This window comes from Mucilaginibacter inviolabilis (assembly GCF_011089895.1).
GTDB lineage: Bacteria > Bacteroidota > Bacteroidia > Sphingobacteriales > Sphingobacteriaceae > Mucilaginibacter > Mucilaginibacter inviolabilis.
Map to the genome: position 1 here is coordinate 1,095,037 of NZ_JAANAT010000001.1, position 57,092 is coordinate 1,152,128.

A 57,092-nucleotide genomic window follows, 5' to 3' on the forward strand; every position below is an offset into this window, starting at 1 on the left:
GGCATTGATGGAGGTATAACCACTTACAATGATCAGGGCCGCTAATATCAACGCAAAAGCTACCCAAACATCTTTGGTTTCGCTCAAAAGCGTCAGGATAGGTACCGTGGTAAGTGTGCCCAATACCCCGAATCCAATGAGCAGAGGTTTTCGGCCAATTCTGTCAGATAGCAGGCCAAAAACCGGCTGTAACAGCATAAATACGGCAATGGTAAGCGTTGATACCAGGGAAGCACTACTTTTGCTAAAACCAGATGTGTTTACCAGGAATTTTTGCATATAAGTAGTAAACGTATAAAAGGCAAGTGTGCCTCCTGCCGTTAAGCCAATTACCGTAAATACAGCTTTGGGGTGCTTAGCTAAAGCCTTCAATGTGCCATGCATTGATTTTGACTGGTCGCTTTCATTGGTAAATGAGGCCGATTCCTGCAGGCTGCGTCTTAAATACATGGTAATAATCGCCAAAAGAGCGCCTATACCAAAGGGAATGCGCCAGCCCCAGTTATGCAGTTGCTGTTCGCTTAAAAAAACACGCTGCAGTAAAATTAATACGCCTAATGCCATCAGTTGCCCCATGATCAAGGTTACATACTGAAAACTGGAATAGAATCCCCTGTGTTTTTTGCCTGCCATTTCGCTCAGGTAAGTTGCGCTGGTGCCATATTCGCCACCTACGCTTATTCCTTGTATAATGCGGGCCAGTACCAGCATCAAGGGAGCAGCTACCCCAATGGTACGGAAACCAGGTGTTACAGTGATGATGAACGAGCCCAGGCTCATCAATAATACCGATGCGGTCAATGCTTTTTTACGACCATACCTATCGGCAAAAGTACCCATGAGCCAGCCGCCAACGGGCCGCATCAAAAAGCCAATGGCCAAAATACCTGCTGTATTTAAAAGCTGCATGGTTTGATTATCTGATGGGAAAAACGCGTCGGAAAAGTATAGGGAAAAGGCAGTATACACATACCAATCGTACCATTCTACCAAATTACCTAAGGAGCCGCCTATGATGGATTTAATACGCCCGGTTGTTGTTTTGGGTATAGATTTGGTTGTCGATGGTTTGTCCTTGGTTTCTTCTTTCATAGATTGTGGTTAGCGTATCTGATCATAAATGTAAGAGAATTTGATTGATCTTGCCTAAAATCAAGGTAATCCGTTAATCCTCCAAATCAAGATTCAGAAAAAAATCAGCGACATCAATAAAATCAGCTAAATCAACGGTCAAAAATAATTACCTTGTTTGATGCTTTTTACCGAAGACTTTTTGCATTATGTATGGAAATTCAGGCTGTTTGATCGCACCGATTTGAAAACGGAAGATGGCGAAAACCTGGAGATTCTTTCGGCCGGAATGGCTAATACCGACTCAGGGCCCGATTTTCACAATGCCCGCGTAAAAATAGGTGAAACGGTTTGGGCCGGGAATGTGGAGGTGCATTTATCCTCGTCTGATTGGCAAAAGCATGGTCATACTACCGATAACGCTTATGACAACGTGATACTGCATGTGGTTTACCGCAATGATGTACCGCTTATCCTGTCCAACGGACGTAAAGTGCCCACCCTACAACTAAAAGATCGCGTGCCTGACGAACTATACAACCGTTATCATCAAATGGTATTTGGAGATCAGCATATTATTCCCTGTGAAAAAAGTATTGCCGGTATTGATGGGCTCATCATGAGCAACTGGCTTACCAGGGTGTTGGTAGAGAGGCTGGAGAAACGTTCTATAGCCGTAACAGATTCTCTTAATATCAATCATAACGATTGGGAGGAGACTTTTTACCAGTTCCTGGCTGCTAACTTTGGCTTTAAAACTAATGCCTTGCCCTTTGAATTACTGGCCAAATCTTTACCGCAACTTACCCTGGCCAAACACAAAAATAACCCCATGCAAATTGAGGCCCTTATATTTGGGCAAGCCGGGTTCCTGGAAGCAGAGCTTAAGGATGAATATCCTCTGAAGCTAAAAAAAGAGTACGATTTTCTGCGGAAGAAATACAATCTGCAACCTATTGAAAACCATTTGTGGAAATTCATGCGCCTGCGACCACAAAATTTTCCGACCATCCGGCTGGCGCAATTTGCGGCGTTGATTGTGCAATCGAATCACCTGTTCTCCAAAATTCTGGAAATAAAAGACATCAACGCGTTACGGGCACTGTTTACCGATATCAAGGTGAATGATTATTGGGAAGATCACTATCGTTTTGATATGCAATCAAAACCGGTACCAAAAACTTTGGGGGCAGCTTCCATCGATATACTGCTGATAAACACTTTGGCTTTGTTTTTGTTCAGCTATGGAAAGCAGCACCAGCAGCAGTATTATATTAGCAGGAGCTTAAAGTTATTGGAAAATTTACCGGCCGAAAAGAACAATATTACCGAAGATTTTATTACCTTAGGGCTGAAAATTAACAATGCTTTTGAGTCGCAGGCGCTGCTGGAGTTGAAAAATAATTATTGTAATTATAAGAAATGCCTGCAATGTGGCGTTGGTAACAAAATATTAAAACTTGCCTGACATGATACAGAGAATCCTTACTTTTTTTGAACGATACTCCTTTGGTGTATGCACCTATCTTGGCGAAAAGTTTAACATTTCCATCTCAAAGATCCGTTTGTTTTTTATTTACTCTTCTTTTCTTGCGGTTGGTTTTCCGCTGATATTCTATTTCTTTGCCGGTATTGTGCTGGATATCCGCAATTTTGTAAAACGCCGCCATACCGGGGTTACGGACAGATAAAAAGGCGTGAGTTTGTTCTGAACCTTGATTTATAGGATTAAAAGATTATTGGGATTTTTGAACTGAATTGATTTCATTGAAAGTTCTGCTTTAAAAAATCCGGGATCGAAATTCCGAATTCCCAAATCTTACAATAGTCTTCCGGTTTTTACAGCATCCTGCAAGTTGCTGATCTTAAACTTTGGTTTATAGCAATATAGAGCCAGTTGTTTTGCCCATGTACTGTTGTATCCAAACATAATCTTGATCATACGTACCCGGGTTGAGCCTTTGGGATAACCATATTTATACCAGGTGAATTTGGATTGATCAACTTTAAACTGATCAGCAAAATCGGCCAGGAAAAGATCTATCTCGATATCAAAAATATCCAGATCCAGATCAATGCTGGTATCCAGGTTCAGGCTACCCGGATCAACATGATTCAGCTTATAGCGGTTGCAATAATCAACAATAAATTCTTTTAAGGGTGGCAGTACTTCTTCCATTTTAATCGAATATAGTTTTGACCATGTGTTGTATAGGACGTTGTTTTTAAAATTAGGTTGCATCTGTAGAGACAGTATTTAAAAAAAAAGGTTACCATAAATCCGCAGGAAATAAACGCCGGATGATTATTATTGCAGTCTTGTTTATAAAAGCACATGAAACTAAAGGTTATAGCTTTTGATGCCGACGACACCCTCTGGGTAAACGAGCCCTATTTTTTAAAAACCGAAGAGAAGTTTTGCAGTTTACTGGAGGATTTTTTACCCCAGCATACGGTTTCGAATGAACTTTTTAAGATCGAGATAGCCAATTTAGCCCTTTATGGTTATGGTATAAAAGGATATATCCTGAGTATGATTGAAGCTGCGCTAAAAATATCCGACAAAAAAATAGGCCTCGACGCTATCGAGCTAATCATGGACTATGGCAAAGGAATGCTCAATGAACCTATTGAACTATTGGATGGTGTGGAAGATGTATTGGCAACCTTAAAAAAGCATTACCGCCTGGTGGTGGCCACCAAAGGTGATCTGCTCGACCAGGAACGTAAGCTCAAAAAATCAGGCCTCTCACATTATTTTCACCATATCGAGATCATGTCTGATAAACAGGATGATGATTATACCAAACTGATCAAACACCTGGATATCAAACCGGCCGAGTTTATGATGGTGGGCAACTCCTTAAAATCTGATGTAATGCCGGTGCTTAATATCGGCGGTCATGCCATCCACGTCCCTTTTCATACCACCTGGGCCCATGAGCATGTAGAAACTAATTTAACCCACGAAAATTTTAATCAGGCTGATACACTTCGGGAAATTCTGCCGTATATACTTTCATGAAGCATAAATTAAACATTGATACCTGGGCGCGTAAAGAGCATTTTAATTTTTTTAAAACTTTCGAAGAACCATTTTATGGCGTTGTGGTCAATATCGACTGTACAAAGGCCTACAGTTACGCTAAGGATAACGGTGTGTCTTTTTTTCTATATTATCTGCATAAATCCTTAGCTGCTATCAACGAGTTGGAACCATTCAAATACCGTATTTATGGCGACGATGTTTTTGTTTATGACCGTATAAACGCCGGCCCAACTATTGGTCGTGCTAACGGCACTTTTGGTTTTGGCTATATCGATTTTCATCCTTCGCTAAATACTTTCCTGGAAGGTGCTAAAAAAGAGATTGAAAGGGTGCAAAGTACCACCAGTCTTTTTGCCCTAAAGCTCGATGATGATATTGTACATTATTCGGCTATGCCCTGGATCAATTTTACCAGCTTATCCCATGCTCGTAGTTTTTCGTTCCCGGATAGCTGTCCTAAAATATCATTCGGAAAAATGACGGAGGATAATGGTAAAAAAAGCATGCCGTTATCACTTCATGTACATCATGCTCTGGTTGATGGCTTACATGTGGGGCAATACTATGATCTTTTCCAGGAACTGATGAACAGTAGTAATTAAACTACTGCTTTTTCCATTACAATGAGCTCTATCAACTGTTTAGGGCTACCAAAGCGGCCATGCGCATGAAAGGGTTGTATCTCACCGGTAAATGCGTAACCACGGCGCTCATACCAGCTAATGAGTTCTGCACGGGTGCGGATAACCGTCATGGTCAGGGTATGACAATTCAACTGTTTGGCTAATACCTCAGCCGCTTCCAATAAGGCCCGCCCTACTCCTTTCCCCTGCAATACAGGCGATACACTAAACATACCGAGGTATAGTTTTGGCCCTTTCACTTCCAGGTAGACGCAGCCTGTGATCAGGCTGTTATCATCCGTGTATTTTAATATAGTGATAGCCTCGTTAGCGAAATATTCTTTCAGCATCGTTTCATCAATCCGGATACCATCGAGCATATCAGCTTCCGATGTCCAGCCTTTTTTCGACTCTTCACCGCGGTAGGCGCTGTTAACTAATACATTTAATTCGGGAACGTCGGCAAGTGTGGCTTTGGTAATGGGCATATAGTAAAAAGGGCGTTATTAATATTTAAAATCCTCACGTACAGGGTCGAATATATCAATCAGCTTGCAATCGGTAATAGCCCTGCCCCCGTGTATTACATTGGGAGGGATAATGGCATACGTACCTGTATCCAGTATTTGCGATACGCCATCCACTGTTAATTCAAACTGACCCTCAATAACAAAGGCACATTGATGATTAATATGCTGGTGCATAGGTGATACAGCGCCAGCTTTTACCTCCAAAAAATTGATGGTATTGCCCGGGGTATGAATGATCTTGGAGAAGTAACCGGGTGTCATTTCCCGGGTCTCGATGTCTGCAAAATGATTAAATACTTTGTTATCCATGATAGTGTTTGAAGCCTTATGAAAGCTTAAACGTAAAAGTATAAAAATTACCTTGAACGCAGTAAGCCTTGTCGTTGTGTTTTGATCAGGTTACCGTCAGAATAGCAGGTAAAAAATACACGGGTTAAAACTAAGCCGTATATTTAAGGGTTAATAAATTATACTACATTCTACGCTTGATATGGCTTTTATTGATTACTATAAAACTCTGGGTCTTACTAAAACCGCCACCGATAAGGATATTAAAAATGCTTACCGCAAGCTGGCGCGTAAATATCACCCCGACCTTAATCCGGATAACGCGGAAGCCCACAAGAAATTCCAGGAACTTAATGAAGCTAATGAAGTGCTGAGCGATCCGGAAAAGCGAAAAAAATATGATAAATACGGTGAGAACTGGCAGCACGGAGAAGCTTATGAACAACAAGCCCGGCAACAACAAAGCCGACAAGGTAGTTATGGTGGTGGTGGTTTCGGCGGATTTACTGATGATGAAAGCTTCGGTGGTGGCGATTTTTCCGACTTTTTTAAATCAATGTTTGGTGGCGGAGGCAGCAGGCAAACTAAATACCGCGGGAAGGATCTGAATGCAGAGTTACAATTAAGTCTGCTGGATATCGCGGAAACTCACAAACGAACCTTAACAGTTAATGGTAAAAATATACGTATTACTATTCCTGCAGGCATCGAAAATGGGCAAACCATTAAGATAACCGGTCATGGTGGTGCAGGTGTAAATAACGGTCCGGCAGGAGATCTGTATATCAAATTTTCAATATCAGATGATCCCCGCTTTAAGCGTGACGGGCGCAATTTATATGCTACCATAAAGCTTGATCTTTATACCGCTGTGCTTGGCGGCGAAATTACCGCGGAGACATTGACCGGCAAAGTTAAGGTAAAGGTAAAGCCAGAAACGCAGAATGGTACCAAAGTGAAGCTAAAAGGCAAAGGTTTACCTGTTTATAAAAAAGAGAATGAGTTTGGCGACTTGTACCTTACTTATGATATCCAGATACCGGTTAACCTTACCGATCAGCAAAAGCAGTTATTTGAAGAACTTTCAAAGTCATGATATAAATTAAATAAGATGAAAACAGCGGATTTAATATCAATAAATGATTTTTGTTTGTATCATAACGTGGAGTATGCCTTTATAGAATCGCTATATGAGGCTGATTTAGTCAAAGTTACCCTGATTAATGAAACTACTTATATACCTGGCGAGGAATTGCGAAAACTGGAAAAACTGATTAATCTTTACCAACTGGATATCAACGTAGCCGGTATAGAAGCCATCAGTCATTTATTGCACCGCATGGAAAAAATGCAGAACGATATGCAAAGCCTGAAAAATAAACTGAGGTTGTATGAAAGTGAATAAGTGCCCCCTATTCTAGTGATCTAAAGATATATTGTTCATTATAGTCTATTTCGAAATGCTCAAGGAATGATTTATACTCTTCCAAGAAAGACTTTTTTCGATGATGCTCCTCTTGGTTTTCTATATATTCCGAAACATTTTTTATGTGTGAACGTGAATATGAAAAAGCTCCGTAACCTTCCTGCCATCGAAAAGTTAAGGTATTAAACTTTTCTTTATTTATCCATTCAGATGAGTCGCTTTTAATCATTCGCATCAAGTCTGAAAGCGATTGATTAGGTCTGAACCCAATAAAAAGGTGTAAATGATCTGGCATGCTATTTATGGCTATCATTTTATGTCCATTATTACTAATGATTCCAGTGATATATTGATGTAATTTTTCTTTCCATGAAGGAAGGATCAGAGATTGTCGAAATTTTACGGCGATAACGCATTGAATATGTATCTGGGTATAGGTATTGGGCATAAAATTGTATGAGTTGCATACCTACGGCATGCAAAATATTAAATTACTATTTCTACCGACATTTTGCTCCTATCGGAGCACTTTTTATTTTACAATCAGTGTTATTGGTGGTTATATTGGATATGGGAGTATATCGGAACTAGATCCGGTTTACAAAAATGCTCCGATAGGAGCAAAATGTCGGTAGAATTATGGTCGTTAGTAAAGAACTCGTGCCGTAGGTACGAAACTAAAATATGGTGACTTATTCCATGTACTTCAACATCATCCGCTCACTTACAATATTAGCATCTTCTATCACAGAATCCGGATATCCCATGGATTCTAATATGGCTATACCGTTACGGCTTTTGAGTAGGCCCTCTTTAAGCTTATAGTCAAACACCAGGACAGCCCCCGATTTTGAATCTTCGAAAGAATAAATAGCAAAATCTTCATCGAGTAATTCGGCCAGTTCCAGGTCATGAGTTGATACAAAAACAAAATTTTGATTAGCGGTGATATAGGATAATACCGATTTTGCGGCGGCGATACGTTCAATTGTATTGGTACCCCGGAAAATTTCGTCAATAATAACCAGGCTTTTTACCTGTTCAACCTCGTTGCTGCGGCTCATAATAGTGAGTATGGATTGTGCCTGAGCCTGGAAATAGCTTTTTTGCTCTTCTATACTATCACTGGTTTTGATGCTGGTCTGTATCTTTAAAAAAGGTGCTTTATATTCCTTTGTGCAGCTCGTGAATAAAGTTTGAGCCAACAGGGTGTTAACAGCTATAGCCTTAATAAAGGTTGTTTTACCCGACATGTTTGAACCCGTTATCAAAGCGCCTTTATCAGCACGGGTATACAGCGAATTGGTAACACATTTATCAATCAACGGATGATAAAGATCGGTGATGTTCATTTGTGCATCTGTGTCGATAAACTGGGGCTTATTGTAATAAGGCAACCCATCTCTTACCGATTGGATAGCTACCAGCATATCAATTTCTGCAACGTATTGATAAATCTGCTCGATATCTTCCCGATACTTTTCAATATGCTTTATGGAGCTGGCGTAGATGCGGGGTTCTAATAAAAATAATGTTTTAACGAGTTGAAAAACGGCGTAGCTCAAATCACCGGCCCCATTAATCAGCTTGCTTTCTAAGTTAATAATACTTAAAGATCGTTTTAGCCCCAGCAAATTTTTTAAACTGTTCTTCACAGATTCATTATCCTCCAATCCGGAGTTTTTTACCAGCCATACCGCTACATTATGCATGATAAGCAATTGGGGCAGTGAGTTGGTATAGGCGCTTATTTTTTTCTTGTTGGCATAATGTAAAACCACATTATAACCCACAAAGAACAATAGTAACAGGATACTGATGGGGTTAGGGTAAACAATTAGTGACGCGATCAGGGCAATGATCACCAATGGTACAAACCTGATATAGAAATTCATGATAGGCACAAACAGTGATTCATGAGTTTTTAAAAACAGATCGGCAATATAATAGGCGTACGTGTTGTTGAGTTTTGATAGTTGCAGTTCAATCAGCTCGCGGTTGGGTTTATCTTGATTGATAGCCTCAACCTTAGCATCAAGCTCCAGTAGTTTTTCAAGGTTTGTTTCGGGGAAATGCAGCTTTTTATATAGATATTGTTTCCCGGGCTTGGAACTTGTTCTGTCGATATAGTTAAAAATACTTTTAAGATCGATATCTTCTGCGGTAACATCTGATAACCTATCCCAGCTTTTATCGGCATTTAAATAGGTTTTAATCAAGTCGAAATTGCGCCTGGTATTTACGGGCTTACCCCATTTACTTTTTATTTTATCAAGCTTTTTTTCTTCGGCCCGTAGTTTACCGTAATAAGAGCTTATCAATGAAAAACCCAGAACGATGGCCAAAAATAGCAGTGTAAATAAAAAGTAATACATGCCTTAAAAATAAAAAAAATATACTAAACCTCAAGTAGTATTTATAGTCTATAAATATAAAATAACTAATAACTACAGTGTTAACTTAAGTTTTTGAATTATGAAACTCATCAAATTTTCAGTCATAGTTTTTGCATTACTATTTTCAGTTCAATTTGTAAAAGCTCAAAGTATATCCGTAGGCGCTTCATTTGGTTATGGTTACCCGCATTCACGAGTGGTAGTTGCGTCTAATTATCCGGCATATGGTTATTATGACCGCCCTGTATATTACGGTTATGCCCGCAGGGTTTATTATAATCGCCCATATTATTATCCAGGCCGTTATTATGCCCGCCCTGTTTATTACAGAGTACACCGTCATTACGGGTGCTGGTAAGCACTCTATAAGAAAAGAAACGCCCGGTTATTACCGGGCGTTTCTTTTTTAAAACGAGTTGGAACAACTCCTTGAGAATAACTCAAACAGTGTTTTATCTGTTGCCGCTCAAAAAGCGTTGTAATGCCTGTTGGGTGAACTCTGAAAGTACCAGTTCGCCACTAATGGCTGCGCGTTGGGTTAATAGTTCGTCCCAGTCTTCTGTGCCTTCCCACAGGATTTGTTTTAGTCCGGCGAGGGCATCGGGATTATAGGAGGCTAGCTTTTCTGTAAGCTCCACTACAGCTGAGTCGAGTGAAGCAGTATCTTCATATACGTCATTATACAGGCCATGTTCATGCGCCCATTGAGCAGTTTGAAAATCAGAGGCCCTGATGGTTAACTGGGAAAATGCAGATAAACCAACTTTACGGGTTACCGCCGGCGATATTACAAATGGCCCTATACCGATAGCCAGTTCACTTAGTTTGATAGAAGCAAAGCTGGAAGCCAGGCAATAATCGGCCGCAGCTGCAAGCCCCACTCCTCCTCCAACTGCCTTGCCCTGAACACGGGCAACAATTATTTTAGACGATTTACGGCAGGCATTGATTACTTTGGCAAAGCCCGAAAAAAAGAGCGCCCCTGTTTCCTTATCTTTTATTTCCACCAACTCATCAAAACTGGCTCCGGCACAAAACGTACGATCACCGCCACTCTTCAAGATGATCACCTTTACTTCCGGATCATTACCCATCTGTGTAATATACCCCGCAAGATCATTTAAAAGAACAGTTGGCAGGGAGTTTTGGGCAGGATGAGAAAAGCTTATGGTTGCAATACCGTTTGAACTCTTTGAGAAAGTCACGTTACCATTATCAGTAGATGGCATAATTTTGAGGTTTATTTTAAGATAATGCAGTGATTTAGTAATCACCAATCAGCCCAATATCAGAAGTATTTAGTTTACCTGCAATTTTGGTTTAAAATAGTTTGTCAAACAACTAAGGGTAATTCAAAGTAAAAGGTAGCCCCTTTACCTAACTCACTCTCTACCCCTATTTTACCCTGATGATTATTAATGATTTCGGCACTGATATACAGGCCCATGCCCAGACCGCTTGTCATAAACTTTTTATCTTCAACCCTATAAAAACGTTCAAATATCCGCTCTATCTGTTCTTCAGATAAACCGATGCCATAATCGCTTACCGATACGCGTACCACATTAGCATTTATGGTGGTTTTCAGAATGATTTTCTTGTCGGCAAGCGAATATTTTACGGAATTATTTATAAAATTCATCAAAACCTGCTCCAACCGTTCGGCATTACCCGTAATTAGGATATCAGGTTGCAGCTGACTGTCAAACTCATATAGTGGATAAATGTGTTTTGAGTTTTCGGTTACCTGTGCCATAAGGTCAGACAAGTTAACTTCGCCCATGGCATATTCAAGTCTCCCAGCCTGTATTTTACTCACATCAAGCAAATCATTGATAAGGCGCTGCAACTTATTGATAGCTACGCTTGCTTTTTCGATATACTGCTTTACTACAGGCGGTACTTCTTCCCTCTTATAGGAAGTGATGAGCTGCAGATACCCTTTTAAACTGGTTAATGGCGTGCGGAGCTCATGGCTGGCAATGCCGATAAATTCATCCTTACGATCCATTTCCCTTTTTTGATCTTCAATATCCGTAGCTGTACCTACCCAGAAAATAATTTCGCCCTTATCATCCCTCAAAGGAACGGCCCGGTTCAGGTGCCAGCGGTAGGTGTTATCCCATCTTTTGTACCGGTTTTCAACCTCAAATATATTGCCCGTTTTTAAAGCCTCAATATACTTATCTAAGGTATTGGGCAGGTCATCCGGGTGTACTACATGCTGCCATCCCCAGCCTACAGTATCGCCATAGCCACGGCCAGTATAGTTATACCATTGCTGATTATAAAAGTCAACCTCACCGGCTGGCAAGTTTGTCCAGGTCATTTGCGGTATATTGTTGGCCAGTAGTTTAAAATGTTCGCGGCTTATCAGCAGATCATTGGTTCGGGCTCTAACCGTATCTTCCAGTTCATTATTGAGCTTTTCTGCCGCGTTTTGGGCAGCCAGTAGCTGTTCGTTTTTTACTTTTAGTTCCCATTCAGTCTCTTTTTGACTGGTAAGATCGGTTAAGATCAAACTTAAGGCAGTGCCCTCATCCAGGTCAAGTGTAGTGCAGGAAAGCAGACAGGGCGTAAGTTTTCTGTATTTATCGGCCAGTAATATTTCGCCTTTGCAATCTTCCTTCCACCCTTTAAATATGAGCTCATTAAATTTCTCTCCTGATATTTCAGGAATAAAAAAGGCAAAGTTTAGTCCAATTACCTTTTCTAACGGCAAATTCATCATGGTGGCAAACCGCGAATTACTGTACAGAATAGTTCCTTCTCGATTCAAGGTAACCGCGCCTTCATTCATCTTTTCAATAAAAACGCGATAAGTTTGGTCGGCTGTTTTTAAAGTATATAATTGGTGCCCTTCAGCGTCTTTTACAATAAGCGCATCAACCTGGCCGGTACGAATGGCGTCAATGGTATCATTGGCTTCCTCCAGCTGTATCCGAAGTTCTTCGTTTTGCTGCAGTAATTCTTCATATGTATATTTAGCCAGTTCCATTAATTTTCTGTTTGTAAACCAAGACCTTTTAATACTTTACCCGTATTGGACATATCACCAATGAGCCTGCGTTCCATACCTGGCGCTTTTTTGATAAGCATGGGTAAAGCGATGATCTGCTCATATTCAACAATTAGCGGCTGTTGATAAACATCTACTATCTCCAGGTCATAATTACCTTTTAAATGGGTTTCGCAAATATCTTTGAGATTGGTTATAGCCCGCGATGAATTTGGAGATGCACCCGTTACAAACAGGCGTAAATGATACATCTGCTGTTCCTGTTCATTTAAATAGTTATCCTCAGATAAAGATGATTGATCCTTTTCGGCCATTTTTTATAGTTTACGGGGGCGTATATCTAATCCCACCAATACTTTTTCTTCATTTGACAGATCCCCGATTATTTTACGGATAGGCTCCGGAACTTTGCGTACCAATGTGGGGATAGCAAATATCTGGTCGCCTTCGGCCAATTGAGGTTTTACTAAAAGGTCAATCACTTCAATAGAATATTGGCCTTTTAAATGTTCTTCACAATATTTTTTAAGATTAGCTAAAGCACTTACAGATTTTGCTGTTTTGCCCGCAATATATAACCTTAATTCATAATTTATAACTTCCGCTTCCATTACTTTTTTTTCTTTATCGGACTTTCTTCTTTTACCCCTCTTCTCATTTTCGTGATCTCATCCCGGTTTTTGTCCATTATTTGTTGTTTCAATTCGTCTTCATAATAAATCCTGTTCAACTCTTCTTCTACCGATTCGAACTCAGCTTGTAAATTGGATATCTTGGCTTCCAGCATTATCCGTTTACGCATAATTTCCTTGTCTTTTCGGGATACGGCAAAATCGCGTAATGCTACACCGGTTTTTTCTTTAAGTTGTTGTGCCTGCCGTGCCGATCCTGTTAATACACCTTCCGGTCCCAGGTAAACATCAACAAGATCAAGGCCTTTATCGGTAATAATAAATTCACGCACTTGGTTAGAGTGTTTCATACCGCGCGATTTCATGATATATAAACCACGGTTACGCTCGCCATTATGTTCAATATCGCGCACCAACATCCAGGTATCAACCAGCGATGATACGCCTTCGTCCGTTTGTTCATTTACCACGGTGTTAAGCGATAAAGCTGTGAACATAACCGTAATTTGCTCGTTTTGTAAAAAATCTATCAGCCGTACCAGCATCGATTTTACTTCACTTACAGATCCTACAGTGATCAGATTGGTTATCGGATCCAATATTACTGTATCTGGTTTAAATTGCTTTATCAGTTTGTAGATAGCTACCAGGTGCATCTCCAATCCATAAAGTGTTGGCCGTGAAGCATGAAATCGCAATAATCCGTTATTAACATAAGGCTGCAGATCGATATTAATCGATCTCATATTGCGAATGATCTGGTTCGGAGATTCTTCGAAAGCAAAATAGAGGCATTTCTTTTTCTGTTTGCAGGTTTCGGCAGCGAAATAAGCTCCAATACTGGTTTTGCCGGTTCCGGCAGTTCCGGAAACCAGGATGCTGCTGCCTTTAAAAAAGCCCTGACCACCGAGCATATCATCCAATGCCGGGATACCAGATGAAACTCTTTTTGAAGAAACGGCTTTTTCTAGTCCTAAGGATGTTACCGGTAACACAGAAATGCCATCCTCATCAATTAAAAATGGATATTCGTTAGTTCCGTGTTGAGACCCCCGGTATTTTACAACGCGAAGACGGCGGGTTGATATCTGGTTGATAACGCGGTGATCAAGCAGAATAACACAATCAGAAACATATTCTTCTAAGCCCTGACGGGTTAATGCCCCGCCATCTCCCTTTTCGCCGGTGATAATAGCAGTGACGCCTTTATTTTTTAAAAATGTAAAAAGCCGGCGCAATTCGGCACGCAGTATGGTTTGATTATTAAGGCCTGAAAAAAGATTTTCAAGGGTATCTAATACCACCCTTTTAGCTCCGATGCTGTCAATGGCGTGGCCTAGTCTGATAAACAATCCTTCCAGATCATATTCACCGGTCTCCTCTATTTCGCTACGGTCAATATGTACGTGATCAAGCTTAACTTTTTTCTCTTCCTGTAATTTATATAGATCAAAGCCGAGCGAGGCTACATTCATAGCTAACTCGTCTGTTTTTTCTTCAAAGGCCATAAAAACCCCCGGTTCATTAAAGAGTGTAACTCCGCGAACTATAAATTCAAGCGACATCAACGTTTTACCGCAGCCGGCTTCTCCGCAAATAAGTGTTGGCCTGCCGGTAGGTAAACCACCATCTGTTATTTCATCAAGTCCGTTAATGCCCGTCGGTGTTTTGGGCAATGTTTTAAAATTGGTTTGCTGTTTTTTATGTGATTTAGTCATCGTAAACAAATGTTTTTTCAAGTGTTGATCAACTCAAGCCTCAAAATTATAGTGTGTTTTCATGTCAAATGGTTAATAAATACTTATTGGGCTCAAATTGTTTTAATCACTTAATTTATGATAGCTTCATTAACGCAATTTGATACTATTGGTTTTTAACAGCAAAAAAACTTTACTCTAAATTTGAATATTGTTAGATATTTAAACAGGTTCATTTACCTCAATTAAAAAAACATTAACTCACTTGTTATGTTTATTAGTTATAAAAATAATAATCATGGGAGTTTTACAACACGTACAACATCAGATATCGTCGCTTAACGATCTGATCAAAATAAATAACGACCGTATAGCGGGTTATGAAAAAGCCAATGAAAGTACTAATGAAGCAGGCCTGAATTTGCTTTTTAAAGAATATATAGACCAAAGTAAAAGCCATGTTTCGGATTTGAAAGAGTACATTCATGTTTTGGGGGGTGATCCTACTGATGGTACTACTTTATCTGGAAAACTTAATAATACCTGGATAGATGTTAAAGCGGCTTTTGGAAGTAAAGACAGACATAGCATATTGGTTGATTGTGAGCGCGCCGAAGATGTTATCAAAAAAGCATACAGAGCAGCATTAGATGACAAAGAACTGATCTGGGAAGATCAGCAGGTTGTATTTATCCTCAAAAAGCATTTGGAAAGCTTAATAGTTGCCCATGATACCATTAAAGCTTTGCGTGATTCGGAAGTCAGTGCATAGTATGCTGCACTGACACAATTAATGGATTAAGCCGGAAGATTATTGACTAACCGGCTTTACCGAAATAATACTATCTACAACAAATACGCTTACACCGCGCCAAGGTAATGCGTGCAAATACTCTTTGTAATGTAGCTCAAGGAACGAACCTGTGCTACTGTTTAGTTTTTGTGCTACTTTCTCATCAGTAACCGAAAACATAAATTCGTTGGAGGAGATATTACCACCGCCCTGTGGTGGCGTTTTTATACCACTTTGTATTAAACGGCCCTCGTAGGTTTTAAACATATATCCCTTTTTTACAAAGTAATTCATAGTGCCAGCCTTTGCGCCTTCGCCAAAAACAAAGAAATAACGTTGATAAGTAAATCCGGCGATCAATACTAGTATTACGATTAAAATAATTGCTTTGGTACGGCCTTTCATATAGATATATTTTTATCTAAACTACAAAATAAAAATAAGAGTCAGGAATCAAGAATTAAGAATCAAGAAAAACAACAATAGTAGGATAATATTGCTATAAGAAAAGTACTTCCTTGTCTTAATTCCTGATTCTTATCTCTTGATTCTCATCAATTATTGCCAGCTGGAGTAAGCTTTACGTTTTTATAAGATGAGAGCATGAACTTTACCAGGTCGATAATATTTAGCGGAGGCTCGTTGGTATTGATGCTTAGTTTCTTTTTACTGTCAACAAAATCAATGGCGAAGTAATAGTTAGGCGCGTCAACCACCTGATTGCCCTGCTGCCAGTCGTTCATTTTTTTTAGCTCACTGTGTTTTAACCAATAATTTAAAGTGTCCAACTGAGTTTGACTTAATTTTCCAGTATAATCACCCTTATAAGGTGTAGCATGTTCACCAGCTTTTAAATGATAATCGCCATTGGGCCATATCTCAATACCCAACTGCGGGCAATCTCCAAAACAGGTGGAAGATAAGAAATAGATTTTGGCAAACCTGATATTCTTATCATAACTGTTTTTAAAGTTGAAGAATTCATAAGTAATAGTACCGGCCAGTTCGATAGCATTTGGTTCAACAGCTTTTAAATATATGCGATTATAGTCGGCGTGCCTGATCAGGAACTTAAAATCAGTCCGTCGTTGTTTCTTGAAATTGTCGGCACTGCTTCTGAAGATGTCTGACAAGATTAGCGTATCGTTCACAATGGCATAATGGTCTTTGACCCCGGCGTTACCCACAAAATTGTAGTATACTTTCTTGTCGGCAAAGTATAGGTGACCCAAATCCTTTGTTATCCATCGTTCGGCATCCAATTGTACTTTTTGAGCAAATAATGAGCCCGGGATTAACAAAAATAACAGCAGGGAGAGTTGACGTTTTACCATTGGGGTTATACTTTTAGGAGCAAATGATTTTGGCTAACGTTTTAAAAACTCACAAACTCATATAATATTTCGTTAATGATTTAAAATCATCAAACTTCAGAGCATAATCGTCTGTTTTGCCAAAGCCATAGCTCACAAATATAAATGGTATCCCGGCCATACTTGTCTGCTCAGCGTCACCATTGGTATCACCTATATAAACCGGGTGTTTTAAATGATGCTTATCAATCAGCAATTGCATGTTATGGTGTTTGGGCATATTGTTTTGCCCATAGGCTATAGAGTCGGTAATGTCATCCCCTATTTTGGCCCAGCTGATAAATAGCGGGATAATACCCACAGCACAATTGCTGAGTATAAAGATTTTGTATTTTGTGGTTAATTGCTTAATCCCCTCGGTTACCCCATCATACATGATGCCACCACTGGTGGGGAGTATCTGCCTGCGGGTTTCATTTACGTCCATGTAAATGCCTTGAGCCTTATCGTCATCAAAATCGGGCATAAGAACCTTGGTTAGTTTTTTACCTTCCATGCCCATTAACTGCATCAGGTCGTTTCGACCGATAACGCGTTGAATACTCATTTTTTCAAATACAAGGTTCCAGGAGTTGGCGTAGGTGTCAACGGCATCCCAAAGGGTTCCGTCCATGTCAAATATCAGGCTGTCGGGTTTCTGCATATAAGCAATCTTGTTTTCTGCTAAGATGTAAAATTTACACCAAGCATAAAACAGAAGTTCATGTTTTCTTCATTATTTATCTTCACCTTAGCAGTGTGATAAGGTTAATGTGGGCCAGCTTAGCAGGAGGTTGGTTCCATAGGGCCTCTACCGTAAAAGGTAGGGGCTTTTTTTATTTTACAACATTTTATTTGATAAATATATAGAACCGGAGTCTGAGTATGACTTCGGTTCTTTTGTTTGAATAGAGTTATTGTAATTTGATTATCAGATAGTTAAACTATTTCCAATTTGATAGATCTCATGGAATTTAATGCCTAGCTTATCAAAATGCTTCACATAAGCGGCGTAGCGTTTCTGAATAAAGAATGTTTTAGCGTATCCATCATGAACGGGCAATATCTGGCGGGGATTTAACTGATCGGCAAATGCAGTTATCATTACTTCACTGGCAAATGGGGCCATAGTTACCATGATGAGTAATTCTATATCTTTGAATTTCAATAGATTATCTTCCATAGAATCGACCGGGTGCAGCACTTTGTCATTTATGAGGAAGCCCGTCATTTGCGGTAAAGGGTTATCCATGATCAAAGCATGCTTTACCGGGAAGGCCTGCAGTTTAAATGGGCCAAAGTGTTCAATGCCTTCTTCCAGGAGAGCATATTTTACTCCCGCTTTCTTTAATTGCTCACCAACCTGGCTATTAGTTAGCACTTGCGCACCGCTAAAATTTATAATTTTCTGTAAAATATCTATTACAAAATGATCTGGGTGGATATGTGTGATCACAATAATGTTGACGTCGGCGAACATTTCTGGAGTTACCAGGCCTTCAATAAAAGAAAAATCGCCCGGATCAAATAAAATTTTATAACCATCGAGCTCAAATACAAGACACGAATGGAGATATTTTGATATTTTCATAATTTTTAAATTAGTATCAAGTAGCTAGTATCAAGTATCTAGATTTTTGAATGTGTTGCGAAATAAATGTAGCTGTCGTGATACTTGATACTAAAAATTACAATAGTTCATTAGCCAAATTGGCCAGTTCGCTCCGCTCCCCTTTTTGTAGAGTGATATGTGCATATAACGGATGCCCTTTGGCTTTATCTATCAGGTAAGACAAACCATTACTTTCTGCATCCAGGTATGGTGTATCTATCTGGTAAATATCTCCCGTAAAAACAAATTTGCTGTTTTCACCGGCGCGTGATATGATAGTTTTTACTTCATGCGGTGTAAGGTTCTGCGCTTCATCTACAATAAAAAAGATTTTGCTCAGCGTACGGCCACGGATAAAAGCAAGCGGAGCTATCGATATTTTATCGTTAGTGACCAATTCATCAATCTTGGCCTGCATCTTTTCGTCGTCTACGAACTGATCTTTGATAAACTTCAGGTTATCCCATATTGGGGCCATGTATGGATCGATCTTGGATTTAATATCACCGGGTAAAAAACCGATATCCTTATTACTTAAAGGTACAATTGGTCGTGTAACAAAAATTTGACGATAATATTTTCTTTGCTCCAGTGCACTAGCCAGGGCCAGTAAGGTTTTACCTGTACCGGCATTACCTTGTATGGTTACCAGTTTAATATCCTGATGTAATAAGGCATGGATAGCAAAAGCCTGCTCAATATTCCGGGGTAGTATATTAAATACGGGTTGTTCAATAACTTTTTCAAGCTGCCGGGTCTGTGTATTATAAAAACCTGGAACATCACTGTTCTTACCTTTTAGTATATAAAAGTGGTTGTTAGTATAGGAGGCAATATGCAAACTCTCGGCGGGTAGGTTTTCTTGTTTGTTGAGCTGGGTAATGAGCTTTTCGGTCACCTTATTTACATCGGTTTGCCCGGTATATAATTCAGCCAGGTTTTTAATCTTACCTGTTTCATAGTCTTCTGCATGCAGGTTGAGGGCTTTTGCTTTCAGCCGCAAGCAGATATCCTTTGATACCAGTACTACTTTTTTACCGGGATTTTCTTCCTGTAAGCCCAGGGCAGCATTTAGTATACGATGATCTGTTTTGTCGGAACCAAACACCTCTTCGGCATCAATGGCAGTTGTTTTAACATCCATTGCCACTTTAAAGCTGCCTTTGCTTTTGCCATTGAGCGGGATCCACTCATTGACCAGGCTATTGCGCGACAGATCATCCATGAGCCGGATAAAGCTGCGGGCTTCAAAGTTGCGGGTATCGTTACCGTTTTTTTTATTATCCAGTTCTTCGAGCACCTGTATGGGTATGGCCACGTCATGTTCCTGGAAATTCTGAAATGCATTGTGATCGTAAAGGATCACTGAGGTATCTAAAACAAATATTTTATTACTTACAATAGTCCCGTTCTTACCATCTTTATTCATATCCGCCTAATTTAAGGAATCTGTTTTTAGTTTCAAGCACAAAGATCATCTGGATTTCGGAATTCAGATGATCGATTTCGGATTTAAACCTCAGAATTTAGAATTTACCTCCTTGTCGGTTTTGTTCTATTTTAATTTTTGATATCGTGGCAATTTTATCAAAAAATAAAACGCCATGAAATCATCAATTTTTAAGAAAGATATTATAACACGGCAATGGCTTGTCCCTTTTGTCATCATTATTGCCCTGGGATATCATAACGTTGCTACTGCCCAAAATCCGCCACTAACAGGCAGGGCATTGTTTGAAAAGAAATGTACTCCCTGTCACGGCGCCGATGGTACAAGAGGGCGCTGGGGGGCTAAGAATTTACAAATAAGCCGGCTGGATAACGAGGAATTGCTTAACACCATTAGTAAAGGCCGCGGGATAATGCCCAGCTGGGGTAAAAGGCTATCAATTGCCCAGATCGCCTCGGTTATTGAATACATTAAAACTTTAAGAAAATAATTATGATTAAGATAAATATGACAACCCTCATTTTAATAATCACCGCTACAGCTACCGCTTTAATTGCGGGCCTGTTTTATGGCTACACCTGCTCCGTTAATTTGGGACTAGGTAAACTATCAGACCGCGAATACATTGCGGCTATGAGTTCCATCAACGTACAAATACTAAATCCACTGTTTTTTGCCAGTTTTATGGGTACATTATTGCTGCTACCTCTGAGCGCTTATCTACATTATACTCCGCAATTTACTCCCCGTTTTATATTATTGGCAGTCGCTACTTTGGTTTATATTATTGGTGTATTTGGTGTAACCATGTTTGGGAACGTGCCTTTGAATGATGCGCTGGCCCGGATTAATGCAGAAACAGCATCAGCAAAAGATCTTTCCATATTCCGGGCGATGTTTGAGGGGGCATGGAATTTTTTGCATAACATCCGAACCCTGGCCAACGTGGTAAGTTTGGTATTGGTTATTACAAGCTGCTGTTACGAAAGCAAATAGGAGGAAAAAAGATCACAAAATCTTGTAAACACGAAAACGGGAGTCTTTTCTTTCGAATTGATCTCCCGTTTCCCGACCACTGTTCGGCCATAGCTTCCCAGTAGCATCAAGTTTTGTGTATCATTACCGATATGACCTTGTCCGTCGTTCTCTCGAACTGTCGACTCCTTCAATATCATTGGTTCAGTTGCGGTTCTCCGTGAAGTTCCTGCATTTTCCCAATACCTCTTTTAATCACAATCTTTTTTCAAAGACTTTCGTTTTTTCATTTTTTCATGTGACTCAAGCACTTCTGTTGTTCTTTAGTTTTCCCGAAGGCTAACCCGATTCAATTTCTGTAATCCTGAAAGGCTGTCAATGTACGTCGTTCTTGATGATTTCAATATCGGGACATCTGCATGATTATGCAAGGATTTTATTTATTTTTTATTAACACATTATTAACATTGTGGATGAGTTTATGAACATTCATTACAGTTTGATTTACAGTTGATTATTTACTTATCGTTGAAAAATAATCATGGTTACAAACAATCTATTTATTCACAAAATTTGACGAAATCAAGAATTTAACTTCTGGTAAAAAATCGTAAAAACGAAAGTGCTTTAAATTTTCTCTGTTAAATGTTTCCAATAACGCCTCGGAACATGTCTTAAATGTAGCCGGGTATTTTTCCTGGAAATGATATTTACACTGGCGAAATAGTTTTTCCAGAGGTGCTGATAAATACTTTCATCATCACTAAAAACAGTTATTGTATTTGCGGGATTGTTCACTTCCGAGAAATCAAGCGAAATATATTGTGTGTCATGCAGATTATAATACAGTCCATAACCGCGCTTAATATCATAAATTATCCATTTTTGATCAGCATATCTATCTTTAAAATGTCTGATCAGCAGTGGTAATACATTAAAATCAGGTTCAATAGCAGCGTAAAAAGTTTCATCCTTTAGTTTTTGAAAACGCACAAATGCCTCCATTCTGTGTTTTTCGCGACGAACCATTTTGATGATCTCTGAAATACGCATTACATATTTGTTGCCATAATCTTCCTCAATATTCCGATCGGCGTCAAAGGCATAGCGAATAAAGCCAACAATCGCGTTTTCTTCATTCTCCATTTCGGCCATTTGGGCAATATAAAGCCGTTGTACACAGGCTGCTGATAATCTTTTACGTAGTCCTCTTAATACTCTGTTAGCCCGGTTTTCGTCTGTGATAATCTGCAATACCTCCTCAAACAACGCGCTGGCACGCCACTCTCCTTTTATTAATTTTACGTGGAATAGTTTACGCTCGTATATTTCAAATACCGCAGTCAGTAAGCCCTCAAATGTTCCATCGTAAACTAAGGTATACATGATCAAAACAAGTTAAGTTGGGTTTGCGTGTTTTTGATGTACTTGCTTTTTGATTCGGCCAGGATAAATTGTTTAATGTTATTGCCGGTCAGGTCCCGTCGTTCAAACTCATTGCTTTTACAAATGATAAAATACCGGGCCCGGTTAATGGCCACTCCTATTTTTTTAAGTTGCTCCCAGCTCAATTGGGCAAACTTGCGCGCACTTATAATTTTTTGTGCCGATAGTAAACCTATCCCCGGCACTCGTAATATCAATTGCAAATCGGCCTTATTTACATCAATAGGAAAAACCTGCATGTTACGAATGGCCCAACCCAGCTTAGGGTCAATATCCAGATCAAGCAAGGGTTGTTGCTGATTTACAATTTCATTTACATGAAAACCATAAAACCGCATGAGCCAATCGGCCTGGTAAAGCCGGTTTTCGCGTACCATGGGTACTGCCGTATTTAATGCGGGTAGGCGTTTATCAATCAGCACAGGAACATAACCCGAATAATACACTCGTTTTAAATTGAAGTTTTTATAAAAATAATTAGCTGATTGAAGCACTTGTTGATCGCTCTCGGGTGTAGCGCCAATAATGACTTGTGTGCTTTGCCCGGCCGGGGCAAACATGGGTGCATTTTTAAATAGCTTCTTTTCTTCGGTTCGTTGAATAATCTCCTTTTTCAAAAAGCTCATGGGGCTGATCATATCCTGCCGATTTTTGTCAGGTGCTAATAGCTTTAATCCGGCCTCTGTTGGCATTTCCAGGTTCACGCTTAATCTATCTGCGTAAAGGCCAGCCTCCCGCATTAATTCATCACTGGCGCCAGGAATTGATTTAAGGTGTATGTAGCCGTTAAAATTATGCTCTGTACGCAATTTTTTAGCTATCTTAACTAAGCGCTCCATGGTATAATCAGCATCTTTAAAGATCCCCGAACTCAAAAACAAGCCCTCAATATAATTACGACGGTAAAAATTGATGGTCAGGTCAACCACTTCCTGTACGGTAAAAGCTGCCCGTTTGATATCATTATTCTTACGCGATACACAGTAGGCGCAATCAAAAATGCAATGATTAGTAAGCAGTATTTTTAATAACGATACGCAACGTCCGTCTTCTGTATAACTATGGCAAATTCCATTACTAGTGTTCCCAAGTCCCTTGTTTTCGTTTTTACGTTTACTGCCGCTTGATGCGCACGATACATCATATTTAGCGGCGTCTGCCAGTATATTTAACTTTTCTGTTATTCGTTCTGCATCCATATGAAATCAAAAATACTAATAATTTTAGCAAATTGATTTTTAATAAGAATATATTGCAGCGCTTTTGGTTGTAGTATAGAATGAGCTCTTTATAGTTTAATAACAAAAAAGGCCGCCCCATATGGAGCGACCTCTCTAAAAAACCAAACTAACTACTCTATGAAAACAATCTTTAATTATTTGATAGCTATTTCTCTTGATTGAAATTTAGCTTCTTCTTTTTTGGTTATGGTAAGCTTTAACACGCCATCGGTATAATCAGCTTCAATTTTTGAATGATCAGCGCTTTCTGGTAAAGTGAATGATCTGTTGAAAGAGTTGTAGCTATATTCGCGTTTGCTGAATTTTTTACCTTCTTCTACACTCTCAGTTTTCTTTTCGGCAGAGATGGTTAATACATTCTTATCCAGGTTAATCTTAAAGTCTTCTTTCTTTAAACCAGGTGCAGCCAATTCAATCTGAAATTCATTTTCAGTTTCGGCAATATTTACCGCAGGCACACGGGCTACTAATTTATTACCGATGTATGAGTCGTTCAATAAAGAATCTAATACATCATTAAAGAATGGGTTTACCGCGTTATTTTTTAATCCGTTGTTGAATTTTACAAGTGTCATTTTTAATATCTCCTTTAAGTTTTTGTTTTTGTTAACTTCGTAAGCTATTAATCAAGTGTTGTACCAAGTGATAAAATCAATAAATAAGAGACAATTTGTCATTGTATATTGATTTTGTACAGACAAAATGACCTAAATGAGCGAAAAACTTACAGATTACAAGTACAAAACGGCAATCCCCATCCGTTTTTCAGATATAGATGCCTTCGGGCACGTAAACAATGCGGTGTATTTAACCTATTTTGAAATAGCCAGGAGCAATTACTGGAAAGAGATCATTAACTGGGATTGGAACCATGCTGGTATTATTCTGGGCCGGTCTGAGATCAACTATCTGAAACCAATTACCATTAATGATCAGATAGCCTGTTATGTGCGTACCGTACGCATTGGTAATAGTAGTTTTGATGTAATGCATGTATTGGTTAAGATAACCGAACAGGGCGAAGAAATTGTAACTACGGGTAAAACCATTTGCATCAGTTATGATTACAGCGCTAATAAATCAGTAGCTATACCAGCCAATGAGCGCCGCAATATGATCGAATACGATGAACCAAGGTTGATATTGAATACCAATTAGAAACCATCAGTCATCACATAAAATTGCGATGACTGATGATTTTTGTTATTAATGTATAGAGCCCGTTGCGTCAACTATAGTAAAGTTCTTATTAAAGGTGGTTGAGTGTACGTTGATGTTGATGCCGCTTGGACTATTATTGGTGTAATTAACCAGGCTCCAGTTACCTAATGTTGAGCCGCTATAAGTAGACATGGATTGCGTCTTGGGGTGTACTACAATAAGATTGGTATTGCTGCTGCCTGGCTGACTGATAGCAATATCATTACCCGGGCTACCATTGAAATCTTGTATACCATTGGAGAGTACTGCCCAGTTACCAGATGAAATTGGATAATTGTGTTGCGAACGTGTTCGTTGATTAACAATAGTTAGGTTCGGGCCGTTGGCAATAGCTATTTCTGCACCGGCTACCCCGTCCATATCGCTTATGCCGGCCGAACCTGTTGTGATCACCGCCCAGTTTCCGGAGCTGATGTTGTAAGAATTGGTTGAAGCTGTTTTGGCTGTAAATATGATCAGTTGCGATCCGCTTATCATCGTTAATTCTGCCCCGGCTACGCCATCAAGATCGGCCGTAGCGGCTGGTACCACCGCCCAATTTCCAGAGCTGATATTATATGCTGTTTTTGAACCTGTTCTTGCGGTTACAATAATTAGCTGACTACCGCTAATAATGGGTATTTCGGCCCCGGCTATGCCATCCATATCAACGGTAGCGCCTTGTACTACCGCCCAATTTCCTGAACCAATAGGATAAGCTGTTTTTGAACCGGTTCTTGCTGTTATAATGATCAGTTGGCTACCGCTAACAATGGGTATTTCGGCACCCGCCACCCCATCCAGATCGGTAATGGCGCCTGGAGCCGCAGCCCAACTTCCAGATCCTATAGCATAATTAGTAGTGCTACCTAATCTGTCGTTAATAATTAACAAACTGCCGCCTATATTTACAGGGATTTCGGCACCCGCCACCCCATCCAGATCTACTATGCTACTGGCGTCGCCATATAATAATGCCCAGGAGCCATTACTTATAGGGTATTGATGCGTAACACCAGTTGACCGCACTACCGTTATGGACGATCCATTATTATAAATGTTATCCGGAACACCATCGCCGTTCACATCAATGGTGCCCATAAGCACACCGGTATTCGGGCTGGCTACGGCATTGGTTTTTGCAACAGTCGATGATTTTAACGAGGATTCCGGTGAAGGCATCTCGTCATTTTTTGTTTTGCAGGAATAAAAGCTGAGCAGGCAAAAGCTGAGGAAAGTAAGTTTTGTGATAGCAATAAGGTTTCTTTTTGCATTAAATAAATTTTTCATAGAGTTTTAATTTAGGTTTTAGTGATAGATATATTGTATTATAATAAATGAGCTTATTTTAATTTATAAATACCCTATCACTATGCCTCCATAATATTTATTCAAATGCTATCGGGTGTTTCTGTTTAATCAGTATTAAGTTTGTTTTGTATTGATAATTAAATGATTGTATGGTAATCATTATCCAGGCTTAACAAGCTATACTTCGCTATACCTAAATTGGAGAGATAATAAAATAATTGCAAAATATGTAACACAACATTACTACATCAATTTAAAATATTTTTATACTTAATGCAAGTATTTGTTAGTGAGGTAATTATAAAATATCAAGAATAAGTATTTTAATTAATAATACGTGGAATGAGAGCTAATGTTGTAGTATTATAATGAGAGAATGGATTAGTTTAATTTAATTAACCTCCAATATTATATAACGAAGCAATCTCAATACTATACAGAGACACTCTGTATAGTATTGAGATTGCTTCGTACCTCGTAATGACGGGTTTTTTATTTACACATTAAAAGATTTTTCCCGGATTTAATATTCCGTTAGGGTCAAATGCTTTTTTGATACCTTTCCATAAGGCAAAATGAACGTCGGAGTATTTTATGGGCATAAATTCTCTTTGAACCAGGCCAATACCGTGTTCGCCCGAAAGCGTACCACCCAATGATACGGTTAGCTCAAAAATTTCACGGATACCAAATTTGAGTTTATTATTCCAGTCGCTATCGTTCATCTTGGTTTTAACAATATTTACATGTAGGTTGCCATCACCTGCGTGGCCATAACATACTGATTCAAAACCATATTTGGCACCTACTTCCTTGATGCCTTTGATCAATTGAGGCAACGCCGCACGAGGTACTACCGTATCTTCTTCTTTATAAATGGAGTTCGACTTTATAGATACTGCCACAGTACGCCGTAAACGCCAAAGCTCCTCCTTTTGTGCCGATGAATCGGCAAAGAGCACGTCGCTGCAATCATAGTTTTCTAAAACTGCGTTGATCTTTTCGCAATCGGCAAATATCACATCCTGATTATTGCCGTCAACTTCTATCAGTAAAAAAGCTTCTACCCCATCTTTCAGATCAAAAGCGATATTGTCATATTCTATTACCCACTCCACTCCCCTGCGTTCCATGAACTCTAATGCCGAGGGTACGATACCCGCCCTGAATATAGCCGATACAGCAGCACAAGCCAGTTCGTTGCTCGGAAACGAGGCCAGCATCAGCGCATCAACTGTAGGTAACGGTATTAGCTTAACCACAATTTTGGTAACAATACCCAAAGTACCTTCAGAACCTATCATGAGCTGGGTTAAATTATAACCCGAAGCATATTTAAGGGTATTGGCACCCGTCCAGATGATCTCGCCAGAAGCAAGAACAACCTGTAAATTCAATACATACTCGCGTATAGTGCCATACTTTACCACCCGTGGCCCACCAGAGCCATGCGACACATTACCCCCAATAAAACAACTCCCCTTACTGGCCGGATCAACCGGGTAAAGCAAGCCTTTGTCCGCTACCTCGTTCATGAATTCCTCGGTAATTACACCTGGCTCTACCGTAGCCTGCAGGTTTTGCTCGTCAATCTCCAGTACTTTATTAAAGCGCTCCATGGCTATGAGCAAACCACCTTTAACCGGCAATGCACCACCACTTAAACCTGTGCCCGCCCCGCGTGGGGTAACCGGGATACGGTGTTTGTTGCATAGCTTCAATAGAGCAGCAACCTCTTCCGGTGTTTTGGGCTTGGCAACTACTTCGGGGTAGTAAACCAGGTCTTCGGTTTCATCGTGACTATATTTTTCAAGATCGTCATGTTGTACAATAACCGCGTCGGCACCAACTATAGTTGTAATGGCTTCAATTACAGGAGGTGTTATGATATTATAATTCATGTTGTTGGTGGGTAATTAATAGTAACGCTTGACTGGGCGACTCTTCCTGTCAGCGGGGGATTTAATTTTTTGATGGTAACTTCAATGGTTTTCACAAAGGGATATTTAAGCAGGATCTGGTTTGTAATGGCTTGCCCCACCGTTTCTATCAGTTTGCTGGGAATCTTCATTTCCTCGCAGGTTATGGCATATACTTTTTCATAATCAACCGTATTATGCAAACCATCTTTCAGATCGGTTACCGGTTCAAAACCTACGGCAATATCTACCAAAAAACGGCATCCTATTTTTTGCTCTTCCGGATAAAATCCGTGATAGGCAAAAAATTCTGCACCCTGCAAGGCTATGTTTATCATGCTCCAAAAGTAATTGATTTTTTGGTTTAGATGGTCTGTTTATACCTTGTGATCATTAAAATTTATCAGGAATGACCAGTTAATGATTTTTCTTGAAAAAATATAATTTGTAAAAAGCAGGTTTAAACAATCTAAACCTAGTTTTTGGAATAAAGTGGCTTCTGGTATTCAAAAACAACGATTTGGGCTTTATCAACTCCACCCTAAATCATCTATATTTGCCCACCAACTATAACATTATGGCTAAAACAGATCTGTACGAATCGCCTGATTATTATCAATTAGATGAATTGCTAACCGAAGAACATAAGCTCATCCGTTCATCCGTGCGCGACTGGGTGAAAAAAGAATTAAGCCCCATTATTGAGGATTATGCCCAAAAGGCAGAGTTTCCCAGTCAACTGGTAAAAGGTCTTGCTGAAATAGGTGCCTTTGGCCCAACCATACCCGTTGAATATGGCGGTGCCGGTTTGGATTATATGGCTTACGGCATTATTATGCAGGAAATTGAGCGGGGCGATTCGGGCATCCGTTCTACTTCATCTGTTCAGGGTTCCTTGGTGATGTACCCTATTTATGCCTATGGCTCTGAGGAACAGCGCAAGAAATACCTGCCTAAACTGGCATCAGGTGAAATGATCGGCTGCTTTGGCCTTACTGAGCCTGATCATGGTTCAAACCCTGGTGGTATGACTACCAATATCAAAGATGCAGGCGATCATTATATTTTAAATGGCGCCAAAATGTGGATTTCTAATGCACCATTTGCCGATATAGCCGTTGTGTGGGCTAAAGACGAGAGTGGCAAGATTCGCGGGGTTATCGTAGAGCGTGGCATGGAAGGGTTCACTACCCCTACTACCCATAATAAATGGTCGTTAAGGGCATCCGCTACCGGCGAACTGGTTTTTGATCATGTGAAAATACCTAAAGAAAACCTGTTGCCAAATGTAGCAGGCTTAAAAGGCCCGCTGGGTTGTCTTAACCAGGCCCGTTATGGGATTGCCTGGGGAGCCCTTGGCGCAGCTATGGATTGCTATGATACGGCCCTGCGTTACTCTAAAGAGCGTGTTCAGTTTGGCCGGCCTATCGCTGGTTTCCAACTACAGCAAAAGAAACTGGCCGAAATGATTACCGAGATCACCAAAGCACAGTTACTGGTTTGGCGTTTAGGAGTACTCAAAAATGAAGGCCGGGCAACGCCTGCTCAAATATCTATGGCCAAACGTAACAGCGTGGAAACCGCTATTAACATTGCTCGTGAAGCCCGCCAGATGCTGGGTGGCATGGGTATTACCGGCGAGTATTCTATTATGAGACACATGATGAACCTCGAGTCGGTGATTACCTATGAAGGTACGCATGATATTCACCTGCTGATAACCGGTATGGATATTACCGGAGAGGATGCGTTTAAATAAACATTGTTAGAACTCGAATTTTAAGAATTTAAGAATTGCCAGAATTGATCTAAAATTCCACTAATTCTTAAATTCTTAAAATTCGAGTTCAGATATATTCTACTATTCTACCGATAAAAATTCCCCGTACCATCTCCCAGATGCCTTAACAATACGTTGTTGGCTGTCATGATCTACGTAGATGATTCCGAAGCGGGGATGATAGCCTTCGGCCCATTCAAAATTATCAGTCAACGTCCAGATAAAGTAACCATTTACTTTGCAGCCTTCATTTTTGGCCTTTAAAACCTGGCGTATATAATTCTGAAGATAGTGCAAACGTTGAGGGTCATCAACTTTGCCTTCATTCACCACATCCGGAAAAGCGGCGCCATTTTCGGTAACGATAATGCTTTTTATCTGCGGGTAAGCATCAAATTTTTTGATCATATGATAAATAGACGGCGGATGAACTTCCCAGCGCATAGCCGTAAGCTGCTCAACTTTTCTATCCTCGGCCTTTACCATTTTGGCGTTGATGTAAGGTGTAAAAAAGGAGTATTTTACAATTTCGCGGGTATAATTCTGAATGCCTATAAAGTCAAAATCAAAATGCATGTTATCTTCATCGCCCGGCAGTACATATTTCTGGATGGTCTTCAGTATTGGTAACTCCTTTACAGGGTAGCCCATGCCTAAAATAGGTTCAATAAATAACCGGTTTATCAGGGCATCAGCTCTTACTGCGGCAGCAACATCGCGTGGTTTATCGGTAGCGGGTTCAATTTGCGAACAGGAAAATGTAGTACCTATTTGTGCTCCGGGTACTAATTCCCTCAATATTTTAGCACCGGTAGTTATACTGAGAACTACATGATGTATGGCCGGGATAAAATTCCGGATGCCGCTTCTGCCGGGAGCGTGGATGCCAAAAAAGTACCCGGCTCCTGTAAAAACAACAGGTTCATTCATCACCATCCAATGTTTTACACGGTCGCCAAAGCTTTGGGCGCACAGGGTCGTAAATTCACTGAACCAGCCGATAACTTCGCGGTTTGTCCAGCCTCCTTTTTGCTCCAGTATCTGCGGCAAATCCCAATGATAAACGGTAATCCATGGCTCTACCCCTTTTTCAAGGCAATAATTGATAACCCGGTTATAATAATCAATACCTGCCTGGTTTACTTCGCCGGTACCGTTGGGTAAAAGACGCGACCAGGATATGGAAAACCGGAAATTAGGGATATGAAGCTGTTTGATGAGGTCTATATCCTCTTCATACCGGTTATAAAAGTCGCAGGCTGTACGGGCATGATCGGCATTGAGTATTTTACCTTTTTTATTAGTAAAAGCATCCCATACAGATTCGCCTTTGCCATCAGCGTCATGTGAACCCTCTATCTGAAATGCAGCGGTTGAAACGCCCCAGGCAAAATCGGGGCCAAAGAGTTGTTGTTGGAGTGGAGTATCGAGATCAGTTAGTTCCATTAAATTGAGCTACGCAAAGCCCAAAATTGCGATTATATTTATGAAAGAAAAATTTAACGGACAACTTAATGTATGAAAGATGATCTCATACTTTTCAGGATCATCCATTCGCGAACACTGCTGATCAACCTTGAAAAAATGGTGATGAATTTCATAACTATGTTTTTAAATATATAGTTAAAGGTAACATACTGGTATAACCTTATTGTAACAGTTATATTATCATATTATTAAACCCCGTTATTGTACGGTATTAATCAATACGTATGTTTTACTTAAAGTTAGTAAATTATTGTGAAACAAGTACTTATTTTAAGGAATAAGTTTTAAATGATTTACGCTTTGAAATAAACAGGATAAAAACAGATAAAATTCTGATTTTGAGTTTTGCAATTTAAGCTGGATACTTGTTTATCGTTATCTCTCATCTCATGAAAACTCACTTTATTAAACTGTTCAATTATAACCGTTTTGCCAATGATCTGTTATTGAAAGCCATAACTGATGCTCATGTGCCTCCTAAACCATTACAGCTTTTTGCGCATTTGTTAACGGCCGAGCAGGTTTGGTACGACCGCTGCCATGGCTTGCCCAATAAATTTACCAGTCCCTGGTTTGATTATACTATTGAAGAGTGCACGCAGCTTGTTCCGGAGTGCCACGATCGATGGATAAGCTATTTAAATGACTTAACCAACGCCGATTTTGATAGATTGATCAAGTATCAGAATTTTAGAGGCGACTATTTTCAGGACTCCCTGGCCGATATATTAACCCATGTAATTAACCACGGTACACATACCAGGGCACAGATTGGTCAGCAGCTGAGATTAGCCGGTGCAGAAAGTTTACCTATTACTGACTATAGCTATTATTTAAGATTGCTGAGAAGCGACATTTAACCTGTTTATTTGCCATATTTGCCAATACATACTTCTATCAAGAAAAAGACCTATGAAACCATCATGAGCTAAGAGCCCATGACAGCTTCATTACCTTAAAAAAACAAAATACTCTAATGAAAAAAATTAGTTTAGTGATTTTAACAGCTGTTGCTTTATGCAGCTGTGGAGATAATAAAAAACAGGAAAAATTACTTTTAGACAGTGTTATTGCTATTCATGATAAGGTAATGGGCAGCGACGAGCAATTGATGAAAAATAAAATGATCCTGGACAGTATTATCAAAAAAGCTCCTACTACTCTTAACCTCGATTCAGCCAAACTGTATCTGAAAATTGTTGATGATGCTGATAACGCAATGAGCGATTGGATGCATAAGTTTGACGCCGAGAATAAAGGTAAATCGCATCAGGAAATCATTGATTATTTAACCGATCAGAAAAAAAAGATAGTGGTTATTGATTCGCAGATAAATAAAGCGGTTACTATTTCTAATAAATACCTCAATACAATCCCTAAAAAATGAAAAACCTCATCTGTGCATTTATCATTATAGCATTTTACAGCGCCTGTAAACCAGGTAATACTGCCACTACTACGCTTCCAATTTTGGGCAACAGGGAGCCGGTTACCAAGACAGTTGATGGCAAACAGGTTACCGATACCGTATACTCTACTATACCGGCATTTAAATTTGTAAACCAGTATGCCGATACCATAACCAATAAAAGCCTGGATGGCAAAATATATGTGGCCGATTTCTTTTTCACTACCTGCCCGTCCATTTGCCCGGTAATGCACCGCAATATGCTTAACGTATATAAGGAATTTAAAGCCGATGATAATTTCAGGATCATATCCCACACCATCGACCCTAAATATGATACCGTGCCCGTATTAAAAAAATACGCCGACAAAATGGGTATCAGCGGCAACACCTGGTGGCTTTTGCATGGTACCAAAGAAGAAACCTACCAGATAGCTAAAAACTACCTGGTGTCGGTGCAGGAAAAAAATCCGCAGGGAGAATATATACACGATGGTTACTTTATTTTGGTTGATAAGCAAAAAAGGCTACGCGGCACTTATGATGGTACCGACCCGGCACAGGTAACCAAGCTAATTGCCGATATTAAAACACTAAAAACCGAACCCGATCAGGTTGCAGCTAAATGAAATTAGCGTTTATAACAGGTATCGGCTTACTAGTCATCGCTGCCCTGGTAGCTTCTTGCCAGAGCGATGAACAGGTTGAATTTAACCGCTATTATTCTGGTGGGAGTGTGTTATACTTAGCCCATTGCCAAAATTGTCATGGCGAAAAAGGCGAAGGCCTGCAGGCGTTGATCCCTCCTCTTACCGACTCTGTTTTTATGAAACAGAGCAGAGCGTCGCTGGCCTGTTATATCAAAAACGGGCTCAAAGGAAAAATAGCTATAGCGGGTCGCGAGTTTGAAGGTGAAATGCCTGCCGCTGCCGATCTTTCGCCCATTGAAGTAGCCAAAGTATTAACTTATGTTACCAATTCTTTTGGCAACAAGCAGGGTTTAGTAAACCTTCAACAGGTTGAGGCAAATTTGAAAAATTGCAAATAGGCTCTGGCTATAAAGGGTGTCATGCTGAGCTCCGTCGAAACATGGTGGGCAGGCCTCTGCGCTCTACCCTTCGACGGGGCTCAGCATGACACTCTAAGGTGTTTTACTAACAAATTGAACGTCAGTTTTGCTATCAGAGCGTAATACGCTTTGCTGCCTGAACCGGCGGATATACAATTGGGCAATGCTATCCAGTGCGGCATTCCGTTGCTTACTTGGTTTTCCAAAAAAGGTAGCCACCTTGGTTGGTTCGGTTATGGTTACTTTTGTTTTGGTATCCTTCCAGCGTCCGTCGGCATTCCATTCGGTGTAGCCTTCGGGAAAAAAATGACTGATCACACTGTCGCTAAAATTTTTCCATTGTTGTTCGCTAACCTGCCCGCCATCGGGGATATCTCTTCCAAAAAACAGATCTGTTCGCTGATAAGTAGCACAAGAGGCTAAACTAAGGCAAAATAAAACAGGCAAAAGTCGATAGGTATTCTTTTTCATAGGTATAAAAGGTTTGGGCGGCGATCAAAAATAATAAAAAAATAAAATTTAACTATTGTTTACGAGCTTTAATTGATGGTTACAAAGGACTTAGTTATTTCAATTTTAAAATATCCACGCGTCATTGCGAGGCACGAAGCAATCTCTATACTATACAGAGAAATATTTGCCTTGTGGATTTGCCTAAGTAGAGATTGCTTCGTGCCTCGCAATGACCCTAGAGAGAGTCTGATCATCTTCCCTAAAAAATCCTTACCTTTGTCCCCGCAAAACGTTCTATCGCTGCTATCATGTATAGCGGAGGAAAGTCCGGGCAACACAGAGCATCCTGCTTCCTAACGGGAAGGCGCCGGCAGCCGGCGACAGCAAGTGCAACAGAAAACAAACCGCCACGATTTATCGGGGTAAGGGTGAAACCGTGAGGTAAGAGCTCACGACGTTTCCGGGCGACCGGAAATGATGGTAAACCTCAGGAGTTGAAAAACCAAATAGGTCCCGGAAGTGGAGCTGCTCGCTTCCGCAATGCCTTCGGGTACTACTCCGGGATGGGTAGGTTGTTTAAACCTGTCAGCAATGGCAGGGCCAGATTAATGATAGAAATTGCTTTTTAAGCAATACAGAACCCGGCTTACAGATTTGCTGCTGAATTATATAACCCTTTCCTGCAAACAGGAAGGGGTTATTTTTGTTACAAGCTCAAGTGTTTATTTTTCTATACAAAATCTTATATATTAGCAAGCTAAACGAAGCCTTAAATTCAGAGCTCTAAGTCTGAAGTTTATTCTAAAATAATCTTCAATTGATGACTTAAAACTTACAACTAAAGACTTCGGCATAAAAAACTACCTGAATTACATTTAATAAAAAATATGGCTAAAATTTTAATCATTGATGATGAGCGGGCGATCCGCAATACGCTCCGCGAAATATTAGAATATGAGGACTATGAGGTTGAGGACGTTGACAATGGTGTCGATGGATTGCAGCTGATAGAAAAAAATGATTATGACCTGGTACTGTGCGATATAAAGATGAACCGCATGGATGGCATGGAAGTGCTTACCGAAGGTCTGGCCATAAAACCCGATCTGCCTTTTATCATGATATCTGGTCATGGCACGGTTGAAACGGCTATAGAGGCCAGCAAAAAGGGAGCGTTTGATTTTATATCGAAACCACCCGATCTTAACCGCTTACTGATCACGGTACGTAATGCCCTTGACCGCGGAAGCCTGGTTGTTGAGGCCAAGGTTTTAAAGCGTAAAGTTTCAAAGGTTCGCGAAATTTTGGGTAACTCTCAGGCCATTGTTAAAATAAAAGAAACTATTGACAGGGTTGCTCCTACCGATGCCCGCGTTTTGATTACGGGCGCAAATGGTAGCGGTAAAGAATTAGTTGCCCGCTGGCTACATGAAAAGTCAAACCGTTCATCCGCTCCTATTATTGAAGTTAACTGTGCGGCTATCCCATCGGAATTAATTGAGAGTGAGCTTTTTGGTCACGAAAAAGGTTCCTTTACCTCGGCCATCAAACAACGTATCGGCAAGTTTGAATCTGCCAGCGGTGGCACACTTTTCCTGGATGAGATTGGCGATATGAGTCAATCGGCACAGGCCAAAGTTTTACGCGCTTTACAGGAAAATAAGATCACCCGTGTAGGAGGTGAAAAAGAGATAGATGTTGATGTACGGGTAGTTGCGGCTACGAATAAAGATCTGCTTAAAGAAATTGAGGCCGGTAATTTCAGGATGGACCTTTACCACCGTCTGAGTGTGATACTGATACACGTACCACCATTGATTGAACGTAAAGATGACATTACCCTGCTTACACAGAGCTTCCTGGATGAGATCTGTAATGAGTATGGTATGCCTATTAAAAAAATATCTGATGCAGCCCTGGATGCCCTGAAAGCTTTACCATGGACAGGTAACATCCGCGAACTCCGCAACATGGTGGAACGCCTGATTATCCTGAGCGATAAAACCATTACCGATAATGATGTAAAGGCATTTGCCAATCCTTCAGCACCAGCGGTTTCGGGTGGCGATGGTAATGGTGTGGCACAAACCGATTTTGACCAGTTTAATAATTTCCAGGAATACAAGGATTTTGCCGAGCGTGAATACATCAAATTCAAATTGGAAAAAAATAACTGGAACGTATCAAAAACAGCTGATGATATTGATATACAACGCAGTCACCTTTACAGTAAGATCGAAAAATTCGGTTTAAAAAGAGGCGAGTAATAAACTTATGAAATAATTTTAAAAAGTGATTGAACTTATGGTTTAATCACTTTTTTTATTGGGTTAAATTATCTACAATTGTAATAAACCCAATCACGTTATGAGAACCACATTTTTATTATCGTTTTGCATTTTTGCCATTGCCGGCTGTACCCAGAAACCTGCCGAAACAGAAAAATCTGTATCGCAACCACTTATTGGTACGTGGCATTTAATATCGAGCAAGAGCATTACCAAAGGAGATACCACGGTAACCACTCCCCCTAAAGATCAGGAAATGGTTAAGATATTTAATGGAAGTGATTTTGCCTTCTTTACTCACGACTTAAAACAAGGAAAAGTTGATAAACCCGTTTTTAGTGCAGGCAGCGGTACCTATACTTTACAAGGTAACAACTACGCAGAGCACCTGACCTACTGCAATGCCCGTGAATGGGAAAATCGCGATTTTAAATTTACTGTTGAATTTAAACACGATACCCTGGTACAAAAAGGCATTGAAAAAATTGATAGTTTAAAAATTGATCACGAGATCATCGAAACCTACGTAAAGCTTCGTTAAAGCTTAGGATCTGTTTCAAAATTTCCGTATTTTTGTATATGCCACAGCCCGGTTTCCCTGATCAAAAAGGGAAATCGGGCTGTTTAGTTAAGGAGAAATGATCCCGAAAAATCAATTGTTTGGTATGTATTTATTTGACAATCAATAAATTAATACTTTTTAAAGTTTTTAAAACGTATCAAAACGGGACTGTAATTTGTTAAAAAGTGTTAAAATGAGGGGTTTTGAACAAGTTTTGGGCAGTTTTTACCCCGTTTTTGAATCGAAAAGTGTTAAAATTTAAGGTTTAAAAAGTTTTTTCTGATATGGTGAGACAGTTAATGGCCATAGCCTCCTGGTAAAAAAGCTAAATAGCGAATTTGATCAGAAACTGATTATCTTTGCATTAGCCCCATATGAACGTACTATTGTCAAAAACAGCTAAAATGCTTGTGTCCTGTAAATTTACTGTCGTTTTATCCCTCACCTTATTATTTTTTAATAACTGCCGGACAGAAAAACTTAAACCCACAAATGACGGCTCCAAAACTCCTGATGGTACCGTTATTTCAAAAGATACAACAACCGATGGCTCGCTTGTTCCGCATAGTGTAGCCTTAAAAAATATGTTTGGTATTAATGCCTACGAATGGAACTTTTTGCAGGATCCCGCTAATCCTAATTTGAAAAGCCATATTTATGAGGCTAATATGGCTGTTATCAAGTCTTTTAGTTCAGTAAGACATTATATGAACTGGAATAAACTGGAAAATACTAAGGGCAATTACACCTATAATCCCACCAATAACGGCAGCTGGGATTATGACCTTATATATACCCGTTGCAAACAAGATGGTATTTTGGTTTTGGCTGATCTGAAAAATTGTCCAACCTGGCTGGAAAGCACCTACCCCGCTAATTTGCAGGACAATGAAAATGTACCTGCTCCTTATGGGCTTGATAAAAGTAACCCGGCAACCTATGCCGATCAGGCGCGTACTGCTTTTCAATTTGCTGCAAGATATGGTTATAACAGTAATATAGACAAAGCATTGGTAAAAGTTGACAGCCGTCCGCGATGGACTAACGATCCGCCAAATGAGGTTAAGATCGGCATGGGGCTCATAAAATATATTGAATGCGATAACGAGCGCGATAAATGGTGGAAAAGTGCAGCCACGCAGCAAACTCCGGAAGAATACGCGGCAAATATGTCGGCATTTTATGATGGTGACAAAGGTAAATTGGGTAATAATGCCGGTGTAAAAACCGCGGATCCCAATATGCAGGTAGTGATGGGCGGTTTGGCCACCTGCGATGTAAACTGGGTTAAAAGAATGGTAGAGTGGTGTCGGAAAAACAGAGGCTACAAAGCTGATGGCAGCGTCAATCTGTGTTTTGATGTGATCAATTTTCACTTTTATAATAATGATGGTAATATCCTTACCCATTCCAGGGCAACTACCGGGGTGGCGCCAGAACTCTCGATGGCTGGCCAAATTGCCGACTCATTTGTGAAATATGCTAATACGCTGCCTCAAAAGCCCGAGGTTTGGGTAACAGAAACAGGTTACGATATTAACCAGGGTAGTTATCAGAAAGCCATCGCCATTGGTGGCAAATCAGTTCTTTTGACTCAGGCAGATTGGATACTGAGAACGTCTCTTTTATATATCAGGCATGGTATCAAAAAAACATTTTATTATCAATTGCTGGATGATACCCCTGATGTTGATGTTCAGTATGCTACCTCTGGTCTCGCCACAGACGCTAAGCCAAGAGCTGCCGCAGATTATATCCTGCAAACCAATGCGCTGATGGGGAATTATGCCTATCAAAGTACTATAAATGCCGATCCTGTGGTTGATAAATATGTTTCTGACGGCAAAGTGATGTACGTTTTAATGATCCCTGATCAAAAAGGACGTACTGCTGATTATACCCTTAACTTGGGTTTGCTGGCCTTGAAAGCTAATATTTATACCTTAAAAGCAGGTGCAAATGCCGTTGTCAAAACTCAGGTTTCCACAACATTGGGTAAGGTAACCATAAAAGTTTCGGAGACCCCGGTGTTTGTAGAAGCAGCTAATTAAAACAGTATATCAAAATCTCATCCTAAAAAGCTATTTTTGCGGTTCAATGGAGCACATTCGTAATTTTTGTATCATAGCACATATTGACCACGGCAAGAGTACACTTGCCGATAGGTTATTAGAATATACCAACACCATTACTCAACGCGAATCGCAGGCACAATTGCTTGACGATATGGATCTGGAACGCGAACGGGGTATCACCATAAAAAGCCATGCCATACAGATGGATTATGTGCTTGATGGTCAGAAATATATTTTGAACCTGATTGATACCCCGGGCCACGTGGATTTCTCTTACGAGGTTTCCCGTTCGATAGCAGCATGCGAAGGCGCTTTGCTTATAGTCGACGCGGCTCAGGGTATACAGGCACAAACTATATCAAACCTTTATCTGGCATTAGAAAACGACCTGGAAATTATCCCGATTCTGAATAAGATGGATCTTCCTGGTGCGATGCCTGAGGAAGTGAAAGATCAGATTGTTGATTTGATAGGTTGCAAACGCGAAGAAATACTGGCCGCATCAGGTAAAACCGGTATGGGTGTTCATGATATATTACGCGCTATTGTTGAGCGTGTCCCAGCTCCGGTTGGCGACCCTGAAGCACCTCTGCAAGCATTGATATTTGATTCGGTGTATAACTCCTTCCGTGGTATTGTTGCTTACTTTAAGGTAGTTAACGGCGAGATCCGTAAAGGCGATAAAGTAAAGTTCTTTGCTACAGAAAAACAGTACATAGCAGAAGAGGTTGGTACCCTAAAACTTAAGCAACAACCCAAAGATGTAATTAAAACTGGCGATGTTGGTTATATTATATCCGGTATAAAAGAGTCTCGTGAGGTAAAAGTTGGTGATACCATTACCACTATTAACCGTCCATGCGAAAGCGGTATACAAGGTTTTGAAGAGGTAAAGCCAATGGTATTTGCTGGTATTTATCCGGTTGATACAGAGGATTATGAAGAACTGCGCGAATCGATGGCCAAACTGCAGCTAAATGATGCATCACTGGTTTTTGAACCGGAATCATCAGCGGCCTTGGGTTTTGGTTTCCGTTGCGGTTTCCTGGGCATGTTGCACATGGAAATCATCCAGGAACGTTTGGAACGTGAGTTTAACATGACGGTGATCACCACTGTTCCCAACGTATCTTACCTGGCCTATACTACCAAAGGTGACGAGATTGTAGTAAACAATCCGTCTGACCTTCCGGATCCAAGTAAGATTGACCGTGTTGAAGAACCTTATATAAAAGCAACTATCATTACCAAATCTGAATTTGTAGGGCCGGTGATGTCGCTTTGTATTCAGAAACGAGGTAGCATTTCGAACCAGTCATACCTAACATCAGACCGTGTTGAGCTCATATTTGAAATGCCAATGGGCGAAATCGTTTTTGACTTTTATGATAAGCTGAAAACAATTTCAAAAGGCTACGCGTCGTTTGATTATCACCAGATAGGTTACCGCCAGTCGGACCTGGTTCGTTTAGATATACGCTTAAATGCCGAACCAGTGGATGCCCTATCGTCCCTGATATTCAGAGGTAACTCTTATGATTTTGGTAAAAGAATCTGTGAAAAATTAAAGGAGCTTTTACCACGCCAGCAATTTGAAATTATCATACAGGCATCCATCGGTGCCAAGATTATAGCACGCGAAACAGTGAAGGCTTTACGTAAAGATGTTACCGCTAAATGTTATGGTGGTGATATTTCCCGTAAGCGTAAACTGTTAGAGAAACAAAAACAAGGTAAAAAACGCATGCGCCAGGTAGGCAACGTGGAGATACCTCAATCGGCATTCATGGCGGTTTTAAAACTGGATTAAATTTATCATCTACTAAACCTATAATTTGTCTGCCTAATGAAAAAACAATTTTTGAGGGTATTTCCTTCAGTGTTACTATTATTGGTTACAGGATATCATCTTGAAGCTAAAACACAATTTGGTGATGTGTTGAATAATACAAAAGCCAAAAAAAGTAAAGCTGTTTTAATAACTCAAAAACCTATTATTGATTCGGCCTTCGACTTTGTCGCTGCTGATTCGGTGATATTTTCAGACAATTTCACTGGGAGTACATCTAAAAACTGGAAATCAAATGGACTTGGTAAGATAATAACATTGCCCGGTATTGATGGAAAATGGCTAATGTTACAAAATTTTTGCTCTTATAAGTTAGTCAATCCACGTTCGCTGCCTGCCAAATTTACCATAGAATTTGATATTGTTGCTTCTGCTGATAAAACCGAGGACCTTTCCCCTGTGACGTTTGGTTTTGCAAAAGATAATAGTGTAAGTCAATATGTACCAGATGCTTACAACGCTGGTAGTATAAATGCGGTGAGTGTAAGATATTCTAATGGTGATGAAATTAATATTGCCAGCAGTGCTACAAATTTCGATGCTTCTACCAAGCTTGATTTGGTTAGCTATGCCAATCAAATTATGCATGTTTCTATTGCAGTTGATGGCGACAGGATGCGTGTTTATCTTGATAAAACTAAAGTAGCTAATGAGTTGCTATTTAATAAAAACAGAGTTAAATATTTTTTCCTTAGTGCTCCTATTAAATCAGACAATAAAGCTAAAGCCGTTGTTAGTAACTTTAAAATAGCTACCTACAAATCACAATCGAAGTAAATTAGTCAAATTAACATGTACCAACGTTTTACGCTGTTTACTGTTATTTGATTCTTTAATATAGTACATCAAAGCATTATTAATATTTGTATGCAATTATTGGACGGAAAATACGTATCAGAAAAACTCAAGGTTGAAATAGCCGAAGAAGCGGCTAAAATATTACAAAGAACTGGCCGTCAGCCGCATTTGGTGGCGGTGTTGGTTGGTCATGATGGTGGCAGCGAAACTTATGTGGCCAGCAAAATGAAAAACTGCGAAAAGGTAGGTTTTAAATCAACCCTGGTACGTTATGAGGATGATGTAACCGAAGAAGAACTGTTAAAGAAAGTAGAGGAACTGAATGCCGATGCCGATATTGATGGTATCATTGTGCAGCTTCCCCTACCCAAACATATCGACCCGGAGAAAGTAACCGAACGCATTGATCATCGTAAAGATGTGGATGGTTTTCACCCGGTAAACCTGGGCCGTATGCAGCGTAATTTACCTTCGTTTATACCGGCTACGCCTTATGGCATCACCTTGATGCTGAAAGAATATGGTATTGATACGGTAGGTAAACATTGTGTAGTTGTTGGTCGCAGTAATATTGTAGGTTCGCCTATGAGCATTTTAATGGCTCGCAATACTACGCCGGGTAACTGTACAGTTACCATATGTCACAGTCGCACCCCCGATATTAAAAGCATTACCTTGCAGGCCGATATTTTGATTGTAGCTATTGGCAAAAAGAATTTTATTACTGCCGATATGGTAAAAGATGGTGTAGTAGTAGTTGATGTGGGTATGAACCGCGAAACGTCTGCCCTAACCAAATCAGGTTACAAACTATACGGCGACGTTGACTTTGAAAACGTAGCTCCAAAATCATCATGGATAACCCCGGTACCGGGTGGTGTTGGTTTAATGACCATTATAGGTTTGCTTAAAAATACCCTGGCTTCGGCTAATAAAGAGGTTTATCAATAGATTGGTTGATTAAGTGAGCAGTTGATTGTGTTGTATTAAGTTAGAACCCATTTAACACATTCAACTACTCACTTAGTACAACTCTCCCCTTACTTACCAAATATTTTCATCTCAGCTAAATCAATCTGCATAGCCTGCCTGCGAATAGCTTCATCGCTGAAGCCTTTCTCTTTCCGTATCAGATACAACTCTTTACGCTGATGTTGATAAATGTCTTTCAGCGCTTTTCGATAAACATCCCTTTGTGTTTGGTGGGTATTTCCATGCTCTAGTGATTGCAGGCGTGCAGCGGCATGTTGAGCATTATTTTGCAGCTCGGTTTTAAATACCTGCAATAGATGATTGTTCTCTATTTCATCAAAATAATGTTCATCAAGTCTTTTTAGCGCCACTTCTGTCAGCCTGATCTTGATAGTCATTTCCTGCTGATCCTCAGGTACCGTCGGATCCGTGTCTTTTATATTCATTAATTTAACCAGAATTGGTAACGTAAATCCCTGAAATACTAAGGTTACCAGTATCACCACAAATGTGATAAAAATGATGAGGTTACGATGAGGGAATGCTTGCCCTGCATGGATCATCAATGGTAGGGAAAGTGCCGCTGCCAGCGAAACCACACCGCGCATACCTGCCCAGCCTACAATAAACGAGTTTTTCCATCCGGGATTAGGTTCTGTGGTGCGGATACTTTTAAACAGCCAGCGCGGTACGTAGGTTCCGGGGTAGATCCAAATGAGTCTGATCAAAATAACCACCACGCTGATGATAATACCATATCGCCAGGCTTCGGCAAGTGAATAGCCATCCAGACCTTTTATAATGGTTGGCAGCTCCAAGCCAATGAGTATAAAAACCAATCCATTAAGAATCAGAACCAGGGTTGACCAAACATTGGTGGTTTGCATACGGCTTTGCCCATCGGCAAATATTTCGTGCGACCGGTACGAAAGAAACAACCCTCCGCTTACCACCGCCATAATACCAGAGTAATGAAACTGTTCGGCCGCCAGATACATAAAATAGGGTGACATCAACGTCAGCGCCGAATCAATATTGGCTGTAGTTGGTAAAAAACGATGAATAACATACATCACATGGGCTACAGCTAAACCGATCACTATCCCCCATAAACGTAACCACAAAAAACTCCGAAACTGCCTGATGAAGGGTGAAGTGCCCTGTAATTACAGCAGCTAAAGCAAAACGCAATACAATTAAACTTGAAGCATCGTTAACCAGGCTCTCACCTTCCAATATGGTGGTTATCCTCTTGGGTATCTTAATGTTTTTTAAAACCGAAGTGGCAGCAACCGCATCAGGGGGCGATATAATACCACCCAATAAAAAACCCATCGGTAGAGTAAATCCCGGTATAATAGCTGTAGCCAAAAAGGCTATGATTGTTGAAGTGAAAATGACTAGTCCAAATGCCAGCAAGCTTATTGGTCGTTTCCATTTCCAGAAATCGTTCCATGAAGTATACCAGGCAGCCTCGTATAGCAACGGTGGTAAAAATATCAGGAATATCAGGTCGGGATCAATAGTAATGATGGGGATTCTGGGTATATAGCTAATAACCAGGCCGGCCAAAACCAAAAATATAGGATAGGCTATATTGAGCTTTTTTGCCAGCATAATGAGCATAAAAGCAGCAAATAATAATATCAGAAATTGCAAGAGGGCGTAATGCATAGCTAAAGATCAATAAAACTTTATGAAAAATTTGACCGGATTTTACTTTCCACTTAACCTATCCCAAAAAGACTTTATGCCTACATAAATATCATCATTCCTGATATCAACCGGATAAGTAGTCACAAAATCGTTCTGACCCTCTCCTCCTTTACCTGTTTCCAGGTTGTAGGTATACCGGTGATACGGGCACACGATTTTGCCTTTTACACACAAACCCTCGCTCAGATCGGCCCCGGCATGCGGGCAAATAGATGAAAGTGCATATATCTGTCCTTCAAAACCAACCAGGCAAATACTTTTACCTCCGGCTCTTACTTTGGTGATAAATGGCTTATTGGTGTTTTCAATACCGGGTATCTTATACCACTTCATGAAATATACTATGTTGAGCTGTAAAAGTAATGATTGGTTTTAAAAGTCGATTTTTAGGTTCATTACTGATGGGTTTTTGATCACCTCATCCATACTGGTAACCAATGTTACACTGCGTCTGTCGGCAGAAAGTACAGCCTTGGGGTTGTTTAATTTTTTAACAGGCTTGGCAAACTTCAGGATTACTTTATAAGGCATATCTATCAGCATGGCTTTAGCCATCATAAAGGTTGATTGGGTTTTCTTTAAAAAGGCATTGAATTTTACCTTATCTATGATGCGATAAAATTTGTGTGGGGTAATATCATACGAGTAGTAATCCTGACCGGCTACCATTTGGCGGGCGTCAAAGCTTTTGCTGGCTTTATCGGCACTGGAAAATGCATTGATACGACTGTTGAGGGCTATCTTTGAAAGATTTTGAAGGTAGTATTGTAAATCGGCAGCGTTTTTGGCCACGTGGGTGATATTTACTTTCATGATACTTTTTTTCAGATTCATGTTAATGGAAAGATCACTGGTTTTGGCCATATCGGCTTCTTCGATACTCATTTTTTGCTGGGTGCTATCAGGCATCGCGCTGTAAAAATTCAGTGTGGTATCCTTAACTAAGCTAAACTGAGGTGTTTCCTTTACCGAGTCTGACATCAGGTTTACCAATACCGATACTGCCTTGCTCATATCAAAACCATAAACAACATTACAACTGCCATCGGCTTTAAAATCGTATTGTTCTTCAATGTCTACACAGGAGCTCAAACATAAAATGGCCAGAAAAATTAGGGGTAGGTAGAATTTTTTCATTGGCTGATGGTTTTAGGTTTACAAGGTTTTCATATCAGTTAAGTTAACTCAGTATTAATTCGACACTGGGTATTAAAATTGAAGTAATAATAAATATTATTAATCGTAATAAAAAGAACAAATAGCTAAAACGTTTACGCAGTGTTTACTATTCCCCCTTACGCTTTCGGTATAAAATAGGTAACTTTGCAAAAATTATGGCACACCAGATTCCAGACGATGGCACGCTGCTCCCCTTGATGGAGGAGTTTTATACGATACAAGGCGAAGGATACAACACAGGTAAAGCGGCTTATTTTATACGGCTGGGCGGTTGTGATGTAGGCTGCCATTGGTGCGATGTTAAAGAGAGTTGGGATGCCGAATTGCATCCGTTGACGGCTGCCGATCAGATAGTGGCCAATGCCTCTGTTCATCCCTCAAAAGCTGTTGTGGTTACCGGCGGAGAGCCCTTGATTTACAATTTGGATTATCTGACCAGTCATTTACATGAAAAGGGTATCAAAACCTTTATAGAAACGTCAGGGGCCTATCCGCTTTCGGGCGATTGGGACTGGATCTGTCTTTCACCAAAAAAATTCAAGGCACCTATGCCACACGTGGCCGAAAGTGCCCACGAACTAAAAGTAATTGTGTTTAATAAATCGGATTTTGAATGGGCCGAGTATCACGCCAAAATGGTATCGCCCGATTGTAAGTTATATCTACAGCCCGAATGGTCAAAATCAAAAGAAATGACCCCACTTATTGTTGATTATGTGATGAACAACCCGCAATGGGAAATATCGTTGCAAACGCATAAATATTTGAATATTCCTTAATATTTGTAACTTACGGTAACATTTATCGTATCAAAACAGATGAAGATTGTAATCATCCTGATTTTATCAATTTTTCTTCCTGTTATTGCTTTAGCTCAGCAAAACCAATATACTACCACCAAAAAGGAAGCTATAAAATATTTTGCGGCTGCCAATCAAAATCTCGATGACCATTTATATGATGAGGCAATTGCCAATCTTCAAAAGGCTATAAATGAAGATCAGAAATTTGTAGAAGCCCACGCACAGCTTGCCGACGTGTTCCGGTTAAGACATTTATATAAGCAAGCCATTGAGGAATACTTGAAGGTTATTGTGCTCAATCCTGATTTTAACCGCTCTGTATATCTTAAAATTGGAGAAGCTGAAATAACTGAAGCAAAATACACTCAGGCTCAACAGCATCTGGAGAAATATTTAACTTATCCCGATATCACACCAGCCAATAAACTATACGCACAAAAACTTATTGCTGATGCCAAGTTCAGTATTCAGGCTATACAGCATCCGGTAGCATTTAAACCCGTGAACATAGGCCCCGAAATAAATACCGCTAATGACGAATATCTGCCGGTTGCCACCGCCGATCAGGCCTTATTGATATTTACCCGAAAAATTAACAATAACGAAGATTTTTATAAAAGTGCCAACATCAATGGGAAGTGGCAAACAGCCACTTATCTGAGCGATCAGATCAATACAGCACAATATAACGAAGGGGCGCAGTCTATTTCGCAGGACGGTAAGTATTTGTTTTTTACAGGTTGTAACCGCCCCGATGGGTTGGGCAGGTGCGATATTTACATTGCTCAAAAAAAAGGTGACGATTGGGGTAAACCTGTTGACCTGAGTCCACCGGTCAACACCTCTGGATGGGAATCGCAACCATCCATTAGTGCAGATGGGCGCACGCTTTATTTTGTAAGTAACCGTGCTGGTGGCTACGGCGGCTATGACATATGGAAATCAACCTTGAGCAATAAGGGCTGGGGACCTGCAGAAAATCTTGGACCCAATATTAATACGGCTTATAATGAGCAATCCCCTTTTATTCATGCTGATGACAGTACGCTTTATTTTAGTTCCAACGGATGGCCTGGCTTGGGCAATAAAGATCTTTTTGTGAGTCGGTTAGGTAAGGATGGTAAATGGCAAAAACCCGAAAATCTGGGTTACCCTATTAACTCCAATGGTGATGAAAACGGACTAACCTTAACGGCAAACGGCAATATTGCTTTTTTTGCATCAGATAACCTCAACGGTTATGGCGGGTATGATATTTATACTTTTGAGCTGCCCGTCAATGTAAGGCCGCATGTGGTAACTTATGTAAAAGGTAATGTACATGATGCAAAGAGTAATCATCCACTGGAGGCAGCCGTGGAGATCATAGATCTGCAAAGCAATCAGCCGGTTTACCAGGATTATAGCAGTGATGATGAAGGCAGCTTTTTGGCTACTATTACGTCCGGTAAAAATTACGGCTTAAATATCTCCAAGAGTGGTTATATGTTTTATTCAGAAAACTTTTCGTTGATAGGATATCAAGCAAAGAATCCGTTTAATATTTCTGTTTCCCTATCCCCTATTGATGTGGGCAATAAAGTGATCCTGAAGAATATTTTTTTCGATACCAATAAATTCGACCTGGAATCAGAATCAAAGGCTGAGTTGATGAAACTGATTGAATTTTTAACCGTAAACCCCGCGGTACATATTGAAATATCTGGCCATACAGATGATGTTGGGCCCGATCAGATCAATCAAACCCTTTCCGAAAACCGGGCCAAATCGGTATATCAATATTTAATTACTAATGGCATTGCAGCTACCCGCCTGGTTTACAAAGGCTATGGCAAAACCCAGCCAATTGCACCTAATGATACTGACGACAATAGAGCAAAAAACCGCCGTACAGAGTTTAAGATCATTTCCAAATGAAAAGAAATTAATTATAACTGATCTCTAATTAATTTCCGCTGTGGTGTAAAATAAAAAAAGCTTTTAGCAACACACTAAAAGCTTTTTTTATTTTGGATGTTTTTAATTCCCCATTTCGGATATAAACTTGATGCGCATTAATTGTACCTCTTCGCGGGTATAATCATCGCCTCCTAGTTCGGCTAAAGCATCATCAATAGAATCAACTTCGGCGGTGCGGAAGTAATCAAATACTTCTTCCTGTTTATCTTCGTCTATAACTTCGTCAATATAGTAGTTCAGGTTAAGTTTTGTACCTGAGTTCACTATAGTTTCCACCTCCTTCAATATCTCTTCGTAGGTAAGCCCTTTGGAGGCTGCTATGTCATCCAGGTTCAAATGGCGATCAATGTTTTGAATAATAAAAACCTTAAGTGCCGATTTATTAGCTGCGCTCTTGATCACCATATCAACCGGACGGTCGATATCATTATCCTCCACGTACTTTTGTATCAGATCGGTAAAAGGTTTACCAAACTTCAGCGCCTTGCCCGCGCCTACTCCCGAAATCTGTTTCAGCTCCTCGGTAGTGATTGGGTAATGCGTACACATCTCCTCTAATGATGGATCCTGGAATATCACAAATGGAGGTAAACCCTTTTGTTTGGCCAGTTTTTTACGCAGCTCTTTCAGCATTTGCAATAACTGGGTATCTAATGCACCCCCGCCTTGTTTAGGGCCGTCTGCATCATCATCATCATCCGTAGCTTCCATCATCTTATTCAGGATAAAGCGAACGCTGTGCGGGTTGTCGATAAAACTATTGCCTGTTTTGGTTAACCGGAGTAAACCATACTGGTCAATATCTTTAGAAAGATAATTATTAAGCAAAGCCTGCCTTAACAGCGAGTTCCAAAGGTTTTCACCCTGCTCCTTGCCCGATCCATAATAATCAAGCGCATCATGTTCATAATTTTTGATTTGAGCATTTTCTACTCCCATCAATATGCTGATGATATGCTGATCGTCAAATTTTTCACCAATATGTCTGATCAGGCTTAAGGCCTTGTGTAAATGCTCCTCGCCATCAAAATGTTCTTTATGACCGCAGCAATTATCGCACATGTTATTGCAGCCTGCCTCATTGAAGTTTTCACCAAAATAATGCAGCAGTTGTTTACGACGGCATACGGATGATTCGCAATAATCAATTACCTCTTTTAATATCTGGGTGCCAATTTCCCGTTCAGAAACCGGCTTATCCTTCATGAATTTCTGAAGCTTATCAATGTCTTTTTCAGAATAAAAGGCAACACAAACCCCTTCGCCACCATCGCGACCAGCTCTGCCGGTTTCCTGGTAATAACCTTCCATGCTTTTGGGCACATCATGGTGTATCACATAACGCACATCCGGTTTGTCAATACCCATACCAAAGGCAATCGTAGCTACAATTACTTCTACATCTTCCATCAGGAATTTGTCTTGTGTATCGGCACGTACTTTGGGATCCAGGCCGGCATGATATGGTAAAGCTCTAACACCATTCAGGTTAAGCGCTTCTGCAACTTCTTCCACCTTTTTACGGCTAAGGCAATAGATGATACCCGATTTGCCCTGGTTCTGCTTTACAAACTTTACGATTTCTTTGATCACATTGCGTTTGGCACGAACTTCATAAAACAGGTTAGACCGGTTAAATGACGATTTATATACCGTGGCATTGTTCATTTGCAGGTTTTTCTGTATATCCTGCTGAACTTTTGGGGTAGCTGTGGCTGTTAAAGCGATGATTGGAATGTTTTCACCGATATTACTGATTACCTGGCGTATTTTGCGATACTCAGGTCTGAAATCATGCCCCCATTCAGATATACAGTGCGCCTCGTCAACTGCTACAAATGACACATGATTGAGTTTTAAGAAATCGATGTTCTCCTGTTTGGTTAGTGATTCGGGAGCAACGTATAAAAGTTTGGTTTTTCCGGCCAGAACGTCTTCCTTAACCCGGCCTATATCTGATTTGGTAAGTGATGAGTTTAAAAAGTGAGCTATACTGTCTGAACCTCCAAAAGCCCTTAACTGATCTACCTGATTTTTCATCAGGGCTATGAGTGGTGAAATTACTATAGCAGTGCCTTCGCTCATAAGTGCCGGCAACTGGTAACACATGGATTTGCCACCACCGGTAGGCATAATCACAAAGGTATCATTACCCGCCAGTATGTTAGTTATAATCGCTTCCTGCTCCCCCTTAAAGTTGTCGAATCCGAAAAAATTCTGGAGATTATCAAATAGCGACCTCTTAGTTTCTATCATTGTTTAACGTGCTCTTGAATTGTATTTAAAAGTTTAAAGTAACAAAATTTAATGAATAAACGATGGATTTACTTTTAAATTTTATACAAATATGATTATTAAATGAAAAACAATTTGTTCATTTAGCGCATTTAAATTGCGGACAATTTAGCTATCCAATTATTTAGTTTTATTTCATACATATTTAACAGATTATTGTACACTTTTGCGCTGGCTACGCCAAATAAAAACTCTTTTTACCACATGAATAAAAACAATTATGCGATCATCATGGCAGGCGGCATCGGGAGCCGTTTCTGGCCAATAAGCCGTTCATCGCATCCCAAACAATTTATAGATATCCTGGGAACAGGCAAAACGCTGATCCAAAACACTTACGAGCGTTTTCTGAAAATATGCCCCAAAGAAAACATTTATGTAGTAACCAATGAGAATTACACCAAACTGGTAAAACAGCAGCTGCCGGATATGGCCGATAGCCAGATCCTGACAGAGCCGGTAATGCGTAATACAGCGCCTTGTGTGGCTTATGGCTGCTTCAAGATCGAAAACCTGAACCCGGAGGCAGTTATCGTGGTAGCGCCATCAGATCAGCAGATCCTGGATGAGGAAGCCTTTGTGACTGCCATCGAGAAATCACTGCAAACAGCAGCATCAACCGATAGTTTAATTACCCTGGGCATCAAACCATCCAGACCCGATACAGGCTATGGCTATATCCAGTATACCGACCAGGCTATTGACCATGATTTTCATAAGGTAAAAACATTTACCGAGAAACCCACGCTGGAGATAGCCAAAACCTTTATCCAGAGCGGTGATTTTTTATGGAACGCGGGCATCTTTGTATGGTCGGCCAAGGCCATTGTTAAGGCTTTCGGTCGTCATTTACCCGAGATGCATGAGATCTTTGCCGAAGCACGACCGGTGTATAATACCGAAGAAGAAAAGAGCTATGTACATAAAGCCTATCAGCAATGCATCAATATCTCGATCGATTACGGGATCATGGAAAAGGCAGATAACGTGTATGTGCTGCCATCGGCTTTTGGCTGGAGCGACCTGGGTACCTGGGCTTCGATCTATGATCTGGCCGAGAAAGATTATGTAGGCAACGTGGTGATCCCGTCAGAAAAGGTGATCATGTATGATTCCTCGAACTGTATGGTGAATGTACCGGGCGAGAAATTGGTGATACTGCAGGGTTTGCATGATTTTATCGTGGTAGAATCCAACAACACGTTGCTGATCTGTCCGCGAGATCAGGAACAAAATGTAAAACAAGTAGTGGCTGATGTAAAAGCTAAATTCGGGGCCAAGTATATTTAGCCCCCAACCCCCTAAAGGGGAGCTTTTGAAAATCTTATTTAAAAAAACAAAGCCCAGTTTAGAAATAAACTAGGCTTTGTTTTTTATGTATGAGTTAGAGAGAATTCAAGCACATCAAGAGACTTCCCCTTTAGAGGGCTGGGCGGATCTCTGTCTTATAGCCTCGTACAATATCACGCCGGTTGATACGGATACGTTAAGGGATTCGATCTCACCGAACATCGGGATCTTGGCCAGATGATCTGATATGCGAATAATCTCGTTACGGATACCGTCTTCTTCCGATCCCATAATAATGGCTGTTGGGGCGGTATAATCGGGCGAGTAAATATCTTCTTTTGTTTTTTCGGTACAGCAAACCAGCTGCAAGCCTGATTCCTGTAAAAATCTTACTGTTTGCATAAAATTATCGTGGCGGCAAACCGGTATTTTATATAAAGCACCGGCAGAGGTTTTAATAGCATCAGGGTTAATTTGTGCCGAGCCTTTTGCCGGGATAACAATAGCGTGTACACCTGCACACTCGGCAGTACGGGCAATAGCGCCCATATTACGTACATCGGTAATAGAATCTAAAACAAGTATCAGCGGCACCTCCCCTTTTTCAAATACTTCCGGGATAATATTTTCGATTTTTTGATAGGTTATAGGCGAAATAAAAGCCACGGCCCCCTGATGATTTTTAGGAGTAAGGCGGTTTAGTTTTTCAACAGGCACCTGCTGTGCGGTAATGTTATATTCTGTAAGCAAAGCCTTTAGCTCGTGCGATAGGCCACCAGCAGCTCCTCTCTGAATATATAATGCTTCAATTTCTTTGCCCGAAGTGATAGCCTCCATGATCGCCCTGATACCAAAAACCATTTGGTTGCTTTCCCGCTGAGGTCTTGAATTAAATGCCATTTGTAATGATCTGTTTTTCTGCAAAAGTAGCTATATTAATTGATTAAGCACTTATTGAACTGATAACCCTTTTCGGTTTTTTAAAAGTATGGGGCGATAATAGTTAACATTATAAAACTTTATTAACATAGGTTTAAATGTTTGAAAATCAGGGTGAGTGATATTTTATTAGTAAGTTATCAACATAGGTGTGTTTATTAAAAAGCTTAAAATTATAACGCTGGATATGATTGTTTTAAAATCTCGATACACTATGTTGATTGAAATGTAGCTCCGCAAAAACATTTTTTGTATATTTTTGTCGCCTTATGAATTTTGAGAACGATAACCTACCGAGCAAGCCGAACACTAACGATCGCCGGAGCCGAATCACTACCCCGACACCGTATAGCGGACTGGGGAAACTTCCGCCCCAGGCTACTGATTTGGAAGAGGCTGTTTTAGGGGCGCTGATGTTGGAAAAAGATGCCCTTTCATCGGTTATCGATATTTTAAACCCTGAGGTTTTTTATCGGGACAATCATCAGAAAATATTTTCGGCCATAAAACAACTGTTTGAAAAATCTTCTCCGGTTGATATTCTTACAGTTACTGCCGAACTACGTAAACTTGGCGAACTGGAAATGATTGGCGGCGCCTATTACATTACCGAATTAACCAGTCGTGTAGCCTCGGCCGCAAATATTGAATTTCACGCCCGCATCATCATTCAAAAATACATCCAGCGTGAGCTGATCCGCATATCTACAGATGTTATTCAAAGTGCTTATGAAGACACATCTGATGTATTGGACTTGCTAGACAGAGCCGAGAAAAATCTTTTCGAAATAGCGCAGAATAACTTAAGACGCGATGCGCGTAAAATGGATGATCTGGTGCATGAGGCTTTAAGAGATATAGAAGCACTTAAAGATAAAAAAGACGGTTTGACCGGTGTAGCATCAGGCTTTACAGCGCTTGACCGGATGACTTCAGGCTGGCAAAAATCAGATTTGGTTATTATTGCTGCCCGTCCTGCGATGGGTAAAACGGCTTTCGTACTGAGTTGTGCCCGTAATGCCGCAGTTGATTTTGATAAACCGGTTGTTGTTTTCTCACTCGAGATGTCCTCTGTTCAGTTGGTTAACCGTTTAATATCCGGTGAAACCGAAATTGAGCAGGAAAAAATCCGTAAAGGAACTCTGGAAGAATGGGAATGGCAGCAGATTCACTCCAAAATTGGTCGCCTGGAGCAGGCTACCCTGATTATCGATGATACTCCTGCATTGAATATATTTGAATTCAGGGCCAAATGTCGCCGTTTAAAATCACAGCACGATATCCAGCTTATCATTATTGACTACTTACAGTTGATGCATGGTAAAGGTGAAGGCAAAGCTGGTGGTGGTAACCGTGAGCAGGAAATTGGTAGTATATCAAGAGCTTTAAAATCGGTAGCAAAAGAATTGAACGTGCCGGTGATTGCCCTGTCGCAATTAAGCCGTGCGGTTGAAACCAGGCCGGGTAACTCCAAAAGACCAATGCTATCGGATTTGCGTGAGTCTGGCTCTATTGAGCAGGATGCGGATATGGTATTATTCTTATACCGCCCGGAATACTATGGTTTAACAGAAGACGAAGATGGTAACCCAACCAATAACGTGGGTGAAGTAATTATAGCCAAACACCGTAATGGTGAAACTGGTACTGTACGATTGAAATTCGTAGGTAAATACGTGAAATTTGCCAACCTGGAAGAGAGCATGGACGGCTTCCCTCCTGCTGCCGGCAGTGCATTCTCAGGTCTGGCACCATCACAGGATTTTGAAAAACAAAGCAACTTTATTATCCGCCCATCACGAATGGATGATATTGATGATGAACCACCGTTTTAGCCCCCTAGCCCCCTGAAGGGGGAACTTTGGATATGCTAATTACAGATATCATAAAACAAAGCCCAATTCTTAAAAAAATTGGGCTTTGTTTTATATAAATAAAACGTAAGATCTTCAGAAGTTCCCCCTTCAGGGGGCTAGGGGGCTAAAAAAATATCCCCAGCAACACCCCGATGATGATAATTACCGGGGTTTTTATTTTGGTAAAGTGTAGCAGTAAAAAAGTGCCAGCCATAAGGCCATAAGCTATCCAGTTGCCACCAAACGGTCGTACCAGTAAGATAAAAGCTGTGGCCATAAAACCTACGGCTACTGCGCTGATCCCGCTTAATGAGTTTTTGATACGGGTTATTTTTTTGAGATCTTCCCAAAATGGTACGATAAACAGGATTAGAATAAGACCAGGGGTATTTACGCCGATAACCGCTACGATACTGCCAATGATCTGCCCGCCAATGCCGTATCCTTTATTGCCTAAAGTAATACCCCCTAAAAATGAAGTAAAGGAAAATGTAGGCCCGGGAAGAGCCTGTTGCAAGGCATAGCCAGAAAGGAACTCCGAATTACTGAGATAGTGTTTAACCTCTACAAACTCCGTATACATCAGTGGCACCATTACCTGCCCGCCACCAAATATTAATATACCATTACGGTAAAAATTCTCAAATAAGCGAATAGGTAAGCTAAATGGTGACGTTTGGTTAATAATAGCCCCCAAAACTGCAAATAGTAATAATATACCGATAAAATAAGCCACTTTATTTGGATTTACATTGGCGTATAACTTAACACGCAATTCGTTTTCCTGAGGCTGTGTTTCCAAGGCTGATGATATGATGCCCCCTAATAAAACCAAAAGAGGAAAGGCATAGGCATTTTGCAGAATAAGGGTGGCTATAAACGATGCGATTGCCAGCATGGTACTTACACGCGTTTTTAGGAACCTGTGAGCAAAGCTGTAAGTAGCATAGGCCACTATACCTACCGCCATAGGCTGTATATAGCTAATGATGTGGGCAAATTGAGCATGGTTAGCAAATATTTTATAGCTAATTGCAGCCATGGCCATGATAGCAGCCGAAGGTAATATCCATATCAGGAAGGTAATAAGGGCTAACCTTAGTCCCCCTACTTTCCAGGCTATCCCCACCAGTGTTTGGGTTGATGATGGCCCTGGTAACACTTGCGACAGCGCATTAAGCTCCATCAGTTCATCCTCGGTAATATAGTGTCTCTTCTCCACAAATTCCCGCAGTAAAACGGCTATATGCGCCTGTGGGCCGCCAAAAGCCGTAAACGTATAGATCAATACATCGCGAAGAAATAAAAGGTGACGGTTTTTCATTAATTAGTTAGTTCATAGTTGATGGTTCATTGTTCATAGTGATAAGTAAATGATATAGTACTAAGACCATGAACCATCAACTATGATCTATGAACTATTTAATAATCATCGTCGTCTTCTTCTATGCCTTTGGCCTGCCGGTAAACGGCCTGTAATTCCGAAAATGCGTGGTTATCGCGCTTCTGTTTGGCTATGGTCATGCCGTTTTCGTAGGTTGTTATGGCATCCGGTTTACGGTTCAGGGCCTCATATAGTTTACCTAAATGATAATAAGTGCCCACATATCCCGGATGATTTGTCACCAGATCCTCATAATAAGTCAATGCCTTATCTGCCTGATTCAGACGTAGATATTCGGTAGCGAGCGCATATTTTAAAAATTCGTCCTCCGGTTCATTCTTTATAAATTCTAATAGCTTATCCAATCTGCTCAACTCCATTTTAAACTCTATCTTTTTTAATTAAATTTGCAAAAACCTATTGATATGAAGATCCTGGTATGTGTAAGTAATGTTCCTGATACCACCACAAAAATAACCTTTACTGATAATAACACCCAATTTAATACAAATGGTGTTCAATTTATACTAAACCCTTATGATGAGATAGCGCTTTCGCGTGCTATTGAGTTAACCGATGGCGGTAAAGGGGAAGTAACGGTTATCAATGTTGGTGAAGTAAATACAGAGGCTACCATTCGTAAAGCGCTGGCTATTGGCGCTACAGACGCGATACGTATTAACGCCAAACCTCACGATGCCTGGTATGTAGCGTACCAGATAGCAGAGTATGTGAAAGCCAATCCGTTCGACCTTATTTTAACCGGCCGCGAATCTATTGATTACAATGGATCGAAAGTAGCTGGTATGCTCGGCGAGTTGCTCGATCTGCCTTCTGTATCTATCATTAAAAAACTGGATGCTGCTGATAAGGAGGCTACGGTTGAACGCGAAATTGAA

The 57,092-nt window shown here is 40.3% G+C and carries 59 protein-coding genes and 1 other RNA gene (2 of these 60 only partly in view); 27 read left to right on the top strand and 33 right to left on the bottom strand.

Annotation, left to right across the window (positions count from 1 at the left end; genetic code table 11):
• Positions 1-1,092, bottom strand: the 5' portion of a protein-coding gene (locus G7092_RS04315) for an MFS transporter (RefSeq protein ID WP_166086547.1). The gene continues 234 nt to the left of window position 1, outside the view; only the first 1,092 of its 1,326 coding nucleotides appear in the window; it begins with the start codon at positions 1,090-1,092; its stop codon lies off the left edge, out of view.
• Positions 1,093-1,252: 160 nt separating this feature from the next.
• Here G7092_RS04315 and G7092_RS04320 point away from each other — a divergent pair, with 160 nt between their 5' ends.
• On the top strand, positions 1,253-2,539 hold the full coding sequence (locus tag G7092_RS04320) for a DUF2851 family protein (protein WP_166086549.1): 1,287 nt from the start codon (positions 1,253-1,255) through the stop codon (positions 2,537-2,539).
• A 1-nt stretch (position 2,540) separates the two neighbouring features.
• Positions 2,541-2,762 carry a PspC domain-containing protein gene (locus tag G7092_RS04325; protein ID WP_166086552.1) on the top strand — a complete coding sequence of 74 codons (222 nt, stop codon included), beginning with the start codon at positions 2,541-2,543 and terminating at the stop codon, positions 2,760-2,762.
• A gap of 128 nt (positions 2,763-2,890) precedes the next feature.
• On the opposite strand, the gene G7092_RS04330 is transcribed toward G7092_RS04325, so the two are convergent.
• Complete coding sequence (locus G7092_RS04330) at positions 2,891-3,250, bottom strand: DUF1493 family protein (RefSeq protein ID WP_166086554.1); 360 nt, start codon at positions 3,248-3,250, stop codon at positions 2,891-2,893.
• Between the two features lie 156 nt (positions 3,251-3,406).
• On the opposite strand from G7092_RS04330, the gene G7092_RS04335 reads away from it, so the two are divergent.
• Entirely contained in the window at positions 3,407-4,096 is a 690-nt protein-coding gene (locus G7092_RS04335; protein WP_166086556.1) for an HAD family hydrolase, read from the top strand.
• Entirely contained in the window at positions 4,093-4,722 is a 630-nt protein-coding gene (locus tag G7092_RS04340) for a chloramphenicol acetyltransferase (protein ID WP_166086558.1), read from the top strand. Before G7092_RS04335 ends, G7092_RS04340 begins: the two co-directional genes overlap by 4 nt.
• On the opposite strand, the gene G7092_RS04345 is transcribed toward G7092_RS04340, so the two are convergent.
• Together G7092_RS04345 and G7092_RS04350 are read right to left on the bottom strand one after the other, a co-directional pair.
• Complete coding sequence (locus tag G7092_RS04345) at positions 4,719-5,231, bottom strand: GNAT family N-acetyltransferase (RefSeq protein WP_166086560.1); 513 nt, start codon at positions 5,229-5,231, stop codon at positions 4,719-4,721. The genes G7092_RS04340 and G7092_RS04345 overlap by 4 nt on opposite strands.
• A gap of 18 nt (positions 5,232-5,249) precedes the next feature.
• Entirely contained in the window at positions 5,250-5,582 is a 333-nt protein-coding gene (locus G7092_RS04350; protein WP_166086562.1) for a cupin domain-containing protein, read from the bottom strand.
• Between the two features lie 181 nt (positions 5,583-5,763).
• Between G7092_RS04350 and G7092_RS04355 the strand changes: the two genes are divergently transcribed.
• Both G7092_RS04355 and G7092_RS04360 read left to right on the top strand, forming a co-directional pair.
• Positions 5,764-6,657, top strand: a complete 894-nt coding sequence (locus G7092_RS04355; RefSeq protein ID WP_166086564.1) for a DnaJ C-terminal domain-containing protein — start codon at positions 5,764-5,766, stop codon at positions 6,655-6,657.
• A gap of 15 nt (positions 6,658-6,672) precedes the next feature.
• On the top strand, positions 6,673-6,966 hold the full coding sequence (locus G7092_RS04360; protein ID WP_166086566.1) for a chaperone modulator CbpM: 294 nt from the start codon (positions 6,673-6,675) through the stop codon (positions 6,964-6,966).
• Positions 6,967-6,973: 7 nt separating this feature from the next.
• Here G7092_RS04360 and tnpA read toward each other — a convergent pair whose 3' ends face one another.
• From tnpA to kaiC, 8 genes are all read right to left on the bottom strand, one after another.
• Positions 6,974-7,435 (bottom strand): IS200/IS605 family transposase, encoded by a 462-nt coding sequence (tnpA, locus tag G7092_RS04365; protein WP_166086568.1) that lies wholly within the window; start codon positions 7,433-7,435, stop codon positions 6,974-6,976.
• 244 nt (positions 7,436-7,679) lie between these two features.
• A complete protein-coding gene (locus G7092_RS04370; RefSeq protein WP_166086570.1) occupies positions 7,680-9,362 on the bottom strand; it encodes a MutS-related protein in 1,683 nt (560 codons plus the stop codon).
• 230 nt (positions 9,363-9,592) lie between these two features.
• Positions 9,593-9,808 carry a hypothetical protein gene (locus G7092_RS04375; RefSeq protein WP_166086572.1) on the bottom strand — a complete coding sequence of 72 codons (216 nt, stop codon included), beginning with the start codon at positions 9,806-9,808 and terminating at the stop codon, positions 9,593-9,595.
• Positions 9,809-9,835: 27 nt separating this feature from the next.
• Positions 9,836-10,612 (bottom strand): enoyl-CoA hydratase/isomerase family protein, encoded by a 777-nt coding sequence (locus G7092_RS04380; RefSeq protein WP_166086575.1) that lies wholly within the window; start codon positions 10,610-10,612, stop codon positions 9,836-9,838.
• Between the two features lie 104 nt (positions 10,613-10,716).
• Positions 10,717-12,381 (bottom strand): PAS domain-containing sensor histidine kinase, encoded by a 1,665-nt coding sequence (locus G7092_RS04385; protein WP_166086577.1) that lies wholly within the window; start codon positions 12,379-12,381, stop codon positions 10,717-10,719.
• Entirely contained in the window at positions 12,381-12,716 is a 336-nt protein-coding gene (locus G7092_RS04390) for a circadian clock KaiB family protein (protein ID WP_166086579.1), read from the bottom strand. Before G7092_RS04390 ends, G7092_RS04385 begins: the two co-directional genes overlap by 1 nt.
• A gap of 3 nt (positions 12,717-12,719) precedes the next feature.
• Entirely contained in the window at positions 12,720-13,013 is a 294-nt protein-coding gene (locus tag G7092_RS04395) for a circadian clock KaiB family protein (protein ID WP_166086581.1), read from the bottom strand.
• Positions 13,013-14,752: a circadian clock protein KaiC gene (kaiC, locus tag G7092_RS04400; protein ID WP_166086583.1), complete on the bottom strand. Its 1,740-nt coding sequence runs from the start codon at positions 14,750-14,752 to the stop codon at positions 13,013-13,015. The genes G7092_RS04395 and kaiC overlap by 1 nt, the downstream gene beginning before the upstream one ends.
• A 277-nt stretch (positions 14,753-15,029) precedes the next feature.
• Between kaiC and G7092_RS04405 the strand changes: the two genes are divergently transcribed.
• A complete protein-coding gene (locus G7092_RS04405) occupies positions 15,030-15,503 on the top strand; it encodes a ferritin-like domain-containing protein (protein WP_166086585.1) in 474 nt (157 codons plus the stop codon).
• A 39-nt stretch (positions 15,504-15,542) separates the two neighbouring features.
• Here the strand turns inward: G7092_RS04405 and G7092_RS04410 are convergent, their stop codons facing one another.
• The 5 genes from G7092_RS04410 to G7092_RS04430 form a co-directional block, all read right to left on the bottom strand.
• The gene (locus G7092_RS04410) at positions 15,543-15,929 is read right to left on the bottom strand and encodes a hypothetical protein (RefSeq protein ID WP_166086587.1); all 387 of its coding nucleotides are present in this window, start codon (positions 15,927-15,929) and stop codon (positions 15,543-15,545) included.
• Positions 15,930-16,078: 149 nt separating this feature from the next.
• Complete coding sequence (locus G7092_RS04415) at positions 16,079-16,858, bottom strand: DUF6438 domain-containing protein (protein WP_166086589.1); 780 nt, start codon at positions 16,856-16,858, stop codon at positions 16,079-16,081.
• 49 nt (positions 16,859-16,907) lie between these two features.
• Positions 16,908-17,540 (bottom strand): HAD family hydrolase, encoded by a 633-nt coding sequence (locus G7092_RS04420; protein WP_166086591.1) that lies wholly within the window; start codon positions 17,538-17,540, stop codon positions 16,908-16,910.
• Positions 17,541-17,807: 267 nt separating this feature from the next.
• Entirely contained in the window at positions 17,808-18,467 is a 660-nt protein-coding gene (locus G7092_RS04425; RefSeq protein ID WP_166086593.1) for an MBL fold metallo-hydrolase, read from the bottom strand.
• 97 nt (positions 18,468-18,564) lie between these two features.
• Positions 18,565-19,917 carry a PhoH family protein gene (locus G7092_RS04430; RefSeq protein ID WP_166086595.1) on the bottom strand — a complete coding sequence of 451 codons (1,353 nt, stop codon included), beginning with the start codon at positions 19,915-19,917 and terminating at the stop codon, positions 18,565-18,567.
• Positions 19,918-20,092: 175 nt separating this feature from the next.
• On the opposite strand from G7092_RS04430, the gene G7092_RS04435 reads away from it, so the two are divergent.
• Complete coding sequence (locus G7092_RS04435) at positions 20,093-20,428, top strand: c-type cytochrome (protein ID WP_166086597.1); 336 nt, start codon at positions 20,093-20,095, stop codon at positions 20,426-20,428.
• 2 nt (positions 20,429-20,430) lie between these two features.
• The gene (locus G7092_RS04440; protein WP_202985216.1) at positions 20,431-20,934 is read left to right on the top strand and encodes an anthrone oxygenase family protein; all 504 of its coding nucleotides are present in this window, start codon (positions 20,431-20,433) and stop codon (positions 20,932-20,934) included.
• Positions 20,935-21,540: 606 nt separating this feature from the next.
• On the opposite strand, the gene G7092_RS04445 is transcribed toward G7092_RS04440, so the two are convergent.
• From G7092_RS04445 to G7092_RS04455, 3 genes are all read right to left on the bottom strand, one after another.
• Positions 21,541-22,299 carry a TIGR03915 family putative DNA repair protein gene (locus G7092_RS04445; protein WP_166086599.1) on the bottom strand — a complete coding sequence of 253 codons (759 nt, stop codon included), beginning with the start codon at positions 22,297-22,299 and terminating at the stop codon, positions 21,541-21,543.
• A 2-nt stretch (positions 22,300-22,301) separates the two neighbouring features.
• Positions 22,302-23,558 (bottom strand): putative DNA modification/repair radical SAM protein, encoded by a 1,257-nt coding sequence (locus G7092_RS04450; RefSeq protein ID WP_166086601.1) that lies wholly within the window; start codon positions 23,556-23,558, stop codon positions 22,302-22,304.
• 176 nt (positions 23,559-23,734) lie between these two features.
• Positions 23,735-24,175, bottom strand: a complete 441-nt coding sequence (locus tag G7092_RS04455; protein WP_166086603.1) for an Hsp20/alpha crystallin family protein — start codon at positions 24,173-24,175, stop codon at positions 23,735-23,737.
• A 136-nt stretch (positions 24,176-24,311) separates the two neighbouring features.
• On the opposite strand from G7092_RS04455, the gene G7092_RS04460 reads away from it, so the two are divergent.
• Entirely contained in the window at positions 24,312-24,758 is a 447-nt protein-coding gene (locus tag G7092_RS04460) for an acyl-CoA thioesterase (RefSeq protein ID WP_166086605.1), read from the top strand.
• Between the two features lie 48 nt (positions 24,759-24,806).
• Here the strand turns inward: G7092_RS04460 and G7092_RS04465 are convergent, their stop codons facing one another.
• The 3 genes from G7092_RS04465 to folB all read right to left on the bottom strand — a co-directional run bounded on the left by G7092_RS04465 (position 24,807) and on the right by folB (position 28,368).
• Positions 24,807-26,090: a PA5033 family protein gene (locus tag G7092_RS04465; protein WP_166086608.1), complete on the bottom strand. Its 1,284-nt coding sequence runs from the start codon at positions 26,088-26,090 to the stop codon at positions 24,807-24,809.
• Between the two features lie 524 nt (positions 26,091-26,614).
• A complete protein-coding gene (locus tag G7092_RS04470) occupies positions 26,615-28,012 on the bottom strand; it encodes an FAD-binding oxidoreductase (protein WP_166086610.1) in 1,398 nt (465 codons plus the stop codon).
• Positions 28,009-28,368, bottom strand: a complete 360-nt coding sequence (gene folB, locus G7092_RS04475; RefSeq protein WP_166086612.1) for a dihydroneopterin aldolase — start codon at positions 28,366-28,368, stop codon at positions 28,009-28,011. Before folB ends, G7092_RS04470 begins: the two co-directional genes overlap by 4 nt.
• A gap of 239 nt (positions 28,369-28,607) precedes the next feature.
• Between folB and G7092_RS04480 the strand changes: the two genes are divergently transcribed.
• Positions 28,608-29,789: an acyl-CoA dehydrogenase family protein gene (locus tag G7092_RS04480; RefSeq protein ID WP_166086614.1), complete on the top strand. Its 1,182-nt coding sequence runs from the start codon at positions 28,608-28,610 to the stop codon at positions 29,787-29,789.
• A 102-nt stretch (positions 29,790-29,891) separates the two neighbouring features.
• On the opposite strand, the gene G7092_RS04485 is transcribed toward G7092_RS04480, so the two are convergent.
• Entirely contained in the window at positions 29,892-31,256 is a 1,365-nt protein-coding gene (locus G7092_RS04485) for a GH1 family beta-glucosidase (RefSeq protein ID WP_166086617.1), read from the bottom strand.
• 431 nt (positions 31,257-31,687) lie between these two features.
• Between G7092_RS04485 and G7092_RS04490 the strand changes: the two genes are divergently transcribed.
• From G7092_RS04490 to G7092_RS04505, 4 genes are all read left to right on the top strand, one after another.
• A complete protein-coding gene (locus tag G7092_RS04490; protein ID WP_166086619.1) occupies positions 31,688-32,158 on the top strand; it encodes a DinB family protein in 471 nt (156 codons plus the stop codon).
• 116 nt (positions 32,159-32,274) lie between these two features.
• Positions 32,275-32,685, top strand: coding sequence for a hypothetical protein (locus tag G7092_RS04495; protein ID WP_166086621.1), 411 nt, complete (start codon positions 32,275-32,277; stop codon positions 32,683-32,685).
• On the top strand, positions 32,682-33,335 hold the full coding sequence (locus G7092_RS04500; protein WP_166086624.1) for an SCO family protein: 654 nt from the start codon (positions 32,682-32,684) through the stop codon (positions 33,333-33,335). The genes G7092_RS04495 and G7092_RS04500 overlap by 4 nt, the downstream gene beginning before the upstream one ends.
• Positions 33,332-33,754: a c-type cytochrome gene (locus G7092_RS04505; RefSeq protein WP_166086626.1), complete on the top strand. Its 423-nt coding sequence runs from the start codon at positions 33,332-33,334 to the stop codon at positions 33,752-33,754. Before G7092_RS04500 ends, G7092_RS04505 begins: the two co-directional genes overlap by 4 nt.
• Positions 33,755-33,847: 93 nt before the next feature.
• On the opposite strand, the gene G7092_RS04510 is transcribed toward G7092_RS04505, so the two are convergent.
• The gene (locus tag G7092_RS04510) at positions 33,848-34,246 is read right to left on the bottom strand and encodes a DUF3574 domain-containing protein (RefSeq protein WP_166086629.1); all 399 of its coding nucleotides are present in this window, start codon (positions 34,244-34,246) and stop codon (positions 33,848-33,850) included.
• A 263-nt stretch (positions 34,247-34,509) separates the two neighbouring features.
• On the opposite strand from G7092_RS04510, the gene rnpB reads away from it, so the two are divergent.
• The 7 genes from rnpB to G7092_RS04545 all read left to right on the top strand — a co-directional run bounded on the left by rnpB (position 34,510) and on the right by G7092_RS04545 (position 42,751).
• An RNA gene (gene rnpB, locus G7092_RS04515) (RNase P RNA component class A) lies at positions 34,510-34,893 on the top strand.
• A gap of 222 nt (positions 34,894-35,115) precedes the next feature.
• The gene (locus tag G7092_RS04520; RefSeq protein ID WP_166086630.1) at positions 35,116-36,495 is read left to right on the top strand and encodes a sigma-54-dependent transcriptional regulator; all 1,380 of its coding nucleotides are present in this window, start codon (positions 35,116-35,118) and stop codon (positions 36,493-36,495) included.
• Positions 36,496-36,595: 100 nt separating this feature from the next.
• Positions 36,596-37,057 carry a hypothetical protein gene (locus G7092_RS04525; RefSeq protein ID WP_166086632.1) on the top strand — a complete coding sequence of 154 codons (462 nt, stop codon included), beginning with the start codon at positions 36,596-36,598 and terminating at the stop codon, positions 37,055-37,057.
• Positions 37,058-37,452: 395 nt separating this feature from the next.
• Positions 37,453-39,129: a hypothetical protein gene (locus tag G7092_RS04530; RefSeq protein ID WP_166086636.1), complete on the top strand. Its 1,677-nt coding sequence runs from the start codon at positions 37,453-37,455 to the stop codon at positions 39,127-39,129.
• A gap of 46 nt (positions 39,130-39,175) precedes the next feature.
• Positions 39,176-40,963, top strand: coding sequence for a translation elongation factor 4 (gene lepA, locus G7092_RS04535; RefSeq protein ID WP_166086638.1), 1,788 nt, complete (start codon positions 39,176-39,178; stop codon positions 40,961-40,963).
• Positions 40,964-40,999: 36 nt separating this feature from the next.
• Positions 41,000-41,779, top strand: a complete 780-nt coding sequence (locus G7092_RS04540) for a hypothetical protein (RefSeq protein ID WP_166086641.1) — start codon at positions 41,000-41,002, stop codon at positions 41,777-41,779.
• Between the two features lie 90 nt (positions 41,780-41,869).
• Positions 41,870-42,751 carry a bifunctional 5,10-methylenetetrahydrofolate dehydrogenase/5,10-methenyltetrahydrofolate cyclohydrolase gene (locus G7092_RS04545; RefSeq protein WP_166086643.1) on the top strand — a complete coding sequence of 294 codons (882 nt, stop codon included), beginning with the start codon at positions 41,870-41,872 and terminating at the stop codon, positions 42,749-42,751.
• Between the two features lie 89 nt (positions 42,752-42,840).
• On the opposite strand, the gene G7092_RS04550 is transcribed toward G7092_RS04545, so the two are convergent.
• Genes G7092_RS04550 through G7092_RS04560 form a run of 4 tightly spaced genes read right to left on the bottom strand, consistent with a single transcriptional unit; the run spans position 42,841 to position 45,625 of the window.
• On the bottom strand, positions 42,841-43,872 hold the full coding sequence (locus tag G7092_RS04550) for a cation:proton antiporter (protein ID WP_317169983.1): 1,032 nt from the start codon (positions 43,870-43,872) through the stop codon (positions 42,841-42,843).
• Positions 43,802-44,446, bottom strand: a complete 645-nt coding sequence (locus tag G7092_RS30600) for a cation:proton antiporter (protein ID WP_235953774.1) — start codon at positions 44,444-44,446, stop codon at positions 43,802-43,804. The genes G7092_RS04550 and G7092_RS30600 overlap by 71 nt, the downstream gene beginning before the upstream one ends.
• 42 nt (positions 44,447-44,488) lie before the next feature.
• A complete protein-coding gene (locus tag G7092_RS04555) occupies positions 44,489-44,821 on the bottom strand; it encodes a Rieske (2Fe-2S) protein (protein WP_166086645.1) in 333 nt (110 codons plus the stop codon).
• Positions 44,822-44,860: 39 nt separating this feature from the next.
• Complete coding sequence (locus tag G7092_RS04560) at positions 44,861-45,625, bottom strand: hypothetical protein (protein ID WP_166086647.1); 765 nt, start codon at positions 45,623-45,625, stop codon at positions 44,861-44,863.
• Positions 45,626-45,822: 197 nt separating this feature from the next.
• On the opposite strand from G7092_RS04560, the gene G7092_RS04565 reads away from it, so the two are divergent.
• Together G7092_RS04565 and G7092_RS04570 are read left to right on the top strand one after the other, a co-directional pair.
• A complete protein-coding gene (locus tag G7092_RS04565; RefSeq protein WP_166086649.1) occupies positions 45,823-46,446 on the top strand; it encodes a 7-carboxy-7-deazaguanine synthase QueE in 624 nt (207 codons plus the stop codon).
• A gap of 39 nt (positions 46,447-46,485) precedes the next feature.
• Positions 46,486-48,387 (top strand): OmpA family protein, encoded by a 1,902-nt coding sequence (locus tag G7092_RS04570; RefSeq protein WP_166086651.1) that lies wholly within the window; start codon positions 46,486-46,488, stop codon positions 48,385-48,387.
• 102 nt (positions 48,388-48,489) lie between these two features.
• Here G7092_RS04570 and recQ read toward each other — a convergent pair whose 3' ends face one another.
• Positions 48,490-50,685 carry a DNA helicase RecQ gene (gene recQ, locus G7092_RS04575; RefSeq protein WP_202985217.1) on the bottom strand — a complete coding sequence of 732 codons (2,196 nt, stop codon included), beginning with the start codon at positions 50,683-50,685 and terminating at the stop codon, positions 48,490-48,492.
• A 243-nt stretch (positions 50,686-50,928) separates the two neighbouring features.
• Between recQ and G7092_RS04580 the strand changes: the two genes are divergently transcribed.
• Positions 50,929-52,014, top strand: coding sequence for a mannose-1-phosphate guanylyltransferase (locus G7092_RS04580; RefSeq protein WP_166086653.1), 1,086 nt, complete (start codon positions 50,929-50,931; stop codon positions 52,012-52,014).
• A gap of 114 nt (positions 52,015-52,128) precedes the next feature.
• Here G7092_RS04580 and rlmB read toward each other — a convergent pair whose 3' ends face one another.
• Positions 52,129-52,914 (bottom strand): 23S rRNA (guanosine(2251)-2'-O)-methyltransferase RlmB, encoded by a 786-nt coding sequence (gene rlmB, locus G7092_RS04585; protein WP_166086655.1) that lies wholly within the window; start codon positions 52,912-52,914, stop codon positions 52,129-52,131.
• Between the two features lie 308 nt (positions 52,915-53,222).
• Here rlmB and dnaB point away from each other — a divergent pair, with 308 nt between their 5' ends.
• Complete coding sequence (dnaB, locus tag G7092_RS04590; protein WP_166086657.1) at positions 53,223-54,788, top strand: replicative DNA helicase; 1,566 nt, start codon at positions 53,223-53,225, stop codon at positions 54,786-54,788.
• A gap of 145 nt (positions 54,789-54,933) precedes the next feature.
• Here dnaB and chrA read toward each other — a convergent pair whose 3' ends face one another.
• Positions 54,934-56,133 (bottom strand): chromate efflux transporter, encoded by a 1,200-nt coding sequence (chrA, locus tag G7092_RS04595; protein WP_166086659.1) that lies wholly within the window; start codon positions 56,131-56,133, stop codon positions 54,934-54,936.
• Between the two features lie 98 nt (positions 56,134-56,231).
• Positions 56,232-56,573 (bottom strand): tetratricopeptide repeat protein, encoded by a 342-nt coding sequence (locus tag G7092_RS04600; protein ID WP_090467754.1) that lies wholly within the window; start codon positions 56,571-56,573, stop codon positions 56,232-56,234.
• A gap of 45 nt (positions 56,574-56,618) precedes the next feature.
• On the opposite strand from G7092_RS04600, the gene G7092_RS04605 reads away from it, so the two are divergent.
• Positions 56,619-57,092, top strand: partial view of an electron transfer flavoprotein subunit beta/FixA family protein gene (locus tag G7092_RS04605; RefSeq protein WP_166090889.1) — the 5' portion only. Its footprint extends 264 nt past the window's final position; 474 of the gene's 738 nt are visible here — the first part of the coding sequence; it begins with the start codon at positions 56,619-56,621; the stop codon falls past the right edge of the window.

Excerpts from the sequence above, each read along its gene's own strand:
- G7092_RS04320 (WP_166086549.1), top strand. The coding sequence starts at position 1,253 with ATGCTTTTTACCGAAGACTTTTTGCATTATGTATGGAAATTCAGGCTG.
- G7092_RS04325 (WP_166086552.1), top strand. The coding sequence starts at position 2,541 with ATGATACAGAGAATCCTTACTTTTTTTGAACGATACTCCTTTGGTGTA.
- G7092_RS04330 (WP_166086554.1), bottom strand. The coding sequence starts at position 3,250 with ATGGAAGAAGTACTGCCACCCTTAAAAGAATTTATTGTTGATTATTGC.
- G7092_RS04335 (WP_166086556.1), top strand. The coding sequence starts at position 3,407 with ATGAAACTAAAGGTTATAGCTTTTGATGCCGACGACACCCTCTGGGTA.
- G7092_RS04340 (WP_166086558.1), top strand. The coding sequence starts at position 4,093 with ATGAAGCATAAATTAAACATTGATACCTGGGCGCGTAAAGAGCATTTT.
- G7092_RS04345 (WP_166086560.1), bottom strand. The coding sequence starts at position 5,231 with ATGCCCATTACCAAAGCCACACTTGCCGACGTTCCCGAATTAAATGTA.
- G7092_RS04350 (WP_166086562.1), bottom strand. The coding sequence starts at position 5,582 with ATGGATAACAAAGTATTTAATCATTTTGCAGACATCGAGACCCGGGAA.
- G7092_RS04355 (WP_166086564.1), top strand. The coding sequence starts at position 5,764 with ATGGCTTTTATTGATTACTATAAAACTCTGGGTCTTACTAAAACCGCC.
- G7092_RS04360 (WP_166086566.1), top strand. The coding sequence starts at position 6,673 with ATGAAAACAGCGGATTTAATATCAATAAATGATTTTTGTTTGTATCAT.
- tnpA (WP_166086568.1), bottom strand. The coding sequence starts at position 7,435 with ATGCCCAATACCTATACCCAGATACATATTCAATGCGTTATCGCCGTA.
- G7092_RS04370 (WP_166086570.1), bottom strand. The coding sequence starts at position 9,362 with ATGTATTACTTTTTATTTACACTGCTATTTTTGGCCATCGTTCTGGGT.
- G7092_RS04380 (WP_166086575.1), bottom strand. The coding sequence starts at position 10,612 with ATGCCATCTACTGATAATGGTAACGTGACTTTCTCAAAGAGTTCAAAC.
- G7092_RS04385 (WP_166086577.1), bottom strand. The coding sequence starts at position 12,381 with ATGGAACTGGCTAAATATACATATGAAGAATTACTGCAGCAAAACGAA.
- G7092_RS04390 (WP_166086579.1), bottom strand. The coding sequence starts at position 12,716 with ATGGCCGAAAAGGATCAATCATCTTTATCTGAGGATAACTATTTAAAT.
- G7092_RS04395 (WP_166086581.1), bottom strand. The coding sequence starts at position 13,013 with ATGGAAGCGGAAGTTATAAATTATGAATTAAGGTTATATATTGCGGGC.
- kaiC (WP_166086583.1), bottom strand. The coding sequence starts at position 14,752 with ATGACTAAATCACATAAAAAACAGCAAACCAATTTTAAAACATTGCCC.
- G7092_RS04405 (WP_166086585.1), top strand. The coding sequence starts at position 15,030 with ATGGGAGTTTTACAACACGTACAACATCAGATATCGTCGCTTAACGAT.
- G7092_RS04410 (WP_166086587.1), bottom strand. The coding sequence starts at position 15,929 with ATGAAAGGCCGTACCAAAGCAATTATTTTAATCGTAATACTAGTATTG.
- G7092_RS04415 (WP_166086589.1), bottom strand. The coding sequence starts at position 16,858 with ATGGTAAAACGTCAACTCTCCCTGCTGTTATTTTTGTTAATCCCGGGC.
- G7092_RS04420 (WP_166086591.1), bottom strand. The coding sequence starts at position 17,540 with ATGCAGAAACCCGACAGCCTGATATTTGACATGGACGGAACCCTTTGG.
- G7092_RS04425 (WP_166086593.1), bottom strand. The coding sequence starts at position 18,467 with ATGAAAATATCAAAATATCTCCATTCGTGTCTTGTATTTGAGCTCGAT.
- G7092_RS04430 (WP_166086595.1), bottom strand. The coding sequence starts at position 19,917 with ATGAATAAAGATGGTAAGAACGGGACTATTGTAAGTAATAAAATATTT.
- G7092_RS04435 (WP_166086597.1), top strand. The coding sequence starts at position 20,093 with ATGAAATCATCAATTTTTAAGAAAGATATTATAACACGGCAATGGCTT.
- G7092_RS04440 (WP_202985216.1), top strand. The coding sequence starts at position 20,431 with ATGATTAAGATAAATATGACAACCCTCATTTTAATAATCACCGCTACA.
- G7092_RS04445 (WP_166086599.1), bottom strand. The coding sequence starts at position 22,299 with ATGTATACCTTAGTTTACGATGGAACATTTGAGGGCTTACTGACTGCG.
- G7092_RS04450 (WP_166086601.1), bottom strand. The coding sequence starts at position 23,558 with ATGGATGCAGAACGAATAACAGAAAAGTTAAATATACTGGCAGACGCC.
- G7092_RS04455 (WP_166086603.1), bottom strand. The coding sequence starts at position 24,175 with ATGACACTTGTAAAATTCAACAACGGATTAAAAAATAACGCGGTAAAC.
- G7092_RS04460 (WP_166086605.1), top strand. The coding sequence starts at position 24,312 with ATGAGCGAAAAACTTACAGATTACAAGTACAAAACGGCAATCCCCATC.
- G7092_RS04465 (WP_166086608.1), bottom strand. The coding sequence starts at position 26,090 with ATGAAAAATTTATTTAATGCAAAAAGAAACCTTATTGCTATCACAAAA.
- G7092_RS04470 (WP_166086610.1), bottom strand. The coding sequence starts at position 28,012 with ATGAATTATAATATCATAACACCTCCTGTAATTGAAGCCATTACAACT.
- folB (WP_166086612.1), bottom strand. The coding sequence starts at position 28,368 with ATGATAAACATAGCCTTGCAGGGTGCAGAATTTTTTGCCTATCACGGA.
- G7092_RS04480 (WP_166086614.1), top strand. The coding sequence starts at position 28,608 with ATGGCTAAAACAGATCTGTACGAATCGCCTGATTATTATCAATTAGAT.
- G7092_RS04485 (WP_166086617.1), bottom strand. The coding sequence starts at position 31,256 with ATGGAACTAACTGATCTCGATACTCCACTCCAACAACAACTCTTTGGC.
- G7092_RS04490 (WP_166086619.1), top strand. The coding sequence starts at position 31,688 with ATGAAAACTCACTTTATTAAACTGTTCAATTATAACCGTTTTGCCAAT.
- G7092_RS04495 (WP_166086621.1), top strand. The coding sequence starts at position 32,275 with ATGAAAAAAATTAGTTTAGTGATTTTAACAGCTGTTGCTTTATGCAGC.
- G7092_RS04500 (WP_166086624.1), top strand. The coding sequence starts at position 32,682 with ATGAAAAACCTCATCTGTGCATTTATCATTATAGCATTTTACAGCGCC.
- G7092_RS04505 (WP_166086626.1), top strand. The coding sequence starts at position 33,332 with ATGAAATTAGCGTTTATAACAGGTATCGGCTTACTAGTCATCGCTGCC.
- G7092_RS04510 (WP_166086629.1), bottom strand. The coding sequence starts at position 34,246 with ATGAAAAAGAATACCTATCGACTTTTGCCTGTTTTATTTTGCCTTAGT.
- G7092_RS04520 (WP_166086630.1), top strand. The coding sequence starts at position 35,116 with ATGGCTAAAATTTTAATCATTGATGATGAGCGGGCGATCCGCAATACG.
- G7092_RS04525 (WP_166086632.1), top strand. The coding sequence starts at position 36,596 with ATGAGAACCACATTTTTATTATCGTTTTGCATTTTTGCCATTGCCGGC.
- G7092_RS04530 (WP_166086636.1), top strand. The coding sequence starts at position 37,453 with ATGAACGTACTATTGTCAAAAACAGCTAAAATGCTTGTGTCCTGTAAA.
- lepA (WP_166086638.1), top strand. The coding sequence starts at position 39,176 with ATGGAGCACATTCGTAATTTTTGTATCATAGCACATATTGACCACGGC.
- G7092_RS04540 (WP_166086641.1), top strand. The coding sequence starts at position 41,000 with ATGAAAAAACAATTTTTGAGGGTATTTCCTTCAGTGTTACTATTATTG.
- G7092_RS04545 (WP_166086643.1), top strand. The coding sequence starts at position 41,870 with ATGCAATTATTGGACGGAAAATACGTATCAGAAAAACTCAAGGTTGAA.
- G7092_RS30600 (WP_235953774.1), bottom strand. The coding sequence starts at position 44,446 with ATGCATTACGCCCTCTTGCAATTTCTGATATTATTATTTGCTGCTTTT.
- G7092_RS04555 (WP_166086645.1), bottom strand. The coding sequence starts at position 44,821 with ATGAAGTGGTATAAGATACCCGGTATTGAAAACACCAATAAGCCATTT.
- G7092_RS04560 (WP_166086647.1), bottom strand. The coding sequence starts at position 45,625 with ATGAAAAAATTCTACCTACCCCTAATTTTTCTGGCCATTTTATGTTTG.
- G7092_RS04565 (WP_166086649.1), top strand. The coding sequence starts at position 45,823 with ATGGCACACCAGATTCCAGACGATGGCACGCTGCTCCCCTTGATGGAG.
- G7092_RS04570 (WP_166086651.1), top strand. The coding sequence starts at position 46,486 with ATGAAGATTGTAATCATCCTGATTTTATCAATTTTTCTTCCTGTTATT.
- recQ (WP_202985217.1), bottom strand. The coding sequence starts at position 50,685 with ATGATAGAAACTAAGAGGTCGCTATTTGATAATCTCCAGAATTTTTTC.
- G7092_RS04580 (WP_166086653.1), top strand. The coding sequence starts at position 50,929 with ATGAATAAAAACAATTATGCGATCATCATGGCAGGCGGCATCGGGAGC.
- rlmB (WP_166086655.1), bottom strand. The coding sequence starts at position 52,914 with ATGGCATTTAATTCAAGACCTCAGCGGGAAAGCAACCAAATGGTTTTT.
- dnaB (WP_166086657.1), top strand. The coding sequence starts at position 53,223 with ATGAATTTTGAGAACGATAACCTACCGAGCAAGCCGAACACTAACGAT.
- chrA (WP_166086659.1), bottom strand. The coding sequence starts at position 56,133 with ATGAAAAACCGTCACCTTTTATTTCTTCGCGATGTATTGATCTATACG.
- G7092_RS04600 (WP_090467754.1), bottom strand. The coding sequence starts at position 56,573 with ATGGAGTTGAGCAGATTGGATAAGCTATTAGAATTTATAAAGAATGAA.